56 protein-coding genes (2 of these 56 cut by a window edge) are annotated in these 57,671 nt (G+C 42.2%); 20 read left to right on the top strand and 36 right to left on the bottom strand.

From position 1 onward, the window contains the following. The 4 genes in view from waaF to waaA are tightly spaced (at most 41 nt apart) and all read left to right on the top strand, a layout consistent with a single transcriptional unit that may run on beyond the window. A protein-coding gene (gene waaF, locus OCV27_RS00815) for a lipopolysaccharide heptosyltransferase II (protein ID WP_125320262.1) crosses the window boundary here: on the top strand, window positions 1–48 show its end. Its footprint begins 990 nt before the window's first position; only the last 48 of its 1,038 coding nucleotides appear in the window; its start codon lies off the left edge, out of view; its stop codon occupies window positions 46–48. Beyond that, window positions 45–1,058 carry a glycosyltransferase family 9 protein gene (locus OCV27_RS00810; protein WP_125320263.1) on the top strand — a complete coding sequence of 338 codons (1,014 nt, stop codon included), beginning with the start codon at window positions 45–47 and terminating at the stop codon, window positions 1,056–1,058. The genes waaF and OCV27_RS00810 overlap by 4 nt, the downstream gene beginning before the upstream one ends. A 41-nt stretch (window positions 1,059–1,099) precedes the next feature. Beyond that, the gene (locus tag OCV27_RS00805; protein WP_125320264.1) at window positions 1,100–1,888 is read left to right on the top strand and encodes a glycosyltransferase family 32 protein; all 789 of its coding nucleotides are present in this window, start codon (window positions 1,100–1,102) and stop codon (window positions 1,886–1,888) included. Then, window positions 1,885–3,144 (top strand): lipid IV(A) 3-deoxy-D-manno-octulosonic acid transferase, encoded by a 1,260-nt coding sequence (gene waaA / locus OCV27_RS00800; protein WP_125320265.1) that lies wholly within the window; start codon window positions 1,885–1,887, stop codon window positions 3,142–3,144. Before OCV27_RS00805 ends, waaA begins: the two co-directional genes overlap by 4 nt. 13 nt (window positions 3,145–3,157) lie before the next feature. Here waaA and OCV27_RS00795 read toward each other — a convergent pair whose 3' ends face one another. Together OCV27_RS00795 and OCV27_RS00790 are read right to left on the bottom strand one after the other, a co-directional pair. Then, complete coding sequence (locus OCV27_RS00795; protein ID WP_125320266.1) at window positions 3,158–4,036, bottom strand: hypothetical protein; 879 nt, start codon at window positions 4,034–4,036, stop codon at window positions 3,158–3,160. Between the two features lie 86 nt (window positions 4,037–4,122). Continuing rightward, a complete protein-coding gene (locus tag OCV27_RS00790; protein ID WP_125320267.1) occupies window positions 4,123–4,830 on the bottom strand; it encodes a 3-deoxy-D-manno-octulosonic acid kinase in 708 nt (235 codons plus the stop codon). Between the two features lie 93 nt (window positions 4,831–4,923). Here OCV27_RS00790 and OCV27_RS00785 point away from each other — a divergent pair, with 93 nt between their 5' ends. Further along, window positions 4,924–5,994 (top strand): glycosyltransferase family 9 protein, encoded by a 1,071-nt coding sequence (locus OCV27_RS00785; protein ID WP_125320268.1) that lies wholly within the window; start codon window positions 4,924–4,926, stop codon window positions 5,992–5,994. Window positions 5,995–6,016: 22 nt separating this feature from the next. After that, window positions 6,017–6,802 (top strand): glycosyltransferase family 2 protein, encoded by a 786-nt coding sequence (locus OCV27_RS00780; protein WP_125320269.1) that lies wholly within the window; start codon window positions 6,017–6,019, stop codon window positions 6,800–6,802. A 43-nt stretch (window positions 6,803–6,845) separates the two neighbouring features. Here OCV27_RS00780 and OCV27_RS00775 read toward each other — a convergent pair whose 3' ends face one another. After that, window positions 6,846–7,895, bottom strand: a complete 1,050-nt coding sequence (locus OCV27_RS00775; RefSeq protein ID WP_125320270.1) for a glycosyltransferase family 9 protein — start codon at window positions 7,893–7,895, stop codon at window positions 6,846–6,848. 110 nt (window positions 7,896–8,005) lie between these two features. Between OCV27_RS00775 and coaD the strand changes: the two genes are divergently transcribed. Next, the gene (gene coaD / locus OCV27_RS00770) at window positions 8,006–8,500 is read left to right on the top strand and encodes a pantetheine-phosphate adenylyltransferase (protein ID WP_125320271.1); all 495 of its coding nucleotides are present in this window, start codon (window positions 8,006–8,008) and stop codon (window positions 8,498–8,500) included. Window positions 8,501–8,524: 24 nt separating this feature from the next. Here coaD and mutM read toward each other — a convergent pair whose 3' ends face one another. From mutM to radC, 5 genes are all read right to left on the bottom strand, one after another. Next, window positions 8,525–9,331 carry a bifunctional DNA-formamidopyrimidine glycosylase/DNA-(apurinic or apyrimidinic site) lyase gene (mutM, locus tag OCV27_RS00765; protein WP_125320272.1) on the bottom strand — a complete coding sequence of 269 codons (807 nt, stop codon included), beginning with the start codon at window positions 9,329–9,331 and terminating at the stop codon, window positions 8,525–8,527. Window positions 9,332–9,361: 30 nt separating this feature from the next. Beyond that, complete coding sequence (locus OCV27_RS00760; protein WP_125320273.1) at window positions 9,362–9,847, bottom strand: hypothetical protein; 486 nt, start codon at window positions 9,845–9,847, stop codon at window positions 9,362–9,364. Between the two features lie 215 nt (window positions 9,848–10,062). Beyond that, window positions 10,063–10,233, bottom strand: coding sequence for a 50S ribosomal protein L33 (gene rpmG, locus OCV27_RS00755; protein WP_004410866.1), 171 nt, complete (start codon window positions 10,231–10,233; stop codon window positions 10,063–10,065). A 13-nt stretch (window positions 10,234–10,246) separates the two neighbouring features. Next, window positions 10,247–10,483 carry a 50S ribosomal protein L28 gene (gene rpmB / locus OCV27_RS00750; RefSeq protein ID WP_125320274.1) on the bottom strand — a complete coding sequence of 79 codons (237 nt, stop codon included), beginning with the start codon at window positions 10,481–10,483 and terminating at the stop codon, window positions 10,247–10,249. A 279-nt stretch (window positions 10,484–10,762) separates the two neighbouring features. Beyond that, window positions 10,763–11,428, bottom strand: a complete 666-nt coding sequence (gene radC, locus OCV27_RS00745; RefSeq protein WP_420919472.1) for a RadC family protein — start codon at window positions 11,426–11,428, stop codon at window positions 10,763–10,765. A 226-nt stretch (window positions 11,429–11,654) separates the two neighbouring features. Between radC and coaBC the strand changes: the two genes are divergently transcribed. From coaBC to lpxM, 4 genes are all read left to right on the top strand, one after another. Continuing rightward, window positions 11,655–12,860 (top strand): bifunctional phosphopantothenoylcysteine decarboxylase/phosphopantothenate--cysteine ligase CoaBC, encoded by a 1,206-nt coding sequence (gene coaBC / locus OCV27_RS00740; protein WP_125320276.1) that lies wholly within the window; start codon window positions 11,655–11,657, stop codon window positions 12,858–12,860. Between the two features lie 189 nt (window positions 12,861–13,049). After that, window positions 13,050–13,640, top strand: a complete 591-nt coding sequence (gene slmA / locus OCV27_RS00735; protein WP_125320277.1) for a nucleoid occlusion factor SlmA — start codon at window positions 13,050–13,052, stop codon at window positions 13,638–13,640. Window positions 13,641–13,648: 8 nt separating this feature from the next. Beyond that, window positions 13,649–14,599 carry an LpxL/LpxP family Kdo(2)-lipid IV(A) lauroyl/palmitoleoyl acyltransferase gene (lpxL, locus tag OCV27_RS00730; RefSeq protein ID WP_125320278.1) on the top strand — a complete coding sequence of 317 codons (951 nt, stop codon included), beginning with the start codon at window positions 13,649–13,651 and terminating at the stop codon, window positions 14,597–14,599. 17 nt (window positions 14,600–14,616) lie between these two features. Continuing rightward, a complete protein-coding gene (gene lpxM, locus OCV27_RS00725; RefSeq protein WP_125320279.1) occupies window positions 14,617–15,576 on the top strand; it encodes a lauroyl-Kdo(2)-lipid IV(A) myristoyltransferase in 960 nt (319 codons plus the stop codon). Between the two features lie 91 nt (window positions 15,577–15,667). Here the strand turns inward: lpxM and pyrE are convergent, their stop codons facing one another. Continuing rightward, complete coding sequence (gene pyrE, locus OCV27_RS00720) at window positions 15,668–16,309, bottom strand: orotate phosphoribosyltransferase (protein WP_125320298.1); 642 nt, start codon at window positions 16,307–16,309, stop codon at window positions 15,668–15,670. A 112-nt stretch (window positions 16,310–16,421) separates the two neighbouring features. Next, window positions 16,422–17,138 carry a ribonuclease PH gene (gene rph, locus OCV27_RS00715; RefSeq protein ID WP_125320280.1) on the bottom strand — a complete coding sequence of 239 codons (717 nt, stop codon included), beginning with the start codon at window positions 17,136–17,138 and terminating at the stop codon, window positions 16,422–16,424. A gap of 179 nt (window positions 17,139–17,317) precedes the next feature. Between rph and OCV27_RS00710 the strand changes: the two genes are divergently transcribed. Beyond that, complete coding sequence (locus OCV27_RS00710) at window positions 17,318–18,184, top strand: YicC/YloC family endoribonuclease (RefSeq protein ID WP_125320281.1); 867 nt, start codon at window positions 17,318–17,320, stop codon at window positions 18,182–18,184. Window positions 18,185–18,241: 57 nt separating this feature from the next. Here the strand turns inward: OCV27_RS00710 and OCV27_RS00705 are convergent, their stop codons facing one another. The 21 genes from OCV27_RS00705 to OCV27_RS00605 form a co-directional block, all read right to left on the bottom strand. After that, complete coding sequence (locus OCV27_RS00705; RefSeq protein ID WP_125320282.1) at window positions 18,242–19,942, bottom strand: hypothetical protein; 1,701 nt, start codon at window positions 19,940–19,942, stop codon at window positions 18,242–18,244. Between the two features lie 264 nt (window positions 19,943–20,206). After that, on the bottom strand, window positions 20,207–21,763 hold the full coding sequence (locus OCV27_RS00700) for a hypothetical protein (RefSeq protein WP_125320283.1): 1,557 nt from the start codon (window positions 21,761–21,763) through the stop codon (window positions 20,207–20,209). Between the two features lie 621 nt (window positions 21,764–22,384). After that, window positions 22,385–22,966: a serine/threonine-protein kinase gene (locus OCV27_RS00695; protein WP_245986680.1), complete on the bottom strand. Its 582-nt coding sequence runs from the start codon at window positions 22,964–22,966 to the stop codon at window positions 22,385–22,387. 2 nt (window positions 22,967–22,968) lie between these two features. Next, window positions 22,969–26,391: a type VI secretion system membrane subunit TssM gene (gene tssM / locus OCV27_RS00690; RefSeq protein WP_125320284.1), complete on the bottom strand. Its 3,423-nt coding sequence runs from the start codon at window positions 26,389–26,391 to the stop codon at window positions 22,969–22,971. A gap of 1 nt (window position 26,392) precedes the next feature. Beyond that, window positions 26,393–27,535: a type IVB secretion system protein IcmH/DotU gene (icmH, locus tag OCV27_RS00685; protein WP_125320285.1), complete on the bottom strand. Its 1,143-nt coding sequence runs from the start codon at window positions 27,533–27,535 to the stop codon at window positions 26,393–26,395. Window positions 27,536–27,542: 7 nt separating this feature from the next. After that, the gene (tssK, locus tag OCV27_RS00680) at window positions 27,543–28,859 is read right to left on the bottom strand and encodes a type VI secretion system baseplate subunit TssK (protein ID WP_125320286.1); all 1,317 of its coding nucleotides are present in this window, start codon (window positions 28,857–28,859) and stop codon (window positions 27,543–27,545) included. Then, window positions 28,859–29,329, bottom strand: coding sequence for a type VI secretion system lipoprotein TssJ (tssJ, locus tag OCV27_RS00675; RefSeq protein WP_125320300.1), 471 nt, complete (start codon window positions 29,327–29,329; stop codon window positions 28,859–28,861). Before tssJ ends, tssK begins: the two co-directional genes overlap by 1 nt. Further along, window positions 29,329–30,282 (bottom strand): type VI secretion system-associated FHA domain protein, encoded by a 954-nt coding sequence (locus OCV27_RS00670; protein ID WP_125320287.1) that lies wholly within the window; start codon window positions 30,280–30,282, stop codon window positions 29,329–29,331. The genes tssJ and OCV27_RS00670 overlap by 1 nt, the downstream gene beginning before the upstream one ends. Window positions 30,283–30,316: 34 nt before the next feature. Further along, complete coding sequence (locus tag OCV27_RS00665; protein WP_420919477.1) at window positions 30,317–31,015, bottom strand: substrate-binding periplasmic protein; 699 nt, start codon at window positions 31,013–31,015, stop codon at window positions 30,317–30,319. Between the two features lie 135 nt (window positions 31,016–31,150). After that, window positions 31,151–33,763, bottom strand: coding sequence for a type VI secretion system ATPase TssH (gene tssH, locus OCV27_RS00660; protein ID WP_125320289.1), 2,613 nt, complete (start codon window positions 33,761–33,763; stop codon window positions 31,151–31,153). A gap of 8 nt (window positions 33,764–33,771) precedes the next feature. Further along, window positions 33,772–34,728 carry a type VI secretion system baseplate subunit TssG gene (gene tssG, locus OCV27_RS00655; protein WP_125320301.1) on the bottom strand — a complete coding sequence of 319 codons (957 nt, stop codon included), beginning with the start codon at window positions 34,726–34,728 and terminating at the stop codon, window positions 33,772–33,774. An 8-nt stretch (window positions 34,729–34,736) separates the two neighbouring features. After that, on the bottom strand, window positions 34,737–36,518 hold the full coding sequence (gene tssF, locus OCV27_RS00650) for a type VI secretion system baseplate subunit TssF (RefSeq protein ID WP_125320290.1): 1,782 nt from the start codon (window positions 36,516–36,518) through the stop codon (window positions 34,737–34,739). After that, a complete protein-coding gene (locus OCV27_RS00645; RefSeq protein ID WP_125320291.1) occupies window positions 36,511–36,927 on the bottom strand; it encodes a GPW/gp25 family protein in 417 nt (138 codons plus the stop codon). Before OCV27_RS00645 ends, tssF begins: the two co-directional genes overlap by 8 nt. Further along, window positions 36,924–38,279 (bottom strand): type VI secretion system contractile sheath domain-containing protein, encoded by a 1,356-nt coding sequence (locus OCV27_RS00640; RefSeq protein WP_125320292.1) that lies wholly within the window; start codon window positions 38,277–38,279, stop codon window positions 36,924–36,926. The genes OCV27_RS00645 and OCV27_RS00640 overlap by 4 nt, the downstream gene beginning before the upstream one ends. A gap of 49 nt (window positions 38,280–38,328) precedes the next feature. Then, the gene (gene tssC / locus OCV27_RS00635) at window positions 38,329–39,798 is read right to left on the bottom strand and encodes a type VI secretion system contractile sheath large subunit (protein ID WP_125320293.1); all 1,470 of its coding nucleotides are present in this window, start codon (window positions 39,796–39,798) and stop codon (window positions 38,329–38,331) included. Then, window positions 39,798–40,307, bottom strand: a complete 510-nt coding sequence (tssB, locus tag OCV27_RS00630) for a type VI secretion system contractile sheath small subunit (RefSeq protein ID WP_125320294.1) — start codon at window positions 40,305–40,307, stop codon at window positions 39,798–39,800. Before tssB ends, tssC begins: the two co-directional genes overlap by 1 nt. Window positions 40,308–40,374: 67 nt before the next feature. Continuing rightward, window positions 40,375–40,911 carry an Hcp family type VI secretion system effector gene (locus tag OCV27_RS00625; RefSeq protein WP_125320295.1) on the bottom strand — a complete coding sequence of 179 codons (537 nt, stop codon included), beginning with the start codon at window positions 40,909–40,911 and terminating at the stop codon, window positions 40,375–40,377. Between the two features lie 25 nt (window positions 40,912–40,936). Further along, window positions 40,937–42,307, bottom strand: coding sequence for a type VI secretion system protein TssA (locus OCV27_RS00620; RefSeq protein ID WP_125320296.1), 1,371 nt, complete (start codon window positions 42,305–42,307; stop codon window positions 40,937–40,939). Between the two features lie 401 nt (window positions 42,308–42,708). Further along, window positions 42,709–43,005 (bottom strand): PAAR domain-containing protein, encoded by a 297-nt coding sequence (locus OCV27_RS00615; RefSeq protein WP_125323433.1) that lies wholly within the window; start codon window positions 43,003–43,005, stop codon window positions 42,709–42,711. A gap of 11 nt (window positions 43,006–43,016) precedes the next feature. Beyond that, on the bottom strand, window positions 43,017–43,580 hold the full coding sequence (locus OCV27_RS00610; protein ID WP_125323434.1) for a DUF6931 family protein: 564 nt from the start codon (window positions 43,578–43,580) through the stop codon (window positions 43,017–43,019). Next, window positions 43,580–45,571, bottom strand: coding sequence for a type VI secretion system Vgr family protein (locus OCV27_RS00605; RefSeq protein WP_125323435.1), 1,992 nt, complete (start codon window positions 45,569–45,571; stop codon window positions 43,580–43,582). Before OCV27_RS00605 ends, OCV27_RS00610 begins: the two co-directional genes overlap by 1 nt. A 431-nt stretch (window positions 45,572–46,002) precedes the next feature. On the opposite strand from OCV27_RS00605, the gene OCV27_RS00600 reads away from it, so the two are divergent. From OCV27_RS00600 to recG, 6 genes are all read left to right on the top strand, one after another. Then, on the top strand, window positions 46,003–46,284 hold the full coding sequence (locus OCV27_RS00600; protein ID WP_125319480.1) for a hypothetical protein: 282 nt from the start codon (window positions 46,003–46,005) through the stop codon (window positions 46,282–46,284). Window positions 46,285–46,600: 316 nt separating this feature from the next. Beyond that, complete coding sequence (gene gmk, locus OCV27_RS00595) at window positions 46,601–47,224, top strand: guanylate kinase (RefSeq protein WP_125319481.1); 624 nt, start codon at window positions 46,601–46,603, stop codon at window positions 47,222–47,224. Window positions 47,225–47,340: 116 nt separating this feature from the next. Then, entirely contained in the window at window positions 47,341–47,613 is a 273-nt protein-coding gene (gene rpoZ, locus OCV27_RS00590; RefSeq protein ID WP_125319482.1) for a DNA-directed RNA polymerase subunit omega, read from the top strand. 37 nt (window positions 47,614–47,650) lie between these two features. After that, window positions 47,651–49,771 (top strand): bifunctional GTP diphosphokinase/guanosine-3',5'-bis pyrophosphate 3'-pyrophosphohydrolase, encoded by a 2,121-nt coding sequence (spoT, locus tag OCV27_RS00585; protein WP_125319483.1) that lies wholly within the window; start codon window positions 47,651–47,653, stop codon window positions 49,769–49,771. A 63-nt stretch (window positions 49,772–49,834) separates the two neighbouring features. After that, entirely contained in the window at window positions 49,835–50,518 is a 684-nt protein-coding gene (gene trmH / locus OCV27_RS00580) for a tRNA (guanosine(18)-2'-O)-methyltransferase TrmH (RefSeq protein WP_125319484.1), read from the top strand. Window positions 50,519–50,638: 120 nt separating this feature from the next. Beyond that, window positions 50,639–52,717, top strand: a complete 2,079-nt coding sequence (gene recG / locus OCV27_RS00575; protein ID WP_125319485.1) for an ATP-dependent DNA helicase RecG — start codon at window positions 50,639–50,641, stop codon at window positions 52,715–52,717. 37 nt (window positions 52,718–52,754) lie between these two features. Here the strand turns inward: recG and cysQ are convergent, their stop codons facing one another. The 4 genes from cysQ to OCV27_RS00555 all read right to left on the bottom strand — a co-directional run bounded on the left by cysQ (window position 52,755) and on the right by OCV27_RS00555 (window position 55,672). Continuing rightward, window positions 52,755–53,582, bottom strand: a complete 828-nt coding sequence (gene cysQ / locus OCV27_RS00570) for a 3'(2'),5'-bisphosphate nucleotidase CysQ (RefSeq protein WP_125319486.1) — start codon at window positions 53,580–53,582, stop codon at window positions 52,755–52,757. Between the two features lie 27 nt (window positions 53,583–53,609). Next, complete coding sequence (gene nudE / locus OCV27_RS00565; protein ID WP_125319487.1) at window positions 53,610–54,158, bottom strand: ADP compounds hydrolase NudE; 549 nt, start codon at window positions 54,156–54,158, stop codon at window positions 53,610–53,612. Window positions 54,159–54,286: 128 nt separating this feature from the next. Next, complete coding sequence (nfuA, locus tag OCV27_RS00560) at window positions 54,287–54,874, bottom strand: Fe-S biogenesis protein NfuA (protein WP_125319488.1); 588 nt, start codon at window positions 54,872–54,874, stop codon at window positions 54,287–54,289. 72 nt (window positions 54,875–54,946) lie between these two features. Next, window positions 54,947–55,672, bottom strand: a complete 726-nt coding sequence (locus tag OCV27_RS00555) for a ComF family protein (protein WP_125319489.1) — start codon at window positions 55,670–55,672, stop codon at window positions 54,947–54,949. Window positions 55,673–55,734: 62 nt separating this feature from the next. Here OCV27_RS00555 and bioH point away from each other — a divergent pair, with 62 nt between their 5' ends. Beyond that, on the top strand, window positions 55,735–56,532 hold the full coding sequence (gene bioH / locus OCV27_RS00550; RefSeq protein WP_125319490.1) for a pimeloyl-ACP methyl ester esterase BioH: 798 nt from the start codon (window positions 55,735–55,737) through the stop codon (window positions 56,530–56,532). 111 nt (window positions 56,533–56,643) lie between these two features. Beyond that, window positions 56,644–57,114, top strand: a complete 471-nt coding sequence (locus tag OCV27_RS00545) for an ATP-dependent Lon protease (protein WP_125319491.1) — start codon at window positions 56,644–56,646, stop codon at window positions 57,112–57,114. Between the two features lie 61 nt (window positions 57,115–57,175). Here OCV27_RS00545 and OCV27_RS00540 read toward each other — a convergent pair whose 3' ends face one another. Continuing rightward, a protein-coding gene (locus OCV27_RS00540) for a Tex family protein (protein ID WP_125319492.1) crosses the window boundary here: on the bottom strand, window positions 57,176–57,671 show its 3' end. Its footprint extends 1,817 nt past the window's final position; the window shows 496 of its 2,313 coding nt (coding positions 1,818–2,313); its start codon lies off the right edge, out of view; the stop codon is at window positions 57,176–57,178.

Below are 57,671 nucleotides of genomic sequence, written 5' to 3'. Positions count from 1 at the left end.
GAACAAGTCATTTCTAAATTAAAACGATTTTTGAGTAATACTGTATGAAACACCTTTGGTTTGAACGAGGCGCATACGCTTCCAAAAAAGCCCGCCATTATATCGAAACTGCATTCTCTCCCGAAAAAATCACCAAAATAGCAGTTATCCGTCATGCTGCACTTGGCGATCAGGTCATTGTTCGCCCGTTTTTGATTGAAGCACGCAAGTTTTTCCCCAATGCCAAGATAACTCTAGTGGGTGTGTCTAACTATACCTATGGTATGCCAAACGACTTGGTTGACAAAACATTGGTTATGCCAGGTAGAGACAAAAGATCGGAAACTACATTTAAAGACAAGATTAACAACATTAGACAACTAGGCGAACAGGACATTATTTTTGATTTAGCTAGCACTAATCGCTCGCATTGGATGGTGGCTCTTAGTAAAGCAAAAATAAAAATGGGGTTCCCATACAAACCTTATTTATGCGGTACATTATTTAATATGGCCGTATTTCGCTCCGACTTTCAGCCAGAAGTCGAATGCATGCTGGATATGCTCAAACTACTTGGCCATTCACCGCAGCACCCTCTTGACTTTGGTTACCCAGATCACCGAAATCTTAGAGATAGCCAAAACCCGTTTGTTCTGTATTTTAACGGTGCATCTCAGCTAAGAAAAATTTTGTCGAAAGATCAAATGTATGCCGTACTCGAGAGAGCAATTCAAGAAAATCCTGACCACACCCATGTTTATTTGGAAGGGAAAAACGATTTTGAAAAAGGAGAGTTTTTCAAAGAACTGTTCAAATATCCTAACTTTAAGATTCAAGCTTGCTTGCCGCTTGAACAACTTGTTGAACTAACAGCAAAATCTACATTAATGGTGGCACCTGACACAGGAGTTAGAAATATTGCGATCTCAACTCACACTCCTACTATTGGCATATTCTATGTCACTGTCCCCTTCAGGTACACTCCCTTGTATGAGCACCATACTATCGTTATGAACGCTAATGGAGATATACCATCAACCGAGCAAATTACATGGGCGATTAAGCAAACGCTGCAATAGTAGTCAATGACTTATCGGTTGATATATAGGGAGTTATAAAAATGAACAACCTTTCAACCTTAATTGCAAATCGCCTCATTCGCTTAACTGGCAATATTTTTAAAATACTGTCGTATCCGTTTCATTATTTATTGCCAAAACAGCGATTTACGATCCCGGAACATTCTGCTGCAAAAGTAAAACTCTCGGGTCCAAGAAAAATTCCTCGTGAGATTTGGCAAACCAACTTCACCAATAAGGTATCGCTTCCTGTTTATCTAAATTATCTATTCAATCGTTTACTCACTTTGAACTGTAATTACAATTATGTGAGTACTGAAAATCGTGGAAAATATTTGAAAGATAACGCTCCTAAAGAGGTATATGATGCTTATTCGAGACTCACAGATGGAGCTGCCCAAGCGGATTTATGGCGATTGTTTGTTCTAAACCACAAAGGTGGTATTTACATGGATATCGATGCAACCCTTGTTTGGTTTTTAGATAAACTGCTTGGCAATAAAAATGACTCTTTGTACATAAAAATCGCTAACAACACCCGATTTACCAACTATTTTATTGCCTCTAGGCCCAATAATTCAGACTTACAAAAGGCGATTAAGCAAATTATACATAATATAAACAACTATGAGCCCTCTATGGGCGTTTATCATTGCACAGGCCCTACCGTGTTAGACAACCTGCTAAAGGGGAGAGCCGATGTAAACTCGAGAGACAGAAAATTTGTCTGTATTCAAGGTACTTTTACCAATGAGCACTTTCAATATATCGATAAACCGCGCGGTAAATGGACCCACATAAACCTCAACGAACTTGTTAAAAAGAAATGATCATTCGAATTTTATATACTGTGTTACTTAGCTTGTCTGCCCCTTTTTTATTGTATGGATTATTTCGAACAAAACGGGAAAAGCCGACAGTAGGAAAGAGGTGGAAAGAACATTTTGGATACTCGACCAAATTAAGTCATGGAAATGAGCCTGTGTGGATTCACGCCGCGTCAGTTGGTGAAACAATCGCCGTCACGCAGTTTATTCGTGAGTTTAAGAAACAAAACCCCGAGCAAACTATACTCCTCACCACCACAACCCCAACAGGTGCTAAGCAAGCAGAAAGCCTGACTAAGTTGGTCGAGCACAGATACGCTCCTGTTGACTTTCCCTTTGCAATAAAAGGCTTTTTAAAGACGTTCAATCCCAAAAAGCTTTTAATTGTCGAGACAGAACTATGGCCGAACTTGATCCACTATACCCACCAAGCAGGCATACCAATTACTGTACTTAATGCTCGGCTTTCAGAAAAATCCTTTCTTGGCTATAAAAGAGTTCTTCCTATCTTTAGTTCAATGGCTCAAAAACTATCACAAGTCCTATGTCAGTTTGAAGATGACGCCGAACGATTTATTAAACTGGGAGTGCCTACTGAAAACGTGCTTATTACTGGCTCAATAAAGTTTGACATAACCATCACTAAGGAGAGTGTATTAGCTAGCAATAACCTTAGAGAGACTTTAGGCGAGCCTAGGCCGATTTGGATTGCAGCAAGCACTCATGCTGGTGAAGACGAGTTACTACTATCAGCCCACTCTACAATATTAGAATACCACCCAGACGCGCTTCTCATCATAGTACCAAGACACCCTGAGCGGTTTGCTCATGTAACCAAACTTTGTGTTGAAAAATTCACCACAATTACACGCAGCAGCGGAGAAAAAGTCTCTTCAAGCACCGAGGTGTATGTAGGTGACTCTATGGGTGAAATGATGCTGCTCTTAGGTGCTGCTGATATATGTTTTATGGGGGGAAGTCTTTTAGGAAAGAAAGTCGGAGGGCACAACTTACTTGAGCCAGCAGCACTAGGGTTACCGACTCTTACAGGACCAAGCTATTATAACTTTAAAGATATAACCAACTCACTTATTGCGGCTGGTGCATGCAAAGTTGTAAATAACTCTGTAGAAATAACAGCGGCGCTCAATGAGGCACTTAGCAACCCAGTATACTTAAAGTCAGCAGGCGAAGCTAGTAAGCATTTTGTCCAGTTAAATAGTGGTGCGGTTGCAAAAGCATTAGCTTTTATAGGTTAGCAAAGCACAGGGCTCAGTTAATACCTGTCAGTCGTTTATAGCGCTTTGAGACACTATTCTTAAATTTCTGTAATTTATTATCTTTAATTACATCGAGGATTTCGTGTCGCTGAGTTTTAAACATCTCCACAGCTTCATCGAAATTTTGCCCCTGAAGTAATACTTTAGCGAAGAAAGAAGAGATCAATGCATCCCACTGAAGCTTATTACCCCAATAGTGCCGTATCCAATTTTTTGCTTCACTAATCGACGTTGATTGGAGTGCAAGCGACAAGGAGAACTGCTCAACAAGTCTGCGCTCCATGCCCTCTTGGCACATAGCATCACATGTGACCAACGCTGATGATAATACTTTCGATGGGTTCCTCAGCTTAGATATTGCAACCACGCCAGCATTCCACATGGCACTATCAAGCGTCATATCAAATTCACCATAAGTCTTACCTATACCATGGCTCTGCATTTTTTTTCCAGTTCTTCCTAATGGAGAATGAAAGTCAAACTCTCGAATGTGCATTAAGTTATTCCCACCGTCTAGCTCTTTCATCATATCAGTTAGAGACTTATCTGCAATAGTATCGGTATCTAGATACACACAATGATGTTCAGGTTTAACCTCTGCAATAGATAATATTGCCTTGATTTTTATCCGCCAAAAAAAATCAACATCACCACGCCATTTCTGGAGCGTATTCTCATCCACACCCACGACATTAAATTGCGCTCCTAGCCATTGGTAGAAATCGGTTTTATCGGTAACAATTGTGAAACTATAATCTCTATCATCAGGCATATGCGCTGCTATACTGATCATCGAATACACTAACTGGCTGTGATACTGTGTTTTTTCTCCAAATGCGAGAAAAATAAACTCAACGGGTGTTTTATTCATAGTTTTTTCGTCTAAAAGTTTATATAAAGGCGTGACTAATATAATGATTTCATTATGATACCCTACCCTATAGCTTTTGGGTAACACTAAGACTCACTTCTGTAACCCTGCAATAACATATGAAGCTCTTCTTTTTGCCAGTATGCTTGATATCTAGTCACTTCCTTTTCAAACGATCGCTTAAGTCTATCGAGATTACCCTGCTTCCAAGCATCGCCGGACTGTTCAAAACACTTATCAAAGTCAATTATCCATACTTTATCACTATCATCTATCAGGATATTGTGAATATTGAGATCGGTATGGTTGACTTGGGCATGATGCATTTTACCGATTTCCTGGCCAATTTTTTTATACATGTCTGCTGGCAGTGGCTCTTTAATCAAGATAGAAAACAAATCTCGAGCATTCGGTATTTTTTCGCTGAGAAGATCAGCTTTGTACGTCAATCCACTACGAATCGCTCTTGCAGCAATAGGTTTGGGAACATTAACACCAGCTTTTATTAAGGTCTTAAGCAGATCAAATTCCTTAAAACTACGGGTTTTTCCCCAACCTAAAAATAAGTAGCTATCGGCAATCAATTTACCAAACAAACCACCACGGCGATAATGCCTCAAAGCTGCTTGTATAGTTTGCGTTTGGACAAACCAAGTGGTGCCTCGCCCCTGAGCATTGCCAATGACTTTACCTTGCTGCTGCCAAAATTCAGGAGAGAAAACCTGCATTGGTTCATCTTTAAGCAAAGTTTCATCGTACCAAATTGTTTGGTTATCAAAATGCAACGTTTTCATGCTTGGTTTTCTCTTAATAAATACTGACTGGTATTTTACATTTATTGAATGGCTCTGCATAATCTTCAGCACCGTTAGTGACAAGAAATACCTATGAGTCTTTTTTCATCTCCGCCTGATTCTCTGTGCATTCTGCGTTTATCTGCCATTGGCGATGTTTGTAATACCGTTGCCGCTGTGCAGGCGATTCAGCATCAATGGCCTCAAACAAAGATTGTCTGGGTTACTGGTAAACTTGAAGCCAAGTTGCTGGAAGGAATATCAGGTATAGAAATAATAGTTTTTGATAAAAAAGAAGGCTGGCAAGGATATAAAAAACTATGGCGAGCGCTGAAAGGACGCAAATTTGATGCACTTTTGCATATGCAATACGCCTTTAGGGCCAGTCTTGCCACTTTGGGTATTAAAGCCACGTATAAACTCGGCTTTGACAAGCGAAGAAGTCAAGATTTACAAACCTGGTTTACTAATGTCAAAGTGCCTTCTCCAGATTCGATGCATGTACTCGATGGTTTGCTGGCATTTGGTCATACACTAGGAATTCGTGATATGACGCCAATTTGGTCACTAGCTTATTCAGATCAAGACAAATTCTGGGCAACAAAACAACTTTCTGCCGAGAATAGAAACCTTGTACTCGTTCCTGCAGCAAGCAAAGCATACAAAAATTGGACGTTGCGAGGTTACTTAGCCTTGATCCAGCACGCCACTCAGCAAGGCTGGCAAATCATTTTAGCAGGAAGCCCAGCCCAAATAGAAGTGGATTTGGCCGCTGAGATTGAAAGCAAAACAAAATGTAAGCTAAATAATCAAGTTGGTAAAAGCTCGCTCAAGCAAATGCTTGCCCTCATCGACAATGCCGATCTTGTCATCGCACCTGATACTGGCCCAGCGCATATGGCCAACGCTATGAATACTCCAGTGATTGGGCTCTATGCTCATCACAACCCAGAGCGAACTGGCCCCTATCAATATCGCCAATATGTAGTCTCAGCCTATGAGCAGGCCATCTTAGCTGAGACAGGAAAGTCTTTTGAAGAACTTAACTGGCGAGCTCGCGTTAAAGACAAAAATGCTATGCAGCGTATTCAACCACAGCAAGTCATCGCTATGTTTGATAAAATGACTGGCGAACTGGATCTGACTACCAATCTGCAAAAGTAATTCTAATCTATGAGGTATCCGTGTGAGTAAACCAAGTATTGCGGTCGCCTTGATCGTAAAAAATGAAGCGCAGCACTTAAAAGCCTGCCTTGAAACCGTACATGACTGGGTTGACGAAATTGTGGTGCTAGACTCTGGCAGCACGGACAATACTGAAGCTATTGCCCGTAGCTTCACCGATAAATTTTTTGTTAATACCAGTTGGCCTGGTTTTGGGCCGCAGCGTCAATTAGCCCAGTCATACGTAGAGTCTGATTATGTTCTTTGGCTCGATGCCGATGAGCGCGTCACACCAGATCTCAAAAACAGCATTATATCTGCAGTGAGTACTAACCAACCAGAGACCATATACCAGACTGCGCGGCTAAGTTGGGTCTTTGGCCGCTATATCCGTCACTGTGGCTGGTACCCAGACAAGGTTCTACGCTTATACCCAACCAAACTGACACAGTACAATGACGCACTGGTGCATGAAAAAGTCCAAGTATCTAAAGCAATGAAAGTGGAAACACTAAATGGCGACCTTATTCACTTTACCTATAACGACATGAACCACTATTTGGTTAAGTCAGCAGGATATGCCAAAGCGTGGGCAGAGCAGAGAGAGAGAAAAGGCAAAAAGGGCAGCATTTTACAAGGTGCACTGCACGCACTTGGGTGTTTTTTGAAAATGTATGTCTTAAAGGCAGGATTTCTTGATGGCAAACAAGGCCTACTGCTTTCTTTGCTGTCAGCGCATTCGACCTTTGCTAAATATGCCGACCTCTGGATTAGAAGTGAAACAGACAAGATGCCAAACTCGTTTTAAATTCTGACATGACGCTATGCCGTATTCCTAAAGGGTGAATTGCTCATTCCTTGGGATCGTATTTGAACTTGCTGTTTACCCATGGCTGTAAGTCTTTAACAACGGAACTGATATCAATTCTGGCCATATCTTCTTGGCTGGCTTTATCATCTGCCTCAGGTGGACAAAAAGCAATGTGATTATTGGCAGAGTTAATCGGCTGCCAACGCAGCGGTGTTGCAGAGCGCTTACTGGGGAAAAACCCTACAGTTGGCACGTCGATAGCAGCAGCTATGTGCAGCGGCCCTGTAGAACCTGCGATAAAAAAATCGGCGCAAGCAATGGCAAGAGCAAAATCAATTAAGCCCTCATTCTTGTCATAAACCACAGAATATCTGCCTTTTTCTTCTAACAAACTGTGTAATTCTGCTGCTTTTTGTTCCTCTCCGGGGCCAGCTGTTAGCACTACCTCTAACTCTGCTGATAACCCACAAATTAGCTCGGTATACTGTGATAAAGAAAGATTGTTAGCAGAGCCTCCGCTACCTGCATGGACAAACAGCCAAGGTCTTTCCCTATTCAAATATAATTTCTGCGCGAGCTTTTGCTTTTGGTTGTCAATATCTTGGGCTGAAAAAGACAAATAAGGCGCTTTAGGCTCAACTATCTCTTTGCCGAGATCAGTTAAAAAAGCCCTTACTAAGTCGAGGTTGTATTCGTATTCAGGCTTAGCCGATTGTGAACGCTTCTGCTTAATACGCTTATTGTATAAAATCTGCGCCAGCTTAGTCGCTGGTGCCAAACGATACGGAATGTTTGCTTTCCAGACTAATTTGGCGTTGTAGGTTGTCGAAAATAGATTAATCGAAGCATCAAAGCGCTCAGACTTTAGTATCTCTACCAAAGATGACTGGGCTTGTTTAGTACCCTTACTTGTCGGATCAACAAGCACCTCATCTATCCAAGGACAAATCTTGGCAAGAGCTACAGTATAGCTAGGAACCAACGCAGTGATCTTACAATCAGGTAAAGAGGCTTTAAGCATGGCAAGGCTTGGCCAAGCAAGCATAAAGTCGCCAATTTTATCGTTTCGGACAACCAGTATTTTTTTCATTACATTTCAAGAGATCGAACTTTTGTCTCAATGATAACGGCTAAGTTGGGTAAACGTGAGCCTTTTTGTTACCATTAAGCGAGATAAATAAATCTATTGAGTACATAACAGTGACCAAAAAACGTCTTTCCAGAGTAATATACCCAGGGACTTTTGACCCTATCACCAATGGCCACTTAGATCTGATAGAGCGAGCAGCTGATATGTTTGACCAAGTCACCATAGCCGTTGCAGCAAGTCCTAGTAAGAACACCATGTTCACATTAGATGAACGAGTAACCTTCGCCCAACAAGTAACTCAGCATTTAGATAATGTTAACTCCAAAGGTTTTTCTGGCTTGATGGTTGATTTTGCCAAACAAGAAAACGCAAATGTTCTGATTCGAGGACTGCGCACTACAGTCGACTTTGAGTATGAGTTTGGTCTCACCAATATGTACCGCAGACTAATGCCAGGTTTGGAAAGTGTATTCCTAACACCTGCAGAAGAGCATGCGTTTATCTCTTCAACGATTGTACGAGAAGTGGCTATTCATGGCGGTGATGTGACTAACTTTGTACCAGAAGTAGTAGCGTATGCATTAAAAGGAAAAAACCACATATAAAATCAGCGGCAAAGGCCGCTGATATCATTGCTGACAATTATCACAGAAAAACGTATTACGCTGACCAATTTTCTGCTCTTGGATGGTTCCACTACAATTCTGGCAAGGCTGACTAGCCCTACCATATACTTGCAATTCTTGTGCAAAGTAGCCTGGCTTGCCATCTGCTTGGGCGAAATCCTTAAGCGTGGTTCCACCTTGCTTAATCGCGGTATCGAGAACCTGCTTTATTTCCTTCACTAGCCTTACCCATTCGTTATCAGTAAGTGAGCCAGCAGAACGGCTAGGGTGAATTCTAGCGCCAAACAAAGACTCACTGGCGTATATGTTTCCGACACCAACAACTATCTTGTTGTCCATAATAAACTGCTTCACCGTAACTCGCTTTTTGTTTGCTTTAGCCTTGATATATGGCGCATCAAATGCTTCTGTTAAGGGCTCTGGCCCCATCTTAGCCAATGCTTGATGCTCACCATTTTCAGTCCAAAGCCAAGCACCAAAACGCCTAGGATCGTTATAGCGCAAAACTTTTCCATTGGTTAGCTTTAAATCTACGTGGTCATGCTTGCTCGGCTCTATTTCTGCATCGAGCACTCGCAGCGAGCCTGACATACCTAAGTGTACAATCGCACTGCCAACATTGGTTTCAATGATTAAGTACTTGGCTCGACGAGAAATACTGCGTATTACCTGGCCTTCCATTTTCTTTAATTCATGAGGGATATCCCAACGTAATTTAGGGGTTCGAAAAGTCAGCTTTGCTACTGTTTGTCCGGCTAGGTGTGGAGTGATACCAAGACGACTTACTTCAACTTCAGGTAATTCAGGCATAGGACTCTTATGCTTATTGGATAGAGTCGACTAAGGTAACAAATATTCAGGCTTAACTGAAATCGCTATCCATTGATCTTGCCAGTTTTTTAAGAGCCAAAATTTCGGAGCTTTATAGAAGGTGATCCTCTGTGGCTCTTCTTGATCTTGATACCAAACTTCAATTGTACGCGGCGAACTCAGCTGAGGTTTAAGGCTATCAAAAGTCTGCTCGCTGACTTGGGTGCCCATTAAGCTTATCCAGCGCTGAGCTAATTCAGCCGCAGGCATATGGCTTTGCTTAGTTAGGTTCCATTGTCCATTTTGGTATTCCAACGACCAATCAGAAAAATGCAGCGCCCTTAACTCAGCCGATGGATTTAGTAGATAGGGATGAGCATCACTAATAACTGTCGAGTCATCATTAATTAAATAGGTTTTAATAATGGTTGGCAGATTAAGAATCATAATAAAGGCAATAATGCCTAGAATCATGATGTTGTTCCAGCGACGACGCCTCGAAGTAGAAACACGCATGGGTTGAGTTTTCCGTTTAAGTTACTGTAACAAAAGGTAGCAGAAAAAAATCATGAGGGAAATGAAAGAGAAATTTGCTTTGATTGGCAAATCATCTCCAAATAGACAGTTAAAGCGAGATCTACACTTAAATATTGACGAAAAACAAAAAACCCAGCATATTTGCTGGGCTTCTAGTATGGACTTCCGCTAGAGAAGCCTAGAAGAAAAATCAATTACTTGATTTTCGCTTCTTTGTACATAACGTGCTGGCGAACAACTGGATCAAACTTTTTGATCTCAAATTTGCCTGGCATATTACGCTTGTTCTTATCAGTCGTATAGAAGTGACCAGTACCTGCTGAAGATACTAGACGGATTTTCTCACGTACGCCTTTCTTTGCCATTGCCTATTTCCTCTTAAACGTTTTCGCCATTTGCGCGAATGTCAACAAGAACAGCATCGATGCCTTTCTTGTCGATGATACGCATACCTTTAGCAGATAGACGTAGTTTAACAAAACGTTTTTCGCTCTCTACCCAGAAACGATGAGTTTGTAGGTTCGGCAGAAAACGACGCTTAGTAGCATTACGTGCGTGTGAACGGTTGTTACCCGTTACTGGACGCTTACCAGTTACTTGGCATATTCGTGACATGAATGTCTTCTCCAAAATCGTTTCAGCTCGATATCAACCTTGGTGGCCGAACCTCTCTATTTCTTCTCGTAGAAGAATGTAGAGGTCTTATACCGTTATGGAAACCCATACAAGGCTATCAAAGGTCGCGCATTATACTAACTTGACTAGCATTGCTCAAGACCCGAACAGATCCTTTTTCAAGGTTTTCGTGATCTTTTTTAGGCAGAGCTGATAATAGTTCAAAAAATGTCGGAGGATTGTAGCAGAATTCACGCAACTCACAACAAGTAATGTGATTTAAATCCATCCACGTTCTGCAAAGGAAACCACCTCCCCATCACCAACCACAAAGTGATCGAGGATACGAATATCGACTAGAGCCAGTGCATCCACGATACGACGCGTGATTCGGCGGTCTGCCTGACTGGGCTCAGCAACACCAGAAGGATGATTATGCGCCAATATTAAAGCCGCTGCATTGTAATCGAGCGCCCGCTTTACTACTTCCCTTGGATAAACAGATGCACTGTCAATTGTACCCTCAAACAATACTTCTCCTTTAATTACTCTATGCTGGTTATCCAAAAACAGGATATAAAAGGCTTCACGAGAACGATCGCGCAATCTACTTACTAGATATAGTTTGGTCTGTTCAGGACTAGTCAGAGCTTCCCCTCGCGCTAGACTTTCATACAAGTAACGCTGCGTCATTTCTAATGCTGCTTGCAATTGAACATACTTAGCTTCACCGAGTCCCTTGTACCGACAGAGTTCTGTTTTGCTTGCTGCAAACAAGCAACGCAATGACCCCAACTCCCTGAGAACCCGATCCGCCAACTGTAAGACATTCATGTCCTTAGTACCTGTACGTAGAAAAATAGCTAACAGCTCAGCATCCGTAAGCGACTGAGCTCCTCGGGTTAACAACTTTTCCCGCGGTAGGGAATCACGAGGCAGTAACATAGATACAACCTTCATATGGGGAACAGTACACCAGCATAACTACAACCATACAGTTAATCACATTAAATGATTTTGCATTCGAGCAAGTGAAAGATTTTCAGTAAATAATAGGTATATAAGTACGGAGACAAAAAAAATGGTGAAACAAAAAACAAACCGTGCCATTTCTAGAGTCTAAATCTGCTGCGTGGTAATCTAGCCACAGTATTTTTAAAGGATGACCATCATGCAAACACTCGCGGGCAAAAAGATCCTACTTGGTATCGGTGGCGGTATCGCTGCTTATAAGTGTGCCGATTTGACTCGTCGACTGATTGAACGGGGCGCAGAAGTGCAGGTTGTCATGACCAAAGCTGCCAAAGAGTTTATCACTCCACTAACCATGCAGGCAGTCTCAGGTCGGCCAGTTTCTGACAGCCTTCTCGATCCCGCAGCTGAAGCTTCAATGGGCCACATTGAGTTGGCCAAATGGGCTGATTTAGTACTCATAACCCCAGCAACCGCAGACCTGATCGCTCGGATTGCATCTGGCATGGGCAATGATCTTCTAACCACGTTAGTTTTAGCAACCGATGCCCCTACCGCTGTCTCTCCAGCGATGAATCAGCAAATGTATCTCAACCTAGCAACTCAAGAAAATATAGCCACATTGCAAAGGCGAGGTCTACATATTTGGGGGCCAGCCTCTGGTGAACAAGCCTGTGGTGATATCGGTCCAGGCCGCATGTTGGAACCAATGCAATTAGTAGAAAAATGCGAACTGTTTTGGGGAAAGCAGCCCCTGAAAGGAAAGTCAGTGTTGATTACCGCAGGTCCAACACGTGAATCCATCGACCCTGTACGCTACATTTCAAACCACAGCTCAGGGAAAATGGGCTTTGCATTAGCACAAGTCGCGGCGCAACTGGGAGCATCGGTAACTTTAGTTGCAGGCCCTGTATCACTCAAAACGCCAACAAACACACATCGAATTGATGTGGCAAGCGCTGAAGAGATGCACAATACCGTTATGCAGCACTCACCCGATTGTGATATTTTTATCAGCTGCGCCGCTGTCGCTGATTATCGACCAGAATCTGTAGCCAAGCAAAAAATCAAAAAAGTAGATGGCAACCAAGATATGACAATTACTATGGTCAGAAACCCAGACATAGTAGCCTCCGTTGCCAAAATGACTCGCAACCGTCCATTCACTGTCGGTTTTGCAGCAGAGACTCAAGATGTAGCACATTACGCACGCACTAAATTGATTAATAAAAAGTTGGATATGATTTGTGCTAACGATGTCTCATTAGAAGGACAAGGCTTTAACAGCAACAATAATGCAGTTACTCTATACTGGAAAGAAGGTGAGCAGTCACTTACCCTTGCATCAAAACAAAAAATTGCACAACAAATACTAATGTGCATTGCTGATAAACTAAGCAATTGAGTCGCTCGGGCCTGTTACCCGTTCGAATAACATTACTCGCGCGATAGCGATATAAAGTCGCGCAAGACAAGATAAACAGACTCTAATCTAACATTCAGAAAAGTCGTCTATTCCGCCCATCCTAGTTTACTAGCTTGGGCGAATGCCTATGTTTATTGGCATTAACAGTGGCAAACAAGGAACTCATTCATGGCCGGAACAAAAAAAAGCAACCGCCGGGAAGAAATACTACAGGCACTGGCACAAATGCTGGAATCTCACGATGGAGCCTCTCGGATCACAACAGCTAAACTAGCAAAGCATGTTGGTGTGTCAGAAGCCGCTTTGTATCGACACTTCCCAAGCAAAGCTCGCATGTTTGAAGGTCTGATCGAGTTTATTGAAGAATCCTTGATGTCACGCATCAATCGTATTCTGGATGAGGAGAAAGACACATTGACGCGTATTCGCCTAGTTTTGCAGCTTATTTTAGCCTTCGCTGAGCGAAATCCTGGTTTAACACGCATTTTATCTGGCCACGCACTGATGTTCGAAAATGAACGTCTGCGTGAACGTATTAATCAATTATTTGAACGAATCGAAACCTCGATTCGACAAATTCTACGTGAACGTCAATTAAGAGAGGGGAAAGCGTTTCCTGTCGATGAACCCACCCTCGCAGCGCAGTTGCTAGGGCAAGTTGAAGGTAGCTTGAATCGCTTTGTCCGCTCAGATTTTAAATACCAGCCAACGGCCAACTTTGAACAATACTGGGCCTTACTGAGTGCACAAATTAAGTAACCACCACTATGAGCAAAAAAAATAGCTTAGAAAAGCCAATGTTTTCCTTTAGCCTACTTCACCCAAAAAACTGGGGGGTATGGCTTGGATTTGGCTTGCTAGCCCTTATCGTTAATTTACTTCCCTACACCCTACTTCTCAAAATAGGTAGAGGAATCGGGTCGTTTGGGATGAAAATCAGCAAATCAAGAGTAAAAATTGCCCAGCGCAACCTCGAACTTGCTTTTCCCGACATGTCAGCCAAAGACGTAGGCAACATAGTCGAGGAAAATTTCAAGAATACAGGTATGGCCCTAATTGAAACTGGCATCACTTGGTTTTGGCCCACTTGGCGCTTTAAGCGTATTTTAATTGCTAAAGATATTAAAGAGCTGCAAAAACACCAACAAGATGGAAAGGGCGTGTTGCTGTGCTGTGTGCATGCTTTAAACCTTGAAATTACCGCTCGTGCATTCGCTGTACTGGGCCTTCCCGGGTTTGGCGCTTACCGACCACACAGTAACCCTGCTTATGAATTTATTCAGTACCGAGGTAGGACTCGCAATGGTAATCAGCTAATTTATCGCCGTGATTTAAAACAAATGGTACGTGTGCTGCGTCAAGGGAATAGACTATTTTACTTGCCTGATCAAGACTATGGGCACAACAAATCGGTATTTGTTCCCTTCTTTGCCGTCGAAGATGCCTGCACAACAACAGGAACAAGAATTCTGGCTTCTACCAGTAAAAGTGCCATTGTACCTGGCTCAGGCTTTCGCAACCAACAAGGAAAGTACGAGATCATTGCTGATAAATCTATTGAGCAAGACTTTCCACAACAAGATGATACTGCATCCGCAGCATACATGAATAAGTTTGTCGAAGAGATAATTATGCGCGCTCCCGAGCAGTGGATGTGGCTACATAAACGTTTCAAATCCTTACCCGATCATTCACTTACCAACTCAAGGTATCAGTAGCATAGGTGCTAATTTCAATGAGCAACACAGATAAAAATAGCATCGATAAATATTTGCATAATCCAACTTTTGAATGGGCATTTTTACACCCAAAACATTGGGGCACCTGGATAGGCATAGCCTTTGCTGCTTTGCTTGCCTTTATTCCCTATCGTTGGCGTGACACATTAGCACGTAAACTATCCGTATTTGTCGTTAAAAAAAATGGCCGAGTGGTTCGCCGCGCACGAGTAAACTTGGCGTATTGTTTCCCAGAAAAATCAGACTCAGAGCGGCAACAAATATTAGAAGAAACCTTTGTCAAAGCAGCACAGTATCTCTTAGGCTATTCAGAATTCTTGGTCCGTTCAACTAAACACAACCAAGATCGAGGTGTCATGATTGGCGAGGAAAATATACTACCGCTACTCGATACTGGTGAAAAAGTGATTATTTTAGCTCCCCATGCTTGGGCGGTAGACTACCCTGCCGTCATGCTGGCAGCCAAGGGCTACAAAGTCACCACCATTATGAAGCCTCAACGAAACCCAATTGGTGATTGGCTAATGCAAGTTCAACGAATGCAATATGGGGGACGTATTTTTGCTAGACATGCTGGAGTAAAACCATTTGTGCGCTCGATTAAAGACGGCTACCTTGGTTATTGGCTACCTGATGAAGACTTTGGCGCTGAAAACTCCGTTTTCGTGCCCTTCTTTGGTACAGAAAAAGCCACACTCAAAGGTTTTGGCAAAATGGCTCGCCTGTCAAAAGCCAAGGTCGTCCCTGTATTACCTGCTTATAACGACAAAACGGGCAAGTATGAAGTGCATATTCTACCTGCATTAGAAAACTTCCCAACAGGGGATGAAGAAGCCGATGCACAAGCAATGAATCAGGCAATAGAGCAACTGGTTAGGCCTCATCCAGAACAATATATGTGGAACCTATCTCTGCTCAAAACTCAGCGAGATGGCCAAGCGATTTATGATAATTAACATTTAATAGGCAAGATTTGAGAGTAAAAGTAAAAGGGTTGACTCAAACAGCAACCCTTATTTTCGCTAGTCAAATATTGAATATATTAAACTAGATACCGTATTCAGCTCGGTACGCTTTAACCGCTTCTAAATGCTCAGTAGCATTGCCTTGCACCTCAAGATAAGTAACTAAGTCGCCTAAACTAACGATAGAAATTACCGCACAGTCAAAATCACGCTCAACTTCCTGAATCGCAGACAACTCTCCCTTGCCTTTTTCTTGACGATCGATTGCCACCAGCACACCCGCTAAATCAGACCCATTGGATTGGATTATCTGCATTGATTCACGAATTGCCGTTCCTGCAGTAATGACATCATCGACCAGCATGACTCGTCCTTCCAAAGGACTACCGACTAAGTTGCCCCCTTCACCGTGATTTTTTGCTTCTTTACGATTAAAACAATAGGGCGTATCTATATTATGGTGATCCGCTAACGCCACTGCCGTTGTAGTCGCAATCGGAATACCCTTGTAAGCAGGACCAAATAACACATCAAATTCAATGGCAGAATCAGCCAGCGCAGCAGCATAAAAACGCCCTAAACGAGCTAAGTCACTACCGGTATTAAAAAGACCAGCATTAAAGAAATAGGGGCTCTTACGGCCAGACTTTAAAGTAAACTCGCCAAACTTCAGTACTTGCTTCTCTAATGCAAACTCAATAAATTCATGCTGGTATGCTTTCATCACTTTCTCTCTTCGTAATAAGACCTAGTTGCCTAGATAATTTATCAACACCCTCAGTGTCACCTTCCAAAAGGTAAAAAAATAGCTTCCTAAATTGGAAGCTATTTTCAAATCACTGCTCTAATGCCGCCTTCTGCGCGGCGACAATATCGCGAATACCTGTTTTTGCCGACTCAAGTAACTTCATCAAATCATCATGACTGAAAGGTTCACCTTCCGCAGTACCTTGAACCTCAATCATTCGACCATCTTCAGTCATGACCACATTCATATCCGTATCAGCAGCTGAATCTTCAACATATTCTAAATCGCATAAAATGTCTTGGCCCAACAGGCCTACCGACACAGCTGCAACATGCCCTTTCATCGGGTTTGCTTTCAGCTTACCATTGTCGACAAGGTGCTGGAATGCATCAGCCATAGCGACACTCGCACCTGATATAGCAGCTGTACGCGTTCCGCCATCAGCCTGAATCACATCACAGTCAACCGTAACCATAACTTCACCCATGGCTTCAAGATCCACTACAGCGCGTAAGCTGCGAGCAATGAGGCGCTGAATTTCCATAGTACGGCCACCCTGTTTACCACTGGCAGCTTCACGGCGCATGCGCGAATGCGTCGAGCGAGGCAACATACCATATTCTGCAGTAACCCAACCTTTGCCTTGCCCTTTTAACCAGCGTGGCACATTTTCTTCAACGGTCGCATTACATAATACTTTCGTATTGCCGAACTCAACTAAAACGGAGCCCTCGGCGTAAGCAGTGTAGTTACGAGTAATTTTTATTGGGCGAACTTGGTCCGCCTTGCGATCGTTTGGACGCATTGGCATCTACCTTAGTTGTCTATCTACAGATAGGGGAAGACGAATCAGATTGGGGCGAGATTCTAGCAGAAACCACTGTGCCGGAAAAGCACCCTATCCTTATAGCATTCCAAATCTCGCGTATTCTGCTACTATTTGCCACGCGTTATTTTCACAGATGATTAATACAGGAAAATTCGATGATTTATAGTATGACCGCCTACGCCCGTAAAGAGGTTAAAGGTGAATGGGGCAATGCTGTGTGGGAAATCCGTAGCGTCAATCAACGCTATTTGGAAACTTACTTCCGCTTGCCTGAACAATTTCGTGGCTTAGAGCCAGTTCTACGTGAGCGCTTTCGCAAGCGCCTAGCTCGTGGCAAAGTTGAATGTGCATTACGCTTTGAGGCTAATCCAGCCGCAAAAGGTGAGCTCAGCATCAACGAAACCTTGGCTACACAAGTCATTAATGCGGCTAATCAGGTTATGACAATGACGGGCGATGACAACAGACTCAACCCATTTCAAATTATGAACTGGCCTGGCGTAATGGAAACCTCAGAGCAAGATATGGACTCCGTCAATAGAGATTTACTGGCTGCATTTGATGATGCCATTAGTGAGTTTATAGATGCTCGTGGCCGTGAAGGCGATAACATGAAAGCACTTATCGAGCAGCGATTGTCAGCCATTACTGAAGAAGTTGTCAAAGTACGCGCGCGTATGCCGGAAATTATCGAATGGCAACGCGAGCGCTTGTTCTCTAAATTCGAAGAGGCAAAAGTCGAACTTGACCCATCTCGAGTGGAACAAGAACTGATCCTTCTTGCGCAAAAATCTGATGTTGCTGAGGAGCTAGACCGTCTCGACTCTCATGTTAAAGAAGCAAATAATATCCTCAAAAAAGGAGGAGCATGTGGCCGTCGCTTAGATTTTATGATGCAAGAGTTTAACCGTGAATCCAACACTCTAGCCTCTAAATCTATCAGCACCGATATCACAGCTTCAGGCGTTGAGCTAAAAGTCTTAATCGAACAGATGCGAGAACAGATCCAGAATATTGAATAGCGCATATATGGTTCATCAAAGCCCTAAGCCTAGATATTTAAAGGCTTAGGGCTTTTTTTACATCTGGCACTTACCACCACCTTCTGCTGAAGGGTATCTGAAGGTAGTTAATAAGACATCTGCCATTTTCAGTGCTGTCGGGACAGTGACTTGCAATGCATTAGTATTATTCGCTGACGGACTGTCTGAAACCAATTGTGCACCAGATGTAAAGATTAGGGTCTTCACTTGCTCTTTATTATCTTTTTCAGCAATCTGATAATGATAGTTTCGGTGCCCAAGACTATTATTAGGCACTTCTCCTTCGAACAGAAGTTTACCTTGGCCAGAACCATTAGCAAATGCTACTGGCAACGACTCTCCTGTATAATCAATCGTTATCGTCACTTGGGGAGCATTCGCAATTAATACTCCCGTAAGAGTGGCCAAATTTCCTCCTTGATTGAAGCAGCCAAGGTTAAAAGAAGGACGATATACAAATTGATAACCCGTTTCATCCTGAGCTTGGTTGTTAAAGGCCTGCCAAATTGGATCACTAAAATACCAGCCAGTCTGCCCCCCAGCACTCAAACTAGCTCTTAATATGGGTAGATAAACATAACCTTGATAAGCCACGTCTACCATGACTTGACCACTTTCTGTCAGCGAATTTAAATCAGTAGAGCGCCCTAACTCATCCACAAATGTTACCTTGCTGGCAATCTTACCAACTGACCCTTTAGAGTTTGGTGTACCTTCTCTCCGACCAGTTTTTAGCGTCAAACGTATCGTACGGTTACCGTCGTTGAGCGCATTAGTTATATCGGCAAGTGATATGCCAATATCATAGCCTGGCTGATATTGGTCGGACTCGCTACCATCAACAGGGTTAAAGGTTCTTATACCTCCTGTTTCTTTGGTAGGAAATTGAACATTATTTTTCAGGGCATTAAGTATACCTGAGTTATACTGCAAGCCATTACCCACCGCACTAATCAAACGATAGGAATGTAAATACAGACTGAACTTTTGCAATACACCTGCCCCAGAGGAAGGAATATCTGGCAGTAATTGGGTGAGGTTTTTAGCATCAGCAAGCTGAGAAAAATTCAGAGGTGGCTTTTCTTGTGCAACCCGCCCGCTCCACTGATAACCCACTACATACTGAACGACATAATCAAGCTTGGTTTCTATCGTCACTTGATAAGGCTCAACCACCTGATTAGCCTGGTTAATTTTCTCAGGAGTAATAGCGTTAAAGGCGTATTCATAAACATCGACAAGATCACTAGCAAGCGTTTCAAGCTCTTTTTGTTGCTCGACCAGCTGCTGCTTAGTTTGTTGACTTAAACTAAAAGCAATCGCAGACATCACTTGCAAGTAAGCATGGCTAAAGCCATTTCCGTCAGAGAGCTGAACCGTACCCTCCACCTTACCAGGCATAACGCGAGCACTTATATAATCATAAGTATACTGATTAAATACAAGGTTTTCGTTAAGATACCAGTAGGGAAAACGGCTGTGAGCAGGGTCTGCAAGTACCGCAGAAAAACCATCAGCTTCACCGGGCAGCACCTGGCTAAATTGATTGAGCAAATACTGATAATACTCTTGAGGTGCCAGCTGTGAGTCTATGTCATGCTTATCAACACACTCATTACTCTGTCGCTCACAAACCGCTTGCTGGGCAGAAGAGTTACTTGCAGAATCGACTTCGGCATTAACAGTTAAGGGAAGAAAAAACAGCAATACATAATAAATTCGCCTACACAATATCATCTAACTCCTTGCTTAGGTGAGCACCCTTTGGCTCCAAAATTGTCGTTAAATACATCAACAGCACCCTTTAATGCTAGGTGTTTTTTCTGAGATTGCCCTAAAATCTGAGTGAGTTATTTACGTTACAGGTGAGTCGCAGGCTAGCCAAACATGTCCACAAAAAACAAAAGGCATGGAATGATAGCTCCATGCCCTAAATTGAAAGGACTTTAAATCAGCAAGGAAGAAGGCTATCGAGCAGCCATCCTCCTGCCCACTTTAGCCCTATTTACCCGCAACACCTGGGTTAGTTACCGATGTGGCAATAATAAAGCCCTGCTTTTGGAACTCAGGTACACTTATCAGCTCTTCCGATGGTGCAAAGGTCAAGGTAAACTCACTGTTCGATGATCCTTGTTCATAACTACTACTAGAAGCGCCTGCACTGAAACTGCCCAAAGAAATTAGACCAAATAAGCTCATATTGCCCGAAGTTTTAGTACTCCATGCTTGTTTAAAGCTATTAAAGTCAGCATTTTTGTACTTAATAGTAATAGTTGGGTAATTACTAATGATTACGTTATTGATAAGGCCGAAATTACCTCCTTGCTTGAGAGAATCAAAATTAAATGGAGGAGGCGTAGAAGAGGCAAACTTAAAGCCACTGACATCTTTACCCTGATTTTCAACTGCCTGACGAATAATGTCACCATTATACCAGCCAGTATTAATATCTTGCTGCCATGCTAATGGGCTCATAGGTACAATAGAGTAACCTTTATATTGCACGGTAATTTCAGCATCACGACTACAGCCTTCGAACGTTGACATATCGTAAGAAGCACTAGTGCCAACAGAGAACTTGAGCCAAGAGCCGACACTAATTCCAGCACTTCCATTCACACTCACATTCATGCTAGAACCCGATGCTTCAGCAGTCGTCAATTTGAATTCAATCACACGCTGCTCATTATTGAGATCATTCTGAATTTCAGCCATAGATTTATTGACTTGGAACTTAGTACGCAATTTAGTTTCTACGCTACCATCTACAGGGTTAAACGTCTGCATACCACCGTTTTGTTCAGATGGACTTTCAGTATTACGGAGTGCCTGAGCAACGACCCATGAACCATTCTGCATTTGAGTTTGCAGAGCATTAACAGATTGAGTCATATTGAGATAGATCGCAACATCATTGATCACTTGATCACTTGATCCTGGACGCTGTGGTAAAAGGTCTTTAAGGTTACGCGCAGTAGACATTTGTTCATAAGTTAGCGGCACTTTGCTTGCTGCAGCAGTACCGCTCCACTGAGTACCTAACACATATGAAATGATAAAATCATACTTAGTGCTCACACCCCATTGACCGACAACTGACTTTGCTTCTGCCATTTGCTCTTCGGTAATATTGCCATAAGTAGTTTGAAAGTCTTGAACAATCGTGGCCTGCTGAGCCTGAGCGTCACCTTGAACTTTATTTAACTTGACGGTGTCAGCATCATTTAACGCGTAAGCAATACCACTGAGAACTTGAACATAGTTCACAGCAAAACTACCAGCATTACCCAACTCTGCAGCCCCTTCGATATTACCAGGCGCAACATTGCCGCTCATTAAGTCATAAGTACCTTGGTTAAAGACATTATTTAGGTTCTGCCAGTTATAAAGAAAGCCACCCTGAGCAGGAAATTGTAATGGATATACTTCATCACTCACCACACCTTGAACGGCCGATTTAGTTTGCTGCTGAAGTACTTGATAATATTCTGTAGAAGCCAATAGTTCGTCTTTATCACCGCCAACTAGCTTTTCATTTTGTTTTAATACGTTTCCCATTATTTGAATCCTTTATGTGCCTGCGCCAACCTAGAATCAAGAGATTCTGCTCCTGTAAAACACTCATTCTGCAGGTATATTCTGTAGACATCATTAGGGTTGAAATTCAACCCACTCGGTACGCAAAATGTTATGACTCATACCACATCTAATACCTGAGCCAGATAAAGCGCATGCCTAGGTATAGCTCAAAATATAGATTTTTTTTTAGTCTAGTTAGAGCCAAATCCGCCACTAGGTTGAGTAATGAACAAAGCCACAATACAAACCTTTGAATCAAATATTGAATAATGTTGCGCAAAGGATTAAATAGAATGAAGAACCGCAAGAACTAAAAGATAATCATCACCAAATAAAACATACATCACAATTTAAATGCTACGAATTACCCTAATTACTTTTCCAACATTGGAAGAAAACTGTAATCGAGTGAAGAATAGATAGCTCACGAAACTCGGTTAAATCTTGTGAAACGAGGTAGAAATTGAGAGCAAAATATATCTAAAACCACACAATTAACATTATCGGTCACAACAAAATTTTGCTTAACATCACTACTGTTAGTCTAAAATAAATAAAAAAGAAAACGACGCTTTACAGGAAATCACCTCAAGTATTATCTTATCCATTGTGTATTACTTGGTTAATGATTTTCATCAGTGAATACCAATCATCATCCACTGTCACTAAACCTTCGCCATTCATTTGCTTAGACGAAGCAAACATTGGTGTCCCTTGCCAATCAGTCAGTAATTCCCGCGAAGTACCAAGGCGAAGGCTGGCACCAAAATCGATAAGTCGAATATCTTCTAAATAAGGGACATAAAGCATATTGGAAGGCTTGATGTCACCATGAACCCAACCATTCTTATGGCAGTGACTGATTACATTAATTATGTCCGGTATTAATGAATTAAAGAGCGCTAGATCTTGCGGGCCAAACTCACTCAATGGTATCGCGTATCGATCAAACTCCAAAGTCAGTTGAAGACGCTCCCAATCAACATATAATACACTTTGAATACCACTACCTTTACATTCATTGAGAGCAGTCCATTCACGCTCAAGCGCTTCTTGAGTATTTAGCTGCTTGATATAGTAACCTGATAAATTATCGATTTTGATTAACTTATGTGGTTTAGCATGTACAACTAATTTTTGGTTACTCTCTCCACTCAACTGCTCCACCATTCCATAGTGCATAATTACCCTTGAAGCTGCCTAGGCAAAGAAAATTGAACAAACAGAGACTTATCCAACGGATGGTTAGAATCACGTAATGTATAGTCCAATGCAATATTGTTGTGGTTTATTCTGTAGTTGAGCTTACCAGTCAGACGACTCGATGTAGCACTACTCCGACTAGAAAAGATGGCACGAAATAGTGCCCACTGCCCAGTGAAAGATTTAGACGCAACTAGATTTTTACCACTATAGAATTCCGTGCTGATGTAGCCATCCACACCAGAGATTGGCCAAGTTACATCACGCCATACTCTTGGTCCATGTTTGTAGCTGAACAGACTTTCCGTTTCTTTTAACTGAAACTCAGTAACATTAGTACTCATTGAACTTGCTTTGAAACCAATTTTCAAAGCAAGTTCCTCCCCTGACACACCGAAGAAGATCTCTCTTAGCTTCCTTACTCGTTCTAGTTGACCACGCATGTTTTTACTGATGGGCAAAGTGATTCCATCGACTTCTAAAAGCTTCAGTCGACCATTATCCCAGTAAACAAATGAGGTTAAGAATTCATCCATGTATAAATCAATACGACCTCGAGGCTTAAAAAATCGCATAAAGTCATCCAAGGCCACTTCTCCCCGTCCATGTTGAGCAAATGGGAAGCGGCCTTCAATGGATGACATATAAGACTGGTACACTCGCTCATCCCACTGAGTATTTAAATAAGGCAAACTGCAACTAACCACTTGTTGCCAAGCTTGAGCACTGAGATCTCTTATCCAAGAAGACACTTTACTGGGTGCTTTCATACCTGCTTTACGAAAAGTAACAATCGGGTCGGTACTGCCCTTCGCATGAGCGACAGCATAAGTGTGGAATAATTTACTCGGGTCAGTACTAGATAGCGCGGTATCAAAAAACAAGTTCAGCGCATCAAACTGAGCAATCAATGCATAGACTGGCTCAACTTTATCCTCTCCATTGCCATTCACAAAACGAGAGAAAGATAAAAATGTCTCATTTACTACGAAGGAAGGTTGTAACCTCAATAGCTTGTCGCCAGCACCTGGGCTTAACTCATTAATTTTTTCCAGACCAAACTGGCTGGTAATACGCTCTTGGCCCATAATTTCTGGTACTTCATTTACTGCCAATGTGGTATTTACTGCCACTGCATCCAACAGTCCCAATAATGGGCTGGTAACTGGTACACTCGCTTCTCTAAGCGCGAGACTTAATTCAGAAACATTATCAAACTGCTTAACCTGAATATTGTTGATTAGCTCTTTCCAGTAATAAACGTAGTCAGCAAAATACAAACGCTGCACTTGCTTGCTAAGTTCTGTAAGCTCCATAATAGAAGCGCCAGAGAAGTCGCCCTGAATCGCTTTAAACTCCCCGATTAAGTAATTCAATAACTCAGACTTTGGAGAAAGATCAATCTGTGTGTAACCTTGCTTGGTAAATATTTCAGGAATAAGATAGCCATGAAAGTCGCTGGAAAACTCAAATAAGCTGTCAAAATTTTCGCCCAGTTGGCTACGGAGATCGACTTGCATGCGATATTCAGGCATGGTTTTGATACGTGTATATATCAAACGTTCAGGAGAAAAGCCTTCAAGATTATTGATTGCGACTGACATAAGATCTTTGTTAGGCTGAAGTTGCTTATCATAATCACCACGAAATGTGTGTTCAATCAAAGACGATAATGCAAATAACTCATCAGATGAAAGCTCTCCCTGCTCCTTTAAGTTGTCCAATAAATAAGCTTGTAACTCTTTAAGGTTTAGCTGCTTTTTATCAAACAACATCTGGTAATAGCGCAAAACTTCAAAAATTCTCCCCGAATTACCCAAATTAATATAAACGTACAATTCACCGACGATAAGCTCTTCCAGCTTAGGTAGCAAGATTTGATGCAACTGTCCCACATACGCAGAATAAACGCTCTCTGCTGTATCAATTTGTTTCATACTGACCATTTGATGCCAAGGTCTTCGTTGTACGCCTTTAAGAGCAACGTTTTCCAACTCTGAAAGCACAGAGATCATTTCCGATATCGAGCAATCATCTCTCAATTGGTTGATACCGCTTTTATAGAGATGGATTTGTGTCAGTGCTTTCAAGCGCCATTCTTCATCTAGATTCCAGTTATATTTGAGCTTTAATCCAGCAATGAAAACTAGCGCCACAATCATTCCCAAGGCAGCTGAACGCAACATAAGGTATGCTGAATGACACCATTCGTTGACACCTACTATGCTCTTCTCAGGAAGAATAATCTTATTAAACAGATTTTTAGTAAAAAAGCCTCGACGGCTTGGCTTTTGGTCACACTGACTTATCAAGTTGAACTCAGCACGCTCAGCAACCACCTGTGTCAGTAAATCGTATTTAGTCCCCTTTTGGACCGCAGACATCAAGTAAACGCCACGAATCCATACTGCTTCACGCGTTCGGCTCTCTCGACCTATATCCGATAAGAGTTCATTTACTCTCTGCAGAAAAATTCTCAATTGATATGGCCAAGCGACAATTGAACTAGACTTTTCACGACTCACGTTTCGCAGCAATTCGAACTGCTGCCCAGCAACAGATGTGATCAATGTATGACTTTCTGCTGTGAATTGATTTTTATCATAACGCTGCAAGTAATCACAATCGAACGTGATACCAAATGGTTTTTCGGAATCATATGCTGAAAAACCTTCAAAGAAACCAATAAAATCGGCAATGGTATCTGCCTTTGAAATCACAGTATAAACTGGCAGATTAAGATCAAGTACTCCTCCCATCGACAACACAGCTTTCTGATAAATTGTGGAAAGTTTGGTGCGCTCTTTTTTATCACTGGTAATTAGTCGATCACAACCGACCACAGCAATAATGCCATTCAAGCCTTGTCTTGGGCGATATTTGAAAAGCTGCTTTGCCAGCACTTTCCAAAGGACTTCATCAACGCCCTCACTAGTAAATATCCTCTGACCAACTTCTATCACGATCGCATTATCGTTGCTCCAAAAGCATAAATACGATTCAGTCTCACTTTTACTTATAACCTCGAAACCATTTTGCAGCAAGATTTCACTTTTTGAGTCATTCTCACCACCAATAACTAAGTACCAAGGTAGGCTGTACAAACTTTCCAGCTTACTGCGACCCTGACCTCGTATTTTCTTGGTCGCAACTTGGAACAACTGCTGGATCACACAAGTATCTTGCTTTAGTAAGATTTGAAGATCATGCTCTTCCGATTTTACTTGGCTAATCCTTCTCTGCTTCCACCACCAATAAACAATGAACATAATGATAGAGGTCATCAGGCCCATCAATGTCCACTTAAGCCAAGCTGATTTTTCCTCAGGTAAATACAACCAGAGCACAATTATTCCTATAACAGAAATAATGACTGAGACAATTGCTAAAACCTTTTTTAACATTTTATTTCTGCGCTCTTCTTATCATAGTGTCTAGTCCAAATCTAATATTCAGTTCATTTTTCAGTTTTCGAATTTCACTCAAATCATCACCTGCATTGACGTATAGCTCTACACCACGGCCAGATGCACGAGTATATGATTTATATCCAGCTTGGCTAACTTCATTCGATAAGCGAACAGCATTATCAGGATTTAAGAAAGTCGCCAAAATAATTTCCCATTGTTGAGCAACTACTTCTTCTTTCATTCCAATATTCTCTTCTAGTTTTATAACTTCTCGACCTAAATCATCATCCGTACTAAGGTAAACTAATTCACTATTAGCTTTCTTTAAGTTCACACCCAAGGTGTCAATGATATCCAATTGAGACAACAAAGACTGGCTACTGATGTGGTACCAGTATTCTGCGAAACCATAACTTGTTGCGAAAATCAAAAAAGTCATACCCAATATTTTTCGTACTCGATACATTAGCCAAGGTTGCTTACCTTCAATTAACTTGGGGGATTTAGGAGCCTGTAGTGGGATCTCTGTGCGATAGGGACGAATCAGCCCATATGTGTGTGAGATAATATCGTGCAATTGACCTTCGTCTTCATAGCAAAAACGTCCTTTGAATCCGAGCGCTAATAATACATATTGAAGCTCGATGAAATCCGAGAGTTTCTTGGGCTGCTGGCTCGCTTTCTCAAGCAATATAAAAAAGGCCTCACCTCCGTTACGTTGAGAAAATACTTTGCTCAAAAGTGAGTGATTTTCCCAACGAACACGCTCTCCCCATGAGGTGTATAACACAGCCTCATCAAGTGCAGCGCACAATACAAAACAACTATTTTCAATCACACTGGGATGGTAATCCAAGTGCAAACCACGCAGACGAAATGATTCAATCGCATCCAATAATTTTTGTCTAAAGCGATTAATATCACGTGATGAACCTTGACGCTTAATGGTAACCAAAATACCAAGCAGCTCGGTCGCCGCGTTCATTAGCGGACTACTATAAGCAGTCAGGTTTTCTATCAACTGCTCCATGCCCGATGTATCTGCTTTGGGACTCTGGCTTACACCTTGTTTATTTGAGTTTACCGTTGTTTGGCGCTGAATTTGAACCGTAGGTTCCTCACTAAATAACCCTGTCATTGCTAACCTACCTAATCACATGAAAGTCGACGTGAATATCATCAATTCTTTCATCGATGTGGAGAGCAATCGCTTCATCTCTTTTAACTAAGGCCTGCCACAGATCGGATTTGGTATCGATTTCGAAATACGCAGCATCTTTCACTGACTTCAGCTCTGATGGTGAATAAGGTAAGTGGCGCAGTGGGACACCAGATAATGCATTACGTACCAACCCTGCAATATCACTATTACCAGCCAGCTTCGCTGCATGTGGAAACTCTTCACTAATGCGTGTCGCGCCAATCGAAGAAGACACAACCATCACAAAGCGGCCTTGGTTATACAAGCTACGATCATCAACTAAAGTTCGTAATAAGCGACGGGTCGCAAACAGCTGTCGATCCCACTTCAAGGTGGAAACATTGTCAATTTGGACTTCGCGCAATAAGACCAATAACTCAGAAAAAACTGGAGAGAAAATACTATAAAGATCACCTTGGTTCCACGCAGGGAAAGACTTCGGCATTTTGCCCTCTAACCCTTGCATCTGGCCGGTCATAGATACACATTCGAGATACAAATGACGCGTCAACAAAGTTCCATCAAGTTTCCATTGCTCCAACTTAGGTATCCAAGCACCCAGTACTTGCAACCATAAATAATCACGCATAAGAGACTGATAACTTTTACTACTGGTTTCTGCCTGAAGACGAGCGTGAATTGCACTCGAACGATATTGAACTTGCGCATAGACCTCTGCTACTGAATCACTCAAGTAACTGGAAACACCAAAATGCAAACTTTGTGGAATGAAAGCTTGGTTAAGAACCAAAACACCCTCAGATTTGTGCTCACTTATTTCAGCTACAGCGATCAAAATGAAGTCTTTTAATTCATCTCCTTCCAGCTTGAGCTGGATGTTAAGTTGCGCTAACTCAAGTTGAACCGGAGCACTACGTTCTTGACTAATATCATAAACTGGGTGCTCTACTACACCATATCTCAGACGGCTATCATCACCTACATCAATAGTGCCAGATCTTGACAAGGGCAAAGCGAGGTAAACTTTCTTATGACTGATACTTTTAGGTACATCAATTACAAGTGCTTGGTCAATTTCAAAAGGAGTACCGTCAGGAAAAATACCTTTCGCGCGACGAACCGACACCTTACCAACATTCAGTACAGAAAAATCTAACTCAAGATGAGTCAAACCATAAGAATTAGGACTTATCTGTCCAGAAAACTCGCGAGTAAAATGCTCGATGTAGCGCTCTTGCTGTTGAAAGTGTTGCGGTGAGAGGAACATTCCTTCGCTCCAAACCACTTTGTTAGCATCCATTATTTACCTTCCTCTCCCGATATAGACAGGTTAATTCCATCAACTTCAATATTAATTGTCACTGAATTGAAGATAATAGGCTCATAGATCACTTTGTTTTTGGCAGCTCGGTAATCTGCAAAACCTGCAATAACACCAATAAACTTAACTCCTGTACCCAGAGGAATTACTTCTTGGCGAACTTCTCCAGGCATTAAGCTTAGTAACTGACGAACAACCGCTAATTCTGCAGTTAGCACACTCTGTTCATCGTTATAAATTTGCATAAAGTTAGATTGTTCAAATGCATTACTGTTGGTTAGTTGATAAATACGCAGTTCAACTGGAGAAGGCTGCCCCTTAAAATTAGGGTTGATGTTATCCGCAGCGGTAATATTAATGACCAGCTTTGGTTCCCCTAGGTGGTTACTCCAAAAACTACAACCAGAAAGAAGCAGCACTAAACTCAATAAAAAGGCTCGACATAACATCATCTCCCTTCCTCTAAGTTGCGCTGTAGGCGTATCGCATCATGGAAATAGGTTTTAAATTTAACCTGCCAGTCACGGGTTTCAATTTGTCTGGTGAAATAACGTTTGTACATACACCAATATTTCCTCTTTCGAGGCCAGAAGCGGCTACCAGATAAATCATTAAACATAGACTCAATTGCATCTGGAGATAGTTCAGAAAGTAAACGCGTCAATGCTATTTCCAACGCTTTATCCGAGCATTCCTGCAGGAACTGTTCATGCTTTTGAATCTCGACCATTGCCAACTGAGCAGATTTAGGGGTCTCACTAATCTCCTGTTGCACAAAAGAGGAAAACATCGCTTCATTTCGCAAATTAAGCGATGCTTGAAGTTCATTACATCTCAATGGGTCTTCATCACTTGTTGGGAAATCGAGTTCAAAGTGCTCCTGTTTCATTTTCTTCATGGTGCCCGTACTCAAAAATGGGTCATCATCCACTATATCCCGAGTTGCCATGGTAGAATCAGGTTCAGTTTGCACCTCCGGTATTGTCTCAACACTAGGCTCAGGCTGTCTGCTGAACGGATCCTCTCCAAAAGAGGAGCTATTAATGCACTCCTCTCCACTTCGAACTTTCGCATGATCAGGCAAAAAACAAGAAACCAGAAGGCGATACCCTCCAATATCCAACACATCACCATCACTAAGTGTTGTTTGATTGCCTTTTCCCAATGGCATGTCAAAACCATTGATAAATAAGCCATTGGTGCTGTTATCTGCAATTTGATATCCGCGTGAAGTCTTGCGAATAATGGCATGTATACCTGAGACCTCCCTGCTAGCGTCGCTCAATTGCAATATCGCACCATAAGCACGGCCGATATTTCCACCCTCTTCAGGAAAAGCATGATTCCATTGAGTAACACTTTCATTAGAGGGGTTACTAATAATTCTAATAGATATAGGCATGTGTCTGACCTTCAAAAAGCTCAATAATTTGTAATTAACGGCACTGAGCTACCGCGTCATTAAATTTGTTTAGAAAATGGGGATACTTCTTGGTGAACGCTCTCGAGAAATACACACCTAAAGGTTTAGACTTCAACCTTCTTATAGATATCTCTCGATGGCTGAGCCCCATATCATTAATAGCTTCATTGATCACCTTCTCATTACCCAGAATTGCGCCAACTTCTTCATTTAGCATTAATTTAATAAGAGCGTTAGCTGTCCTTGGTTTCTTAATAACGCGGTAGCCTTTTTTGTGAAGCCAGAGCCATTTGTTCGAACCAAACATTGCCGCCACTTCGATCTGCGATTTGAAAAAAGTATCTTCCATTTCAGCCACACCTGAGTTCGATAAGAAAAACCAACTCCAATCTTGTTCATCTAGCGGTGTAGAATATTCCGCATACCTATCCCGTTTACTATTATGAGATGCAAGGAAAAATCCGTCTTGCGAACCTGCCTCTACCTCAAGTTGAGCTCGGTCCCACTTTGTCATAGTAAGCTGGTAAGGCTGATCCATTACCCCCATCACGCATTTCATTTTTTCGATATTCGACCCTTTAATTTCTCCATTTTCTTGGTATTGAAAAGGGAACCACTCTTGGGTCGCAAGCAATACCCTTTCTGGAGATTTAAACGCCAACGTAAACTTGCTGTATCCAACAGCCATAAGGGTAATTAAAAAAATTCGCATCATGACTCACTCTTCTCCTGCTGGTGCTAGAAAAACATACAACATTGCTGTCCCACACGTAGATATCGTTATTATGTGTATACTGGCGTATGGCTCAGCCATGTAACAATCTAGTTTTTCTTTTTTATTAGATACTTACTCAATTAGAATGATGAATTTACCATTTACCACTTCAACTCTTACTGCTTCTAGTGATTTACTTTCACTCATGCGAACAATGCATTGGTTCGCCAGCTCTGGCATTAACTGACGATTGATTAATTGCTCAACTGCACGGGCTCCAGTTTCTGGTGAATCATGCATGTTAACCAGTAACTCAATCACATCTATGTGGTAGTCGAAGTGCGCACCATAGTGAGATTTGATACGTTGGCGAATTCTGTTTAGTGATAACTCGGCAATCTTGCGCATCTCTTCGTCATTAAGTGGAAAATAGGGCACTATAGTTGTCCTACCAAGAAATGCAGACTTAAAGAACTTCTGTAATTCAGGAAAAATCACCTGCGTGAGTGCATTTACATCTGGTCGACCATTTCTACACTCATTCACGACAGCGCCATCTGCGGCATTCGAGGTCATAATAATGATGGTGTTACGAAAATCGACAGTTCGACCTTCACTGTCTGAAATCGCGCCTTTATCAAAAATCTGATAGAAAATGTCATGCACACCTGAATGCGCTTTTTCCATTTCGTCCAAAAGTAATACTGAGTATGGATTCTTACGAACGGCTTCAGTTAAAACACCACCTTTCCCGTAACCCACATAACCTGCCGGCGAACCAAGCAGCATTGACACTTTGTGTTCTTCTTTAAATTCAGTCATGTTAATCGTAGTGATATTTCTCTCTCCGCCGTAAAGCAGATCCGTCAGTGCCAATGCCGTTTCGGTTTTACCCACACCACTAGGACCACACATGAGGAATACGCCAACAGGTTTTCGCGGATCTGTTAGGCCTGCACGGGACAAACGAATTGCCTGAGAAAGCTCAGCAATAGGTGCCACCTGCCCAATCACTCTTTCACTAATATGAGTTTCAAGATTCATTAATCTTTCCACTTCCTGGCTCAGCATATTACCAACTGGAATACCCGTCCAAAGTGCTACTACATCAGCAATGGTTTGCTCCGTAACCCAAGGAAGCACTAAAGGTTGTTCTCCCTGCATATCGCGCAGAGCAGTCATTTTTTCAGCAAGTAATGCTTTAACATTCACTGACGTCACAAAACCACTTTCTTGTAGCTCTTTATCTAGCTGGATTTGTAGTTCTATAATTTCATCTACCAGCCTACGTTCTTCGTTCCAGCACGTTTCAATTAACTGCTGCTCTTTTTCAAGAGATATCAAACCTTGTTTGGCATTTTCTAAGCGTTTGTCTTCTATCGACCACAACGCCGATTCATGCTCTAGTATTTCTATTTCGTTGTTGGCGTAGAGCACTTGCTCCGCAATGACTCCCATCTGATGAGGTAACGCACTTTGACTCAGGCTAATTCGGGAACATGCGGTATCTAACAAACTGATTGCTTTATCAGGCAGCTTGCGCTCTGGCAGGTAGCGGATAGACAAGGACACCGCGGCATCAATGGCTGCTTGCGTCACTTTAACATTGTGGTGTTTTTCTAGGCCGCGTTTAACACCGTAAAGCATGTGAGTCGCGTCTTTTTCATTTGGTTCATCAACAGAAACTATTTGGAATCGACGAGCCAGTGCTGCGTCCGATTCAAAGTATTGTTTATATTCAGCCCAAGTTGTTGCAGCCAGAGAACGAAACTCACCACGTGCCAATGCTGGCTTTAAAATATTTGCCGCATCATTTTGGCCTACCGCACCACCCGCACCGATCAACGTATGAGCTTCGTCAATGAATATAATAATTGGTGTCGCAGATTGCTTGATTTCATTAATCACATCTTTCAAGCGGCTTTCAAACTCACCTTTTATACTCGCTCCCGCCTGTAGCAGAGTAAGATCTAAACTGTAGAGCTCGACATTCACCAATGAAGGGGGCACCTTCCCGTTGACGATTTCTTGAGCCAAACCTTCCACTATGGCCGTTTTACCCACACCTGGTTCACCGACTAAAATCGGGCTATTTTGACGGCGACGACAAAGAATATCGATTGACTTACGGATCTCAATACCACGCCCTGTGATAGGATCAAGTTTTCCACTGCGTGCGGCTTCCGTTAGATTTTGCGAGTACTTATCCAAAGTCGGTGTGGTCGAGTCACCATGGGTTGTAATTGTGTCCTCAGCAAGTGGTCTCGTTTCGCTGGAAGTATTCAACACCATAGACTGACTACGCAACCACTCAGAAGACAATGCTGAGATCCATCGGCTAAATACTCCAATGCGAATGTTTTGAATTTCACGCTGCTTTAACACCATTAGGATATGGAATTCGTTCACCAACAATTGCTGGTGCGAGCTATTTAGTGACGCCAGCATCCAGGAATCTTTCAATAGTTCAACCAACTCAGGCGATAAAGATGGAGACGCATCGTTTCCACGAGCTAAGCTCGCAAGATGTTGATGACAATGCTCAATCATCGATTCTTTTGATAAAGAAGCCTGCGTAAGAGCAACACTCCAATGTTTAGACTGCTGCAATAACTGGAAAAACCAATGCTCAGACTCAATAGAGAAATGTCCCCGTCTTACACATTCTGCGGCAGCAGATTCTAGAGCATTTTTTAGGGCAGGACTTAGCCTTTTAACTAGGCTTGGCAGTTCAATATTTATCATTCATTTTCCTAACTTTTCGTCATTGGTATTTCAACAAACTGTTGGCTATTAGTTTGGGTACTCATCCATGCAGATTGCCCAATTCGCAAGCTATTCTTATCGCTGATAGAGAGTTTCAGTCTTGGTAAATATTGGCTGTTCACCTTCATATAAAGTTCACACTTAGTGTTAACCCCCATATAACTACGAACCATATAATCCAAAGCATGGATAATTTGGCTATCACTCTGAAGCTTCAGATAATGCTGATAATCTTTAGGGCAGATTTTGATATTCAGTTGCTGTCCGAACATAGGTGCTGACTTACCGATCAATGCTCCCATGCCTAATTGCTGGTTATTGCCGGATTGGCCTAATTGAGTCAGTGAGCATGGCGTTAGAGGTAAATATTCCAAACCACTATGCTCCACTTCAAACTGAGCTTTAAAGTAATCTTCCAAAATAGTCTTTAGTGTCAATGGACAGGTCATATTAAGCCCCAGTAGGCCCATATATTTAACTAAGTGTGACTCTGGTATTGGTGCTTTTTCTTCTGTTTGCCCGGCAAGACTCGATAGTATCTGGGTGATAGATTGACGATGGTTATTCCAGTGGAATGTATCTTCCTCCATCTGATAAGCTAATTGGTGTTTTTGTTTGGTCTCGCAGTACAATCGGTAGTAGCGATTATTAAACATATCGAAAAAGTCGAGGGGCGCTTCATCTCCTAGCTCAAATTTCGCCTTTAATGCTTGGTTATTCATAGCTCGAGGTAGAGAGCCCTCATTACCAGATAAAGATGCCACTGATGTTTTCAGTGTGTATTGACCATTACTCTCAAACGTTAGTTTAGAAACTTCCGAGTGATAGTAGGCGGGAAGCGCCTCTGCGCTGAAATTCACCGCAGGTCGTTGGTCATTCACATGAGCTTGATGCTTGAGGATTTGCCACGCTTCGTCTAACTGTCCTTTAAACTCCCCTTGCATTAAACCGACTACAGCAGACTTTTGCACCCAGCTCTCCTTGGAAAAGAAAGGTAAACCCCATCGTGGCCCTCAAGGTAAACATCAACTTGAGTAAAGTTATTGAAGCCTGCAAAATATGCAAAGAAGTGATCCAGTAGATACCCAAACATCGATATACCGCCATTTACGTTAGTCGAATCTAGCGTAACGGAAATTTTTGTCCCATAAGCAAAACAAGTTTTACCAGAAATACGAGTTGGAGCCACCACTTGCTCTTGATCAATACTGAGCAGTGATTCGATATATGCGTAGTTCTGTACCGCTTGACTATGATTGTATAACCCGAACACATTCTTGAGCGTTGTAATTGGGTTATCTGTACCCAAAATGGCATGATAGTTGAAGTGCAAGTGTTTAAGCAGTGCCCAAACATTCTTGTTGGCATCTCGGCTGCGCACTGGTAATGTCGGTCGGAACAACAGCTCCATAGATGCCATTATGGTCAGTGAATCACGGCAACGGATCTGACTAGTAATAGGCAGTGTCCCAGCGCGCGCACCATCGGCCGCAGTTGTAGTTACAGACCAAATACGAGGCTCAGATGTCGCGCTGATGTGCCCCAAGTCTACAACTTTTAAACCACTGTTCAATACTCCTCTCTTATGGAAGTTTTGCACCAACTGCCAGCGAAGGGGACTCTCCTCGTCATCGTATTTTTCGCCGTAAATTTGTGCTACGGAGAAGGGCTCTCCCTCTGTCACATCCAAAACATCATCAACAGAAAATACTTCAAGTTCACTGTCTTGCCCAGAATCTAAATAGATGGGGTACTGTTTTTGACTAAAATCAATTTGAATCGGCTCTGAGACTTTGTTTCGCAAATTCACCAGCGGTGTAAAGAACAAGGAAAAATTCTGAGCTTGCAGACCCCGAGCGACCTCAACACTTATTTCATTTAGAAAAATCTGAATGCGGAACTGAGATCCAGACGTTCTGCTAATAACATCACCTAAATCTAGTTTAAAACTCAAAAAACGTTCAGAGAACATAAAGAACTCAGTCAATAGCTTGAAGCCACCAAAACTGGCTGCTTGATACGGTAAAACAGTATCTTCTGCGTCAAACCCTATTGGCTGAATAGCAAACTGACCCAGCGAATAGCTAGTGTCATTGTTAAAAATACATACTTGGGCAATCCCTTGTGCCATCACGTCATATAAACGCAACACAAAATTACTTTCACCTTTAAGGTGCAACTTCAAACTATTAATACCCAACTTGCTTAGTTCGATGCCCTTATCTGTCGCATCGATCGTAAGCTCTAACATGGCTTTGGTGCTTTCAGCACCAATAGGCTTAGCCATCTCAAAAGGCGCAAAGAAAACATCGGCAGAAGTGAGTTTGATCGGAAGCAGTTCCAAGTCTTCCGTAGTGCGAAATACTACAGGTTCACCACCGTCCTCAAATATATCGAACTCGGTACCTTTGGGAATACTGTGCTTGGTACTTGCGTCATCAGCAATACTAAAGTCCAACATGCTATATGAAGGTACGGGTCTAAGATAATGAGAGAACAGCAAGTTCACTAAGCTTTCCGCCAGCTCTGGGAAAGACTCATCCAAGCGCTGCTGAAGCTTACCGTTCATCAACGCCACGCTTTCAATCAAACGTACTACTTGCGGGTCGTCAATACTGTCCTTTCGCATACCTAGAGAACGAGCGGCTCCCGGATGGCGCTCAGCAAATTTCGAAGCTTCGGTACGAATAAAACGAAGCTCCTGTTCAAAGTAGGAAAGCAAAGAATCAGACAAAACTCGACGTCCTTACTTCTAGTTTGTTAGTACTCAGATCCAAGCAAGAATCAAGAACAATCGCTTCATCTCCAATATCAGAATGCACAACAGCAGACAAACGAAAACTCAATTGGTTGTCACCCACCTTCCCTTCCTGAACCTCAACATCTACCCCAGATAACCGTGGTTCATAACAACGAACTAGCTTTTCTATTTCAGCAACAATATCGCCAGTATTTGCCTTGCATTGCACCCTAGCAATATTACATGTTCCAAGCTCAACTATAGTGCCTTCACCAGCAGAAGTTCCATTCGCCCACATAGGCGCTCGACTTGAAAGTAGGTCACAAATATTGTCGACCAGCGCGTCATGGACACCATCGACATCATCATTCCAACTTTGGGTTAATTTCGCCATCAGACTCATTGCTTTTTCCCAATTTCTGAGCTTGAAAATGAGGTGGTCAGTACTACTTTTGCGTCCATCATGTCGTACTGATATTGGGGCTGAAGCATGATCTCACACTGATAACTCATGCTATCATACTGGGCTTCTTCAATACGTACGTAGCAAGAACGCAATGGATAACGTGCTAAAATAGAATCTTCAGCGTAGCTTACGTTATTAGTAAATTGGTCTAACCAAGATTTAAGGCTTTGGCGACAACTTTCAGTACTGTCATAACGACCTACTCGATCACGAAGCTGAGCTTTGATGTAATGGCCAAAACGACATACCATTAAGTTAGTCTGTAGCATTCCAACCTGTCGACACGACTCATCAGGAACTTGCCAAACTGATTGATTACTAAAGAATCCTTTATGGCGACTTAGGTAAAGACTGGTTAAAGGTATGAACCCTTGAGTAGACCAAAAACCGTCCTTCTCACTAGGTAAGTCGACTTTTGTTTGCATATTGATTGAGTCTTGAACCATAGCACCATAAGTCCCCGTTTCATCATAAGAACGAAGGAAGCCAAACCAACTAATGCGGTCAAACTCACGTATCACGTTACTTACCATAAGATAGGCACTGTTTCCCCAAAGGGCATGGCTTTCTTGCTTATTTTCACTAAATACAAAACCTGCTTGGTATTGGTAAAAAGGCTCTCGTACGAGATATTCAGGCATTACTAAGTATAAAAACCGAGAAGAGGCTTTCTCTCTCAATAATCGCCAAGACAAGAAGTCTTGACTGGTCAAAATACGCTCAACACGCTTACAATCGAAAATCTGCCTGCGAGGATCATCACCAAAGAAAAACTCATCCACACCTAATATCATTGGGCAGAATGCCAGTTCACCTAGCTCAGAAAGTAACTGGAGAGTGTAAAGATCGTCAAAATCAAGTTCGTCGCTGGAGCCGGACGAAACCTTATGATCAACCATCATCAACCCAAAAGGAGAACCTCCAGCGGTATCAAACTCATTTGAGTACAATTGTCTATATAGAGAGGACTTCTTTAAATCAAAGGAATAATTGAGATCAGCCGAAACCGTGTTCCAACTAACATTTAATAACTTGACTTTGATTCTTCTCTGTGAAGCTTTTAAATCAATCAATGACTTAATCCCAGCCCAAGAAGCTTCAAGTTGCTTAAAGTACTTATGCTGAATAACTTCAGATAACTGCCCACTAATCAATATATCTAGTTCAGCCATCAAGCGAATAAGTAGTGCTTTAAATTGAGCCCTAGACTGAGCTTGGGCACATGTGAGCAACTCATGCCAATCCATATGATCGTTCAGCACGCTCTTCCATTGATTGTTTGGATTCATTTACTACTCAATTCAAAACATTCAGAGACAGTATCCCCGAATAGCATCATCATGGGATGTTAGCGACCATACGAAGTGAGGCAGTCAGTTCTTCCATTTGTAGCCATGGGCGCAGATAAGTTACTGCTGAATATGCGCCGGGACGGCCTGCTTGCTCTTCTACTGTTATTTTTGCAGCCACTAAAGGATGTGTTGCTTTCGCATCGTTACCAATGGCGCTTGGGTTAACATATTGGTTAATCCAAGAATTCAGTTCTTTCTGAACATCGCTTGGCGAAAGATTTGAACCAATGCGATCGCGGCCCATGACCTTAAGGTATGATGCTATGCGGCTGCTTGCCATGGTATATGGTAAGCGTGCTGAAATAGCTGAGTTTGCGGTTGCTCCTGGGTCGGTGTAGGTTTTGGGTTTATGCGCCGTTTGAGCCCCCATAAATACAGCGTAGTTAGTGCTCTTGTAGTGGACCAAGGGAAGAAAACCTAGGTCACTCAACTCTTTCTCGCGTTCATCTGTTAGATTCACTTCTGCTGGACACTGCTGCAGGAGGTCGCCAGCATCAGAGAAGTACGTAAAGTTAGGCAGGCTTTCAACTTTACCACCATTTTCTGTACCACGGATCGCCGTACACCAACCGTACTTAGTGTAGGCCTGAGTCATAAGAAGGCCTAATTCGTACGCAGCATTACTCCATACAAAGTCGCTATCTGAACGCACAATCTTCTCACCACTGTCGTTAACTTCAAGCTCTTCAAATGCGAAAGATTTAATCGCCACAGTATCTGAACCATAGGGAAGACGTGACATTGTTTTGGGCAGTGTCAATGCAACATAACGTGAATCATCACTTTGACGAAATGCATTCCAGCTCGCGTATGCAGGAGAATCAAAGCCCGCTGCCACTGGCTTACCTTCTGCAAAACTGCGGAATGAAGTAAAATCAAACATACTGGAACTAGCGGCTGCTATAAATGGTGCATGAGAAGCTGATGCCACCTCACCCATATAGCGCAGCAGTGCAACATCTGGGTCACTATAACCAAACTCATAATCACCTAAAAGGACGCCATATGGCTCTCCACCTGCTGTACCAAACTCTTCTTGGTATACCATGTCGAAAAAACGGCTACGATCGATTGCAGGTGCATCTTCAAATTGTTCTAGTAATTCATCTTTAGTGTAGTCAACCAATTTAATCTTCAGATCAGGACCAAGTTCGCTGTTTTTAACCAACTTCTGCAAACCCAACCACGAGCCTTCCAACCTCTGTAACTCTTTGTTTTTCATTACGACTGATAACTGATCAGAAATTTTCTTATCTATTTCACTGACTGCTTTTTCAATAGTCAAGGTTAGATTTTTGTCCCAAGTTACCGTACCCTCAAGCGCTTGGGATGTCATGATGCTCAAGAGCTCTTTGGTGGTATCAACCGGTGTTTGGTCCGTAGCACTGATCGCTTTCTCTAGGAAACTATATGTGACTCCATCTGAACCTTTTACGGCTTGCTGTTCAACAGACATTATTCCGCCCCTTCTTTATTGATACCCAATTCTTCAGCCAAACCATTAATGGCATCTGTGTTTTGTAGAACATCTTTCAAAAGACGCTCGAGGTCTCTTGAGCGGTCAGCCTTGCTTAGCAATAGCTTTAACTGATTACGCGTTTCAACAAGATGTTTAAGTGGTTCAATCTGATTAACCAAATGCTCTGGGTGGAAGTCTTTCATTGAACGAAAGCTTAAGTTCACTTCAAACTGACTATCATCATTGGTTAGCTTGTTATCTACCTTGTAAGAAAGATGAGGATGGATACGCCCCATCACTGTATCAAAATTATCTTTATCGATACCAGTAAACTGACGGTCTTCAATATCCACTTTTTCAGATTCTGGTTTGTTGCCAGAGAAATCCCCAATCACTCCAATAACAAACGGTAATTCCTTGGTCTCAACTGCGCCATTTGTTTCAACATCGTATGTAATACTGACACGATTTTTACTAACGCGCTTATGCTGTGAATTCAATGCCATGATGGTGCCCTAAATATAAAAAATATCCAAAAAATAGTGTGTCGATGAAAGGCTTATCTAACCAAAATTATTTTTTACTGCCCGATTTCATTTCACCTTCCTTCAAGTCGAATGTGACAAGGCCACCATCTTTTAAATCCCCTCCAGAAGCTTCATAGCTATGCTTCTGATGAATGACTGTATAAGAAAGTGACATGCGCTCTAAAGGCTGAGAACCTTTGACACCATAGACTGAATAATTCACCAAACGTGCTTCCTCGAGTTTCAGTTGAAAGTAGACTTCTTTACCTTTGCCAAGGCGGCTAGGCTTAGTAAACGCAATCTCAACGGTTTTGCCTTTTTCGCCGGGAGCAAAAAGGAAGGAAAGTAAATCTTCAGATGCACCATCAACTTCTTTACTAACTCTCACTTTGGAGAAAGCCACTTTACCTGAGTCAGCATTTGTCATATTACCGACGTCCATAGCCACTTTTCGAGAGCCACTCCAAGTAAAAGAGTTCAGTGCAAACCACCCCTTGTTCTTACCATTTTTTGTCTTGATTTCTTTAACGGTTGCAGAGCCATCTGATGTGAAGCCATCTATACGCATGTATATACTTGCCATAATCTTTCCTTATTTATAAAAGTCATTACCAACTCAAGTCCAACGAAGAGGATGATTCTAGTTCGTCACCTTTATCAGATTGAGTATCTGTACTTGAGGGCAACTGTGTTATCTGATTTTCAACACCTAGGTTTCCCGAAGTGGTTGGAGTTAATTGGGGCGTCGGTATATTTTTGATATCACCCCCTGAAGCCATCCCCTTCAAAGACAATGCCCCAAGATGACTAAGCCCGGCAGCATTACAGACTGCACGTATAGAGGCTTCACTCTGCTCAGACATCATTTCCTGAAGCATCTCAGGCAGAGGCAGGTAACCCCATCGAATTGCTTTTTCTAGCAAGAAAGAAACTGGGCTGTGTGGCTCACTTTGACGAAAATAGTCAGAAACCTCTTGCAATAAATGAAATGCAAGATCTCTGTTCATCGTATTCAACTTGCTCCATTCAGACAGATTGCCTGCATGAAGCCGCTGGGGGGCAGGTTTTGCATGTACCGTAGTAGTGTGCGAACTGTCTTTTGCCTGCTCATCGTCAGTCAAATTTTCAAGTTGATGATCTTTTCCCATTTCACCGAGCGCTTCGTTGGTGGCTAACTTTATTCCGCTCAGTTGCTCAAGAGCATTATTAACTCGGGTGAGAATCGACTTAACAAACCCAAAATTTACTCCTTGGGTGCTGACATGTTGTGTATAATGTGACACCGATTTCGCAAGACGATCCAATTGTTCAATACAACGTTCGACATTCACCATTTTAGATTGAATGGCAATGCGCTCATTAGCCACTAAAGCAGTCAACGAAGATTTAAGTAAGCTGATTTCACCTCTTTTCTCGGCACTTTGGTAATTAAAAAAAGTCACATCTCCAATAAGTGGCAATTGCAGTATTGGTGCATACAGAATAGAGCTTTCTTCTCTGTCCCCTACCAATTGGGAAAATGCTTTTACCTTTGCATCAGCTTGCTCTTTGGCTTGCCCATCCTCACTTTCTAGTCTCAGTTGCTTCAGTGGCAGTACAGGATTTAGATCTGTCCACTGCTCTTCAACTAAATTCGCCAACCATTCAAAACTGTTTGCAGCACTCTCAATCGACGTATCCAAAAGAAACTGAGCTGCAATAAACCAAGCAATCAACTCTATATCCCTAGTTTTATTTGAAAACTGCTCTAACAAAGTGACAGAAAGAACTTGCCAGCTATCTAAACAAGCCTCTTTCAATTCTCGTTGCTCTTCAGTACTTGGATTTTGGCAAAGCTTTCGTAACGCGGTTTGGGCGACGTTAAATTCATTTCTCAAAGGTCGAAATGCGTTTTTATCTGATTTCAGGTATACACCACATGCTAAATCATCATCGATCGGTGCCGAAAGCTGTTCAATTTGAGACTTTAAAAATGGCATATTCCGCGTTTCATTATTTGATTCGTAAGGATACGGTTATTGTCGTTGCATATGGTGAATTCATTTTTGGACACCAAATAATTTACTAACCAGAAAAAACAATTTTCTTGAGCTATTAAGATTAAATTTTACAGGTGCCTATCTCCAATCAGCTGAGATCAGTTGAAATCATTAAGTTCACCAAGCGTATAATTTAATATGTAATAATGACTTAATTATCAAAATACCAAGTAAAAACAGAACTCACCAATAATTTTTTTTTATAGGCAAATGCCAAATTAAAATATTTGAACTAATTATTAAACCTAGGGATTGTTTGAAGCGCTTAATCCATCTCAAAATATGGTCTGTGTAATTATTGAGTGAGCCCACACCTTGGATATTATCGCGATTCACACGTATCAACCTCCAATCAGTACAGTAGGTAGCCCCATAATAATTGTCCCGCCATGAGCTGTGGTATCTCCCATGCGTGCTGCAGGTTTATTATTTATAAGAACCGTTGAGCTGCCTTTGATAATGGAGTCTGGAGCTCCAACACAACCACACATTTGCCCCATAGTTGTTGCAGGCAGATTTCCAATCAATACCGTACTCGGTAATGGCAGTAATGGCCCACCAACATGTGGAATAGGCACTGGGGCTGGTGTTTGCATCGGGCACATATGCATGTCCGTAGCTCGTGCTGCTGGAAACATAATGGTTTCTCCTACTCTTTTCCACTACCGCCAGATGCGATATTTAATCCCATGTCAATAAAAGCTCGATAACGTTCTTTTGCGTTACCACCGCGAGGCAGCACTGCGGTAAGGTTTATGCTGCCTGCCACAGCCTGTGCATATAAATATGGAGGAGGAGCAACCACAGGATCCTCAGACTTGAGCATGCTACCGCCACTCCAAAATGCTGCTTGAGCAGCCCACCCAGCACCACTTTCTAATCCAGATTTTTCAGCCATTTTCTCGGCAAATCGGCGACTGGTTTCGTCTGGCGTATACACCCAAGCTTTTGCAGCGCGAATCGCATTAGCTTCATTCTCCCCCCAGTGAGAAAGGGAAGAAGCACAAGCAACTGACCACCAAACGGACTCTCTAACTGGTAATGCATGAGCAAGGAACGTGACTACATCAGAAAACAATTCCTGAACCATCGCTTTTTCTAACAATGCCATTGGTGTGGTTTGATCATCCATCAACTCACTAATTGCCTTGCCAGCTTCATACAAGCTCAGAATGCATTTTGCATTTTGGTATGGGATTTTAATAAGCTTCATTAGTTTATCTTCGTAACTCCACCCTTCAGTTCAAGCATCGCCTTTCCTTGAACCTCTGTCATAAGGCTACCTTCAACTGATACCAGCATGCCTTTAATATCAGCTGTAGCCTCACCTTGAATATTTATCACCTGCGCTTTCATTTCCGCTTCTATTTCACCCTCAATAGATACCAGAGGGGCCTTAATACTGACACCATAATTATCAATTTCTATTTTGCTACTCCCCACTTTCAATTCGATTTTACTTGTTGCGCTAATCACGATGTTACTAGCGTCTATACATGCATCCTTTGACGCAGACATCTTTATATTAGAGTCCGCCTTAAGAGTCAGGTCCTGACAACTGTTGCCTATCCAATTGCCTTTACTCTTGGTCGTAAGCTGTTTCTCACTTTCTAAACTAATATCTTCTTTGGCAAACAATGAGACACTTTTTTCAACCTCCGTCGTTTTCATACCTTTAATAGTGGCTTGACTGTCATTATTTACATCCACTACCCAGTCCTTTTCAGCGTGTAAGAATACTTGCTCTTTATCTTTCTGGTCTTCAAAACGAAGTTCGTTTCCCTGCTCACTACTTCCTTTTGGTGTAGAGCGTGTTTTAATACCACTTTGAGAAGATGAAGAGTAGGGAGCAGCATGAACTTCATTGTAGAGAGAACCAGTTATCACGGGACGATCAGGGTCTCCATCGATATATTGAACTAAGACTTCATCTCCCACACGCGGAGTAAATTGAGCACCGAACCCTTTGCTCGCAAAACTTTGCGAAACAGGCAGCCAACAAGAGCTGTTCTCATCTTTCTCTCCCTGATTATCCCAATGAAATTGCACTTTGATACGACCCATTTTGTCGCAATATATCTCCTCGCCTGAAGGGCCCGTCACCGTTGCGGTATGTAGGCTGTGCGCACGAGGCTTATCACGCAACTCCGAGCGAAAAGCTAACTCGCTAGGTATACAAGTAAACTGGTTAGTGTAAGTAGTATCGTTAAGAGATTCTTCACATGAAAGTTGGTGAGAAATACGTAGTATCACATACTCCTGATTCATTGACTTAACAGGATGGTTTTCTAACTTAAATTTGTAGCCACATGCCAACTCAGCAATACCAGAGGAGGAGTGTGATGCGCACTTTTTAAGATCCAATGCCTCCATATGCCTTTTGGCAGCCATAGAAACCTCATCCTTATTTTCGAACCCGTAAGCAAAGAGCCCTACAGAGAACGACTCTGGTGCAAAGCCCTTAACACTCTTCCTATCTCCACTGTTAAATGTTTCAGCCAATATCTGCGTATAATCTGCAATAGATACTTTTCCTGTGCCAACTGTGTGAGATTGGCTCCAAGTAACTAGACCTCGACCTGACTGACTACCTTCTTTTTGATACGTCAGGGTTGAATCATTGATTTTATTGAAACGCTGATTCGAGTCCCCTATAACAATATTAGGTTTGCCTGATTGATGGCAGACGTGGAAATGCCACCCTTCATTAGCCAGAAGTCTATGAATAAACATCAAGTCAGTTTCATCCAGTTGAACACAATATTCGTGTTCTTTTCCACATCCAGAAATTGAAAAAGTAAAGTACGTTTTCAGTTCTGTTTCAGCTATAAGCTTTTCGATAATTTGCTTGGTCGTCATGTTTTGAAATACTTTACGGCTACGGCGGTATGCTAGTAGTTTTAGTGGATCCACCATTTCAATCTGGTAATAATATTGTTTTTTTTCACTGCTATATCCACTGAGTTGGAGAGAATGGCATAACCCTGTAAAAAGGCGCTCTTTTTTAGGCGCATAGCAGTAAGTAACACTAACTACCTTAGTCAAGTTTTTTATATCAATTTCTGAGTTTGAAACGATAGATAGCGAAAACTCACATCCCTCAGACACGCCTTCTTCCCCAATTAACTTGGTGACAATATAATTTTCATCTGAAAGTTTTACTGTAAGGGGGCGGTTTTGGTAACTTAATTCACTATTAGCCATAATTTAGATATAACAAATCATCCTATTTTTAAGAAGGCTTACATTTTATTCAAAAAAATAAAAATAAATTATTTTTATTTAATAAATAAAAATAATTTATTTTGGTTAATTCAGTATTAAATTATAAGTATAATTATTGATGATAACAATAATATCAGCTCAAATAATAAGAATGGTTTTTAAAGAATAAGGTAAAGATTAATATAAAAAATCTATGTAAGGGTTTCCTCTATACATCATTAAAAACATATTACGTTTACATCACGATCTATAAATAAAATTTATAGATCGCACAAGAAAAAATATCACATAAGGCACATATATAGTGTTTATTATTATAAAATATAACAATATTAGTCATATCTAAAAATTTAAAACCTACTATTTTATTAATGTGTTGGTGTTTAAAAGAAAAATTCAGCAAGGCTAATATGTGTAATTATGATGGCAGTACAATTATTGCTAATAGTACCCCAGAACAAATAACAACAGATGAGTTAATGGTGGTAAAAGGACGCAAGCTAGTTAGGCTTGCAAACTCTAAATTAGGCCCTATTTTCCGTATAAAAAATAACAATAACTTAGAGAACATAAAATTAAAGATTGCTGAACTAAAAAAATCTGCCAGCGAAAACGACCAGGAAGGACTGAAAAACGAATTGAACTCCATTCAAAAACGAGATTTTTGTTGGATTCAATCTGTGAACGCATAAGGAAACTTAGTAAAACAGAAGTGACATACTTCTGACTTCTTCTTTTATGGTTAAGTAGGTCATTGCTTGTGTAAACACTACTTAACCAATACCAAGTTCATACTGGCTGAAATCCAACCTGTAGTTATTTGTGCTAACGAAATAGGGTAATATTTTTATCCAGAATAATTGTTTTTGGCAAAAAAATAATGCTACCCTCTCCTCCCTTTTTCTGACTGAAACTTAATCACTACAGTGATTTTTCACAGTCAGTGCTATCTTTAATATGTCAGCTCCAAAAGCAGGCAAGATCGAACCAAACATTGGAAATGTACCTATGGGAAAAGGCACTCTTTACATCGTATCTGCACCAAGTGGTGCAGGGAAATCTAGCTTGATTTCTGCCATGCTAGAAACAAATCCGACTTACACTATGAAAGTGTCTGTATCACACACCACTCGGGGCATGCGCCCAAGTGAACAAGATGGTACTCATTATCACTTTGTGCAAAAAGAATCCTTTGAAGAATTAATACAACAAGGTGCGTTTCTTGAATATGCAAAAGTATTCGGCAACTACTATGGTACATCTCGTCTGTGGATTGAAGAAAATCTAGATAAGGGTATCGACGTATTTCTTGATATTGACTGGCAAGGTGCGCGCCAGATCCGTAAGCAAATGCCCAAAGCACAGAGCATCTTTATTTTACCGCCTTCAGATGATGAGTTAGAACGTCGGCTCAATGCTCGTGGTCAAGATAGTGATGCGGTCATTGTTAAACGTATGCAAGAAGCAAAATCTGAAATTTCTCACTATCCCGAATACGATTATGTCATCGTCAATGATGACTTCGACAACGCACTAATAGATTTTAAAGCCATTATTAGAGCGGAAAGGTTAAAACAAGACAAACAAGCGGCCAAATATAAGGTGATGCTTGACGCACTTTTAGCTGAGTAAACCATTCTAAGATGGTTTATCAATAATTACTCTCAGTGTCCACTGGACACTGAGAACATAGAGACTGTATAATTTCTCGTCATACAAAATTTTTAGTTAACTAATTTGGAGTTCTCATGGCACGCGTAACTGTTCAAGACGCTGTTGAAAAAGTTGGCAACCGCTTCGACCTAGTTCTTATTGCGGCTCGCCGCGCTCGTCAAATGCAAACTGGTAATAAAGACTCACTAGTGCCTGAAGAGAATGATAAGACAACGGTCATCGCTCTACGCGAGATTGAAGAAGGCCTAATCACTAAAGACATCCTTGATGCTCGCGAGCGTCAGGAACAACAGGAACAAGAAGCAGCAGAGCTAGCAGCCGTAAGTAGTATTGCTCACAGCCGTTAATCTGAATCTTCTAACAACTATCTTCCGGGCCTAAAGTTTGTATCTATTCGACAGCTTAAAAGACGTTGCCCAAGAATACCTCCCAGAGCCTCAAGTTGAGGCTCTGCGTCAATCTTATGTGGTAGCGAAAGATGCCCATGAAGGGCAAACTCGCTCAAGTGGCGAACCTTATATAATTCACCCTGTTGCTGTCGCTCGAATTCTGGCTGAAATGCGCCTTGATATAGAAACATTACAAGCAGCATTGCTGCATGATGTTATTGAGGACACGGCCGTAACCAAAGAAGATTTAGAAAATCAATTTGGTGCAACCGTTGCAGAGCTCGTCGATGGAGTATCAAAACTTGATAAACTCAAGTTTCGCGATCGTAAAGAAGCGCAAGCAGAAAATTTTCGTAAAATGGTTCTTGCCATGGTGCAAGATATCCGTGTCATCCTTATCAAGCTTGCTGATAGAACTCATAACATGCGCACCTTAGGTGCTCTACGAGCAGATAAAAAACGCCGCATTGCTCGGGAGACGCTAGAAATATACTCACCACTTGCTCATCGTTTGGGTATCCATAACATTAAAACTGAACTTGAAGAGCTAGGTTTTGAAGCCTTATATCCCAACCGATATCGTGTATTAAAAGCGGTAGTAAAGTCAGCGCGTGGCAACCGAAAAGAGATGATTCAGCGTATTCATGATGAAATTGAAGGTCGCTTAACAGAGGTTGGACTTAAAGCTCGAGTTTTTGGTCGCGAAAAAAATCTCTATTCCATCTATAACAAGATGAAAACTAAAGAACAGCGTTTTCACACCATCATGGATATCTACGCCTTCAGAGTTGTTGTTTCTGACGCAGATAACTGCTACCGCGTTTTAGGTCAAGTTCACAGCTTGTATAAACCGCGTCCAGGGCGAATGAAAGATTACATCGCAGTACCAAAGGCCAATGGTTATCAGTCAATTCATACATCAATGGTTGGCCCTCATGGCGTACCTGTCGAAGTACAGATACGTACTGAGGATATGGACCAAATGGCAGATAAAGGGGTCGCAGCGCACTGGTCTTATAAAGGTAATAGCGATCGCTCTGGTACCACTGCCCAAATTAAGGCGCAGCGCTGGATGCAAAGCCTACTAGAATTGCAACAAAGCGCTGGCAACTCGTTCGAATTTATCGAAAACGTCAAATCTGATCTTTTCCCTGATGAAATTTACGTCTTCACCCCTAAAGGCCGTATTGTCGAACTTCCTGTTGGTGCCACTGCCGTGGACTTTGCTTACGCAGTCCACACAGACGTTGGCAATACCTGTGTCGGCGCAAGAGTAGATCGTAACCCTTACCCCTTAAGTAAATCACTTAAAAATGGCCAGGCGATCGAAATCATCAGTGCTCCGGGAGCTCGTCCAAATGCCGCTTGGTTGAACTATGTTGTCACATCACGTGCCCGTACAAAGATACGTCAAGTGTTGAAAACAATGCGCCGAGAAGAGTCCATAACACTCGGTCGCCGTTTACTTAATCACGCCCTTGGCGATTTGTCCTTATCGGATATCCGTGAAGACAACATCCATAAAGTGTTGACTGAACTCAAGATAGATAGTGTCGATGACCTGCTCGCAGACATTGGCCTTGGTGAGTTGATGAGCATCGTCATTGCGCGTCGACTACTGGGTGATGTCGATGAGCTTACTGAAGCTCAATCATCGGACGGCAAACCAAAGAAAAAACTGCCTATACGTGGTGCTGAAGGTTTACTACTCACGTTTGCCAACTGCTGCCATCCAATACCTGACGATCATATTATTGCTCATGTATCTCCAGGTCGAGGATTGGTTGTCCACAGAGAAACCTGCCCAAATGTGCGCGGTTACCAAAAAGAGCTAGATAAGTACATGGCAGTCGAGTGGTCTGAGGATTACGAGCAGGAGTTTATTACCGAGCTGTACGTTGACGTGCAAAATCGTCAAGGTGTTCTAGCCGAGCTCACAAACGTAATTTCAAAGACAGGTTCAAACATCCATGGTCTGTCAACAGAAGAGAAGGATGGTCGCTTATACACAGTCACCGTCTTACTGACCACCAAAGACAGAGTACACCTTGCTGGTATAATGCGTAAGATTAAAGCTATGCCTCACGCTCTAAAGGTACGGCGTCGTAAAAACTAGGCTTCTACTACACACAAAATGCCCTTGAGCCATCGTTTCAAGGGCTTCTACCATACTATCATTATGAACTTAGAACGTTATCAACGGATTCAACAGGTCCTCAAGTCACGCCAAACTGATCTGACATTTTGTCTTGAGGAAGTCCACAAGCCCAACAATGTTTCAGCTGTAATTCGCACTGCCGATGCGACAGCAATCCATAAAATCCATGCGGTTTGGCCTAATTCAATGCGAACGCTCAGTCATACTTCAGCTGGGGCTCGAAACTGGGTAGAGGTGGAAACGCATGACACCATTAGCGATGCAGTCAATACATTCAAACATCAAAACATGCAGGTTTTAGTCACCAATTTGTCCGATACAGCTGTGAATTTTCGTTCTATTGATTACACCAAACCAACAGCCATCATACTAGGTGGTGAAAAAATGGGCGCCTCAAAGCAAGCGAAACTGCTTGCCGATCAGGATATTATGATTCCTATGTTGGGTATGGTTCAATCACTCAATGTTTCGGTTGCTAGTGCTGTTATCATGTATGAAGCCCAGCGCCAACGCCAAGCTGCTGGCATGTATGAAAACTCTGCCAATACACTTACCGAAAATACGATTCAACGGGTCCTATTTGAACGCGGCCACCCTGTATTAGCTAAAGTTGCCAAACGCAAAGGCTTGCCTTACCCGATAATCGATAAACAAGGAGAAATAGTGGCAGATGAAGATTGGTGGCGCGAGATGCAAAAAAAGTAGCGCTAAAACCAATCTTAAAGCAAAATCCAGCCCCCTTACCAAGTTTTCCTGTACAAAAACACAGCTCAGTGGTTAACTAGTAAAGTCAATTAGCTAGTGAATAACGTACCGAGCTGTGTCATGTCCCAATTACTCTCTGCCATTCCTTTGACTTCTCTCACTGGCGTGGGAGCTAAAGTCGCAGAAAAGTTATCCAAAGTGGGTCTCCATTCAATTCAAGACTTGCTCTTTCATCTCCCTCATCGCTATGAAGACAGAACTCGTGTTTACCCTATCGTCAAACTTCATCCTGGCTTATGGGCAAGCGTCCAAGGCAAAGTCATGAATACCGATACCTTATTTGGCAAACGCAGAATGCTGGCGGTTAAGATAAGTGATGGTAATGGCACGATTACGTTGAGGTTTTTCAACTTTACCGCAGCGATGAAACATAACTTTAGCGAAGGGAAAACAGTTCATGCTTATGGTGAAATTAAGCGAGGCAGCATAGGACTGGAGATCATTCATCCTGACTACAAATTCTATGCACCTAACCAAACGACTGAAGTGGAACAAAACCTAACCCCTGTTTATCCTACCACTGACGGGCTACGCCAACTGACTCTTCGCAATCTAACACACCAAGCATTGGAACTGCTCGATAAAACTGCCGTACAAGAGCTATTGCCTACCGGCCTCTATAACCAGCAAGTTTCGCTTAATCAAGCACTACACATCATACATCGACCCACTCCAGATATAGATCTAGCGTTATTTGATGAAGGTAAACATCCCGCGCAAATCCGCCTGATAATGGAAGAGCTATTGGCGCAAAATCTTTCCATGCTGTCGGTGCGCAGCAAGAGCCAGAAAGATGCGGCCATTCTTCTTGCTGAAAAAGACGAATTAAAACAAAAATTCTTGCAGCAGTTACCTTTTTCACCTACGAGGGCACAATCACGAGTTGTAGCAGAAATTGAACGAGATCTGGAAAAACCTCACCCGATGATGCGCCTGATACAAGGAGATGTTGGGTCAGGAAAAACTCTGGTTGCAGCTCTCGCTGCACTACGTGCACTCGAGCATAATTACCAGGTCGCATTAATGGCACCCACAGAGTTACTAGCAGAGCAGCATGCAATTAACTTCAAACAATGGCTAGAGCCTATGGGCATTGAAGTTGGTTGGTTAGTAGGAAAACTAAAAGGCAAAGCAAAACAAACAGAGTTAGATAAAATTAAGAGTGGCCAAGCTCGAATGGTAGTCGGGACCCACGCCTTATTTCAAGAGCATGTGAACTTTCACCATCTAGCACTAGTAATTATTGATGAGCAACACCGTTTTGGTGTTCATCAGCGTCTTGAGCTAAGAGAGAAAGGCGAAAAGCAGGGTACGTATCCCCATCAGCTCATCATGACTGCAACACCTATTCCTCGTACTCTAGCCATGACAGCGTATGCCGACCTTGATACCTCAGTTATTGATGAACTTCCACCGGGTCGTACCCCGGTCCAAACTGTAGCAATCCCAGATACTAAACGTAATGATATTGTCGAACGTGTTCGTAATGCATGCCTGAATGAAGGTAAACAGGCTTATTGGGTTTGTACGCTAATTGACGAATCAGAATTACTCGAAGCGCAAGCTGCAGAAAATACAGCTCAAGAATTACAGGCTAAATTACCAGACCTAAAAATAGGCTTAGTCCATGGGCGAATGAAGGCATCTGAAAAACAATCCATAATGCAGGACTTTAAAGACAACAAGCTGCACTTACTCGTCGCCACTACTGTAATAGAGGTTGGTGTGGATGTGCCAAATTCCAGTCTGATGATCATTGAAAACCCCGAGCGTTTGGGGCTATCCCAGCTCCATCAATTGCGAGGAAGAGTTGGGCGAGGAAGCGTTGCCAGCCATTGCGTGTTGCTCTATCACTCACCTTTGTCCAAAACAGCACAAAAACGCTTAGGAGTACTAAGAGAAACCAATGATGGATTTGTTATCTCACAACGAGATTTAGAAATCCGAGGACCAGGTGAATTGTTGGGCACAAAACAAACCGGTATCGCTGACTTTAAAATAGCGGACTTGGTGAGAGATCAATATTTAATATCTGAGGTACAACGTATCTCACGTCATATCCACGATAACTACCCTGATAGCGCAGCAGCCATTATTGCACGCTGGCTGGGCGAACAAGATATATACTCTAAAGCTTAAGCAACCTCAGTGTCTAATCACAAAAGACCAACAGCCCCTAGTCTTTAACCTGTAGAATCTCATCCCATGGCAAGCTCTGATCACCGAGCACAATAAAGTTAGGGTTTTCCAACGTCTCTCGCTCATTGTATGACAAAGGTTCTAGTTGAGTACTCAGGATTCGTCCTCCAGCCTCCTCAACAATACACTGGGTCGCGGCAGTATCCCATTCTCCTGTAGGCCCCAAGCGTAAATAGCAATCAACCGCTCCTTCTGCAACTAAGCATGCTTTAAGAGCAGCAGACCCTAATGGAACTAAGTCATAGTTCCAGCGACTGTTCATCCGACTGGTGATACGGCTGATATCTTGCCTGCGACTAATCGCCATAGCAATTGAGTCCGCCTGTCCCTCATGATTAAGAGTATTAATGCGCAAGCTTTCATCCATATCTGGAATTTTCCAGGCGCCTTTATTTTTGTAGGCGTAATAGGTTACGCCTGATACTGGACCATATACAACGCCCATCACTGGTCGATGATCCTCCACCAGCGCAATGATGGTAGCAAAGTCACCGCTACGCGCAATAAACTCCTGTGTTCCATCTAAAGGATCGACTAGCCAATAACGGTGCCAGTTAGTCCGTTTATTAAAGCTAACATCAGCATCCTCTTCTGAAAGCACTGGCGTTTCTGGGGTTAGTTCCGTGAGTTTTTCTAAAATTAGCTTGTGTGCGGCGATGTCCGCACTTGTCACAGGTGTTTGGTCATTTTTAGTATAGGCTTGATAATCTTTTTTCTGATATATATCAAGCGTTAACTGCCCTGCCGCACGTGCAATATCAATTACGGCTGGTAAATGCTGGGAAAAGTCGTCTGTCATTGGCATAGTTAATCCTTCAACGCTCTACATTGATCATGGTTGTAGTGTACGTAGAGCAAGCAATAGCGCTGTAATGCTGCGCGCTTCACAAAAATCGAGGTGATTAAGAAGCTCTTGTGCTTGAGAAAGTGGCCAACGAATCACTTCCAGAGGCTCTGGTTCATCACCTTCTAGTTGTTCTGAGTATAGATCTTCTGCAATAAACAAGGTCATTTTACTTGAAAAATAAGAAGGGGCGAGGACGACATCTTTTAAATACGTGAGTTTATTGGAACCTAATCCAATTTCCTCTTTAAGCTCTCGATTAGCGGCATCAATAGGCTGCTCTCCACGATCCACCAAACCTTTAGGAAATCCTAACTCATAAGAGTCTGTGCCCGCTGCATATTCACGTACGAGCAATAAATCGCCATCCTTCGTAACTGGCACCATCATTACCGCACCTCGTCCGCTCGGCTTCATACGTTCGTAGGTCCGTTCAACACCATTACTAAAGCGTAAATCAATGGCTTCTACAGTAAATAGCTTAGACTGAGCAACGGTTTGCTTACTTAGGATTTTAGGAGGGATCCGCTTAGCCACTAACTTACTCCTTAGTTATGGGTAAGCCACTAATATATGAGAAAACAAATTGTTTTGAAAACAAAAAAGGCTGACTTTACCGTCAACCTTTCAAATGAAAGACTTTATTTTACATTGCTGACTGGTGATTAATAGTAAGAATGCTCACCACGATCGTGTTCTGTCGCATCACGAACAGCCGTCAATTCACCTTCAAATTGCTGAAGCAACTCTTTCTCTATGCCTTCTTTTAAAGTTACATCAACCATTGAACAACCGTTACAGCCACCACCAAATGAAACGATAGCAATACCATCCTCCGTTATTTCAACTAAATTTACATGCCCACCGTGACCTGCCAATTGAGGGTTAACTTGTGTTTGAATCGCGTACTCAACCCGCTCAAGTAATGGTGAATCATCTGATACTTTACGCATTTTGGCATTGGGCGCTTTCAAAGTCAGCTGAGCCCCCATTTTATCTGTCACAAAATCAATCTCAGCATCTTCGAGAAATGGCAGACTTAATTCATCAATATAAGCAGAGAAACCTTGATACTTAATTTCAGTGTCAGATGACTCAATAGCTTCCACAGGGCAATACGAAACACCACACTCGGCATTTTGAGTGCCCGGATTTACAACAAACACACGAATATTAGTTCCTTCAGGCTGTTGACTTAAAAGATTTGCAAAGTGCTGCTGGGCATTTTCAGTAATAATAATAGAGTTTGACACGACGAATACCTGAGTAATTTTGTAGGCTATTTACCTCTTATTTTACTCCTGATTTCCTCAAGATCTAGCCTTTTAGATCAAATTAGCACCACTTAGGTTATCAGTTGGCTCAGAGGTACGGCAAACGCAATAAATATCAATCGTTTTCACCCCATGTAGATGCAGCAATTGACACAGCGGCTCGACAGTACTCCCCGTTGTCAATACATCATCAACAATCGCCACATGATCAATATCAATAACTTGGCAAAGTTCAAAAGCTTGCTTGACATTACGCACTCGTTGCTTCTTTGTCATGCCTTGCTGTCTTGCTGTAGTCCTAACTTTACGGAACAGCCCGGAGCAGGCGACATCCATATATTTACTTAATTCCCAAGCAAGATGCTGACTTTGGTTATAACCACGATACAAGAATCTGCGCCAGTGAAGCGGCACAAAAGTAATCAGGTCGGGTTTTACTCTAATATGAGGTGCAAGTAATAAAGCAAGCGTTTTGGCGTGCCAAAACTGCCCTAAATACTTTAATCGATGAACATAACCCGAAAGTGGTGCCTGATAATCACCGACACAATAAAGGCGTGACCATGAAGGTGATGATATAACACAGCTGCCACATCGAACCACCTGCTCAGGCATAATAAGACCACAGCATAAACAACGAGGCTGGAGTGCAAAATTATTTAGGCAGGAACGACAAAAGAGAGGGTGCTGATAAGGCTTATCGATTGCTAAACCACATAAATCACAATGATTAGGCAACAGGTAGGTTGTGTATTTATTAATCCAATCGGTTAACATAGGCGTCATACCTGCCAATTATATAGTCAGACTAATTTAACCTTTTAAACCCACTCTTGAGGATGGAAAACGTGGTACAAAATGAGATCAAACAAACAACACCATACTGGCAACGTGTTGGTCAAGGTAATGACTTAGTTCTTGTCCATGGCTGGGGAATGAATGGCGCTGTTTGGCAGCAAACAACCGAACAATTAAGCCAACACTTTAGAGTCCATATTGTTGATCTGCCTGGATTTGGTCATAGCAATAGCCTTACTTTCAACACGATAGAAGATCTTAGCCAACAGATCCTAAATGGCGCGCCAGAAAAAGCCATATGGCTAGGTTGGTCTCTAGGTGGATTAATCGCTACACACATCGCCCTTCAATACCCTCAACGTATAACTAAATTGGTTACCGTTGCCAGCTCACCAAAATTTTCTGCAAATAAACAATGGAAAGGGATACAACCCAAGGTACTTAATGCCTTCACTGAGCAGCTAATCGATGACATACAATTAACCATAGCAAGGTTTATGTCACTTCAGGCTTTGGGTAGCCCTTCAGCACGCCAAGATGTCAAAAGCCTCAAACATGCCGTTTTATCGAGACCTGAACCTAACTCCATCTCTTTACTTTCAGGCTTAAAACTGCTTGCAACTATTGACCACAGACTTGATCTCAAAGAGGTTAACACTCCAACATTACGCTTATATGGACGGTTAGATGGTTTGGTTCCGGCTCAAGTTGCTAAAGATGTTGATCTACTGATGCCTATGAGCCAAAGTCATGTGTTTCATTCCTCCTCTCATGCACCATTTATTACCGAGAATGAGCAATTTTGCCAACAAGTCATTCGCTTTGCTGAGGTAAAATAAAAATAATTTAATCAATAAGCTAAAATTTTAGTCATCAAGGCCGATAAATAATCGAGTCAAGAAAACGCTGTTTTATTATGCGTTATTGACTGAGCGTGAGGAGGTTGAACAATGCTAGTATCACCTACGAATGTAAGTGTACCGCTGATCGCTCCATCGGTTAATGTGCAAACCGAACAGGCTGCACGAGACAATAAGGTTCGCGAACCCGTCAACCCTACGGTGGCATTAGCCAAAAGTAACGCTGAGCGTCAAGTCAAAGCTGACGATAAAAGGCGGAAGCAATCTTCTTGGGATCCAGCCGAGCACCCAAGCTATGAAGCAAGTGAACAAGAAGATATAAAAGCCATTTATTATGAAGATCCTAAAGATGTACTTGAGAGGATTTTTAAGCTCATTGCTCTGGAAAGCTACAGTAAAGATCAGGGTAAAGGCTACGCAATGCGCTTTCGGTTACCAAGGCACATTATTGATGCAGCGATCACCGAAGGGAGAATGGCAAAACGTAGAACCATAATCAAATTTCATTATGGTGATGCGGTCGCACCAAACACACCTTCGGATGTCATAGCAGTATTGTAATAAAACATTTAATACTACTAAAAAATCCCCGCACTGCGGGGATTTATATTACCATACAAGGTTACTTTTTTGCTTTAGCAAAAGCGGCAGCAAAAGCACCACCCATAGCATTATTTGATGATTCATCCTTACGGTTTGACGACGAGCGACCTTGATTATTACGCGGAGGCGCTGAACGTTGTGATCGAGTATCTTGCCCAGGCTCATCAGTAAGACGCATAGACAAGCCAATTCGCTTACGCTGAATATCCACTTCCATCACCTTAACTTTGACAATATCACCCGCTTTGACAACTTCTCTAGGATCAGAAACAAAACGGTCTGTCAGAGCCGAAATATGTACTAGTCCGTCCTGATGAACACCGATATCCACAAAAGCACCAAAGTTAGCCACATTGGAAACGACACCTTCCAAAACCATTCCCGGTTCCAAATCAGAGACCTTATTAACACCATCGGCAAAAGTTGCCGTTTTAAACTCAGGGCGTGGGTCACGGCCCGGCTTATCAAGTTCTTTGATGATGTCAGTCACTGTAGGTACACCAAAATTTTCATCG

The sequence above is a fragment of the Vibrio pectenicida genome (genome assembly GCA_024347015.1).
GTDB lineage: Bacteria > Pseudomonadota > Gammaproteobacteria > Enterobacterales > Vibrionaceae > Vibrio > Vibrio pectenicida.
The sequence above is the reverse complement of the archived record's forward strand: the minus strand, read 5'-3'. Positions and strand labels throughout refer to the sequence as shown.

What these genes read in the sequence shown, in the direction of transcription:
- cysQ (WP_125319486.1), bottom strand. Translation starts at nt 53,582, where the DNA reads ATGCCAATGACAGACGACTTTTCCCAGCATTTACCAGCCGTAATTGAT.
- OCV27_RS00810 (WP_125320263.1), top strand. Translation starts at nt 45, where the DNA reads ATGAAACACCTTTGGTTTGAACGAGGCGCATACGCTTCCAAAAAAGCC.
- rpmB (WP_125320274.1), bottom strand. Translation starts at nt 10,483, where the DNA reads ATGTCACGAATATGCCAAGTAACTGGTAAGCGTCCAGTAACGGGTAAC.
- OCV27_RS00760 (WP_125320273.1), bottom strand. Translation starts at nt 9,847, where the DNA reads ATGCGTGTTTCTACTTCGAGGCGTCGTCGCTGGAACAACATCATGATT.
- OCV27_RS00605 (WP_125323435.1), bottom strand. Translation starts at nt 45,571, where the DNA reads ATGGCTAATAGTGAATTAAGTTACCAAAACCGCCCCCTTACAGTAAAA.
- tssH (WP_125320289.1), bottom strand. Translation starts at nt 33,763, where the DNA reads ATGATAAATATTGAACTGCCAAGCCTAGTTAAAAGGCTAAGTCCTGCC.
- OCV27_RS00785 (WP_125320268.1), top strand. Translation starts at nt 4,924, where the DNA reads ATGAGTCTTTTTTCATCTCCGCCTGATTCTCTGTGCATTCTGCGTTTA.
- OCV27_RS00705 (WP_125320282.1), bottom strand. Translation starts at nt 19,942, where the DNA reads ATGATATTGTGTAGGCGAATTTATTATGTATTGCTGTTTTTTCTTCCC.
- slmA (WP_125320277.1), top strand. Translation starts at nt 13,050, where the DNA reads ATGGCCGGAACAAAAAAAAGCAACCGCCGGGAAGAAATACTACAGGCA.
- radC (WP_420919472.1), bottom strand. Translation starts at nt 11,428, where the DNA reads ATGTTACTGCCTCGTGATTCCCTACCGCGGGAAAAGTTGTTAACCCGA.
- gmk (WP_125319481.1), top strand. Translation starts at nt 46,601, where the DNA reads ATGGGAAAAGGCACTCTTTACATCGTATCTGCACCAAGTGGTGCAGGG.
- tssB (WP_125320294.1), bottom strand. Translation starts at nt 40,307, where the DNA reads ATGGCATTGAATTCACAGCATAAGCGCGTTAGTAAAAATCGTGTCAGT.
- bioH (WP_125319490.1), top strand. Translation starts at nt 55,735, where the DNA reads ATGGAAAACGTGGTACAAAATGAGATCAAACAAACAACACCATACTGG.
- mutM (WP_125320272.1), bottom strand. Translation starts at nt 9,331, where the DNA reads ATGCCTGAATTACCTGAAGTTGAAGTAAGTCGTCTTGGTATCACTCCA.
- OCV27_RS00775 (WP_125320270.1), bottom strand. Translation starts at nt 7,895, where the DNA reads ATGAAAAAAATACTGGTTGTCCGAAACGATAAAATTGGCGACTTTATG.
- lpxM (WP_125320279.1), top strand. Translation starts at nt 14,617, where the DNA reads ATGAGCAACACAGATAAAAATAGCATCGATAAATATTTGCATAATCCA.
- tssJ (WP_125320300.1), bottom strand. Translation starts at nt 29,329, where the DNA reads ATGTTATGTCGAGCCTTTTTATTGAGTTTAGTGCTGCTTCTTTCTGGT.
- rph (WP_125320280.1), bottom strand. Translation starts at nt 17,138, where the DNA reads ATGCGTCCAAACGATCGCAAGGCGGACCAAGTTCGCCCAATAAAAATT.
- tssM (WP_125320284.1), bottom strand. Translation starts at nt 26,391, where the DNA reads ATGTTAAAAAAGGTTTTAGCAATTGTCTCAGTCATTATTTCTGTTATA.
- OCV27_RS00710 (WP_125320281.1), top strand. Translation starts at nt 17,318, where the DNA reads ATGATTTATAGTATGACCGCCTACGCCCGTAAAGAGGTTAAAGGTGAA.
- tssK (WP_125320286.1), bottom strand. Translation starts at nt 28,859, where the DNA reads ATGGATGCTAACAAAGTGGTTTGGAGCGAAGGAATGTTCCTCTCACCG.
- recG (WP_125319485.1), top strand. Translation starts at nt 50,639, where the DNA reads ATGTCCCAATTACTCTCTGCCATTCCTTTGACTTCTCTCACTGGCGTG.
- OCV27_RS00665 (WP_420919477.1), bottom strand. Translation starts at nt 31,015, where the DNA reads ATGCGAATTTTTTTAATTACCCTTATGGCTGTTGGATACAGCAAGTTT.
- OCV27_RS00790 (WP_125320267.1), bottom strand. Translation starts at nt 4,830, where the DNA reads ATGAAAACGTTGCATTTTGATAACCAAACAATTTGGTACGATGAAACT.
- tssG (WP_125320301.1), bottom strand. Translation starts at nt 34,728, where the DNA reads ATGCAAGGGGAGTTTAAAGGACAGTTAGACGAAGCGTGGCAAATCCTC.
- OCV27_RS00670 (WP_125320287.1), bottom strand. Translation starts at nt 30,282, where the DNA reads ATGCCTATATCTATTAGAATTATTAGTAACCCCTCTAATGAAAGTGTT.
- OCV27_RS00615 (WP_125323433.1), bottom strand. Translation starts at nt 43,005, where the DNA reads ATGTTTCCAGCAGCACGAGCTACGGACATGCATATGTGCCCGATGCAA.
- OCV27_RS00700 (WP_125320283.1), bottom strand. Translation starts at nt 21,763, where the DNA reads ATGGGAAACGTATTAAAACAAAATGAAAAGCTAGTTGGCGGTGATAAA.
- icmH (WP_125320285.1), bottom strand. Translation starts at nt 27,535, where the DNA reads ATGACAGGGTTATTTAGTGAGGAACCTACGGTTCAAATTCAGCGCCAA.
- rpmG (WP_004410866.1), bottom strand. Translation starts at nt 10,233, where the DNA reads ATGGCAAAGAAAGGCGTACGTGAGAAAATCCGTCTAGTATCTTCAGCA.
- trmH (WP_125319484.1), top strand. Translation starts at nt 49,835, where the DNA reads ATGAACTTAGAACGTTATCAACGGATTCAACAGGTCCTCAAGTCACGC.
- pyrE (WP_125320298.1), bottom strand. Translation starts at nt 16,309, where the DNA reads ATGAAAGCATACCAGCATGAATTTATTGAGTTTGCATTAGAGAAGCAA.
- lpxL (WP_125320278.1), top strand. Translation starts at nt 13,649, where the DNA reads ATGAGCAAAAAAAATAGCTTAGAAAAGCCAATGTTTTCCTTTAGCCTA.
- OCV27_RS00625 (WP_125320295.1), bottom strand. Translation starts at nt 40,911, where the DNA reads ATGGCAAGTATATACATGCGTATAGATGGCTTCACATCAGATGGCTCT.
- OCV27_RS00610 (WP_125323434.1), bottom strand. Translation starts at nt 43,580, where the DNA reads ATGAAGCTTATTAAAATCCCATACCAAAATGCAAAATGCATTCTGAGC.
- OCV27_RS00620 (WP_125320296.1), bottom strand. Translation starts at nt 42,307, where the DNA reads ATGCCATTTTTAAAGTCTCAAATTGAACAGCTTTCGGCACCGATCGAT.
- OCV27_RS00645 (WP_125320291.1), bottom strand. Translation starts at nt 36,927, where the DNA reads ATGAGTCTGATGGCGAAATTAACCCAAAGTTGGAATGATGATGTCGAT.
- tssC (WP_125320293.1), bottom strand. Translation starts at nt 39,798, where the DNA reads ATGTCTGTTGAACAGCAAGCCGTAAAAGGTTCAGATGGAGTCACATAT.
- waaA (WP_125320265.1), top strand. Translation starts at nt 1,885, where the DNA reads ATGATCATTCGAATTTTATATACTGTGTTACTTAGCTTGTCTGCCCCT.
- OCV27_RS00795 (WP_125320266.1), bottom strand. Translation starts at nt 4,036, where the DNA reads ATGAATAAAACACCCGTTGAGTTTATTTTTCTCGCATTTGGAGAAAAA.
- OCV27_RS00695 (WP_245986680.1), bottom strand. Translation starts at nt 22,966, where the DNA reads ATGCACTATGGAATGGTGGAGCAGTTGAGTGGAGAGAGTAACCAAAAA.
- coaBC (WP_125320276.1), top strand. Translation starts at nt 11,655, where the DNA reads ATGCAAACACTCGCGGGCAAAAAGATCCTACTTGGTATCGGTGGCGGT.
- OCV27_RS00640 (WP_125320292.1), bottom strand. Translation starts at nt 38,279, where the DNA reads ATGAATCCAAACAATCAATGGAAGAGCGTGCTGAACGATCATATGGAT.
- OCV27_RS00600 (WP_125319480.1), top strand. Translation starts at nt 46,003, where the DNA reads ATGTGTAATTATGATGGCAGTACAATTATTGCTAATAGTACCCCAGAA.
- OCV27_RS00805 (WP_125320264.1), top strand. Translation starts at nt 1,100, where the DNA reads ATGAACAACCTTTCAACCTTAATTGCAAATCGCCTCATTCGCTTAACT.
- OCV27_RS00555 (WP_125319489.1), bottom strand. Translation starts at nt 55,672, where the DNA reads ATGTTAACCGATTGGATTAATAAATACACAACCTACCTGTTGCCTAAT.
- rpoZ (WP_125319482.1), top strand. Translation starts at nt 47,341, where the DNA reads ATGGCACGCGTAACTGTTCAAGACGCTGTTGAAAAAGTTGGCAACCGC.
- OCV27_RS00545 (WP_125319491.1), top strand. Translation starts at nt 56,644, where the DNA reads ATGCTAGTATCACCTACGAATGTAAGTGTACCGCTGATCGCTCCATCG.